The organism is Sphingobium sp. (assembly GCF_041987595.1).
GTDB lineage: Bacteria > Pseudomonadota > Alphaproteobacteria > Sphingomonadales > Sphingomonadaceae > Sphingobium.
Genome location: NZ_JBHIWJ010000004.1, coordinates 55,569 through 108,940 on the forward strand (window position 1 = coordinate 55,569; position 53,372 = coordinate 108,940).

Sequence of the window (53,372 nt, forward strand, 5' to 3'; positions counted from 1 at the left end):
CTGCGTGTTTACCGCATCCGCCCCCCGTGGACGAAATCGGCAACCTGCGCGTTGAAAGCGTCGGAGGCCTCTGCCCGCGCGCAGGAAATGAGTCAACGATCAACAGATCGTTTCAGCGGCGAACCGTTCCGCATCCGCGATATCAAGCTCTACCACCCACAGATCGGGGTCCGCGCTGCGACGGCGCGCCAGATATTGCGCCATTGCCTCCGATCCCTTGTCCGGTTCCGGGCCGCAGCGGGCGAGGCTGTAGCCGCCCGCATAGTCAGAAACGCGCTCAAAAAGCCCAAGTTCCCGGCCCTTTTCAAGCGCTTGAATGAGAATCACGCCACTAATTCCATCGCCCTTGACCAGCACCGTGGCAAATCCGCCCGCAGCGGCGCAGCGTCGGACCAGCACGCCGACCAGCATGGCGCTGGTCAGCCGGTCAGTTGGCATAGCCCGGAAGCGAAGACAGCGGGAATTGCGAGCGCATGAAAGTGCCGGTGCCGCGCCCGACCTCCTCGCCTTCGCTGTCGATCAGGCTGGCTTCGGCGACATAGACGCGCCGCTTGCCGCTGATCCAGCGTCCTTCGGCACGGATTCGGCCCGGCCCGATCGGACGGGTGAACAGCAGATTGAAGCTGGTCGTGAGCAGGAACCGATCGCTCACAAGGCTGTTCGCCGCGTAAAAGGCCGCATCGTCCAGCATCTTGAAATAGACGGTGCCATGCACCGCGCCCGCGGCATGAAATTGCGTCTCGTCGACGTCGAAATGGATGACTGATCGGCCCTCTTCGGGAATGACGAGTTCCGAACGAAACAGCCCGTTGATCGGCGCGGAACGGTAGAGATTCTCCAGCGCCCGGAAATGCGCCGCCTCGCCGCTGGGCGAAGGGGGGTGATCAGGCCGCGTCACGCGCCTCGCCACCGGCCAGCAGGGCGTGAAGCGCCGCAGTCGAACCCGCGCCGCGCAGACGGGCAACCTGGCCCTCGTCCCGCAGGTAACGCGACACGCGCGCCAGAGTCTTGAGATGTTCGGCGCCACTGTCGACAGGCGACAACAGGGCAAAGACAATATCCACCGGGGCTTCGTCCACGGCGTCGAAGGGCACCGCCGGATCGACCAGCACGACGACGCCGCACATTTTCTGAAGGCCGGGAATCTTGGCATGGGGGATGGCCACCCCGCTGCCGAAACCGGTCGAACCCAGCTTTTCCCGCTCGGTCAGCGCTTCGGCCACCAGATCGGCGTCAAGGCCGTAGGCTTGCGCAGCCAGCACCGCAATCTTCTGAAACAACTGCTTCTTGCCGTTCACCGACAGGCCTGTGGCCAGTGCTTCGGGCGCGACGATATCGTTGAAATGAACCATGCCAAATCCCAGCCGAGCCGCGCCCGGCTTCGGAAAATCGACGCAATGCCCGGATCTTCAAAGCACGGCCCCATAGGCCGCCTGCCGACCAAGGTCAACCGGCGGCCGGGGGGAAGCCGATGTCAGCGCAGCTGGGGTTCGACCCAGCCGATGGTCCCGTCGTGACGGCGATAGACCATATTGTAGGCGGCCGTGCCCGCATTGACGAACAGCAGCGCATTGGTGTTGCGCAGGTCGAGCATCATCACCGCGTCGGACACGCTGGCCTCCGGAATGTCCACGCGGGTCTCCGCCACGATCAACGGTGCTTCGGCCGGTTCCTCCTCATCGGCGATCGAAGCGAAAATCGTGTAACCCGCCCCGTCCAGCTGATCCAGACCAAAGCCGTTGGAGCGCTGGGCTTCGGCCGCGGCCGCCTGCATGCTGCGGTCCTTCAGGCGGCGCATGTAGCGCCGAAGCTGCTTTTCGATCTTGTCGGCCGCGCCTTCGAAGGCCGGATGCGCCTCCTGCGCCTCGCCCGCGCCCTTCAGGATGAGACCGGTCATGACATGGCAGACGATGTCGCAATGAAAGGCCCCGTGCGGGGCGCGCCGAAACGTGACCTGAGCGGAAAGGGTTCGGGAAAAATATTTCTCGGCCACAGCCTCCAGCCGGGTGGTGACATGCTCCTTCAGAGCCTCGCCCGTGTCGACCTGATGCCCGGAAACACGAATATCCATATGCCTTCTCCTTGTTCTGCCCGGACCGCGGACGACGGTCCGGCTGGCATGGGGCCTGAAGGCAGTTGCGTCATGGGATGACGGCTGTTTCAGGCCTCCTCGAGCCAGAGCGGCTTATCCAGCGTCGCGACGAACGCGGCATGCCGCTCCAGCTCCTCCGCGCTGGCCATGAAGACGCGCGCGGGACGAACAGGGCGAACCGCGACCTGCGCCGCAAGTTCCACCCTAAACTCCTGTTTCTCTTCCTCCTGTGCAAGACCAAGGCCGATCTGACGGCCGCCGGTCAGTTCGATATAAAGCTGGGCCAGCAGTTCGGCGTCAAGCAGAGCGCCGTGCTTGATGCGATGGCTGCGGTCGATGCCGTAGCGGGTGCAGAGCGCATCCAGACTGTGCTTGGCGCCGGGATGGAGTTGGCGGGCGATGGCGACCGTATCGATCATCCGGTCCATCATCACTTCGGGCAGGCCGCAAAGCTTCAGCTCGTGATTGAGGAACCCGAAATCGAAACGCGCATTGTGCGCCACCAGCCGGCTGTCCTCCAGAAAGGCCAGCAATTCCTCCACGCCGTGAGAAAAAAGCGGCTTGTCCCGCAGGAAAGCATCCGAAAGGCCGTGTATCGCCTCCGCCGCCGCGGGCATGGACCGTTGCGGATTATAATAAGCGTGGAAGGTACGCCCCGTGGGCACCCGGTTGAGGAGTTCTATGCACCCGATTTCGACCAGGCGATCGCCGGAGGCAGGGTCGAATCCAGTCGTTTCAGTGTCGAAAATAATCTCGCGCATCGCCCTCTTCAACGACTCTGGCCTGACTGCCTCTTATCGGACTCTCTTCGCGCCAAGGCAAGCGACCAAGCGGCGCACCTGCGAACGGGTCTCTGCGAAGGTCGTGCCCGTGTGAATGATGTAATCCGCCCGGCGCCGCTTTTCAGCATCGGCTGTTTGCAGATGGACAATCCGACGGAATTTGGCAGCGGTCATGCCGGGCCGGGCCAGGACCCGTTTGCGCTGCTTCCAGGCAGGCGCCGTGACGACGATCACGCCGGCCAGCTTGCGATAACCGTGAGTCTCGAACAGCAGCGGAATATCCAGCACGACGAATTTTCGTGAGCGGTAACGCCGCAGAAATGCCTCCCGGCTCCGCTTCACGGCGGGATGAACGATGGCTTCCAGCGCCTTCAGCTCCTGCGGGTGGTCGAAGACCGCCTCGCCCAGCCTTGCCCGGTCGACGCCCGCCGGACCCGTAGTGCCGGGGAATCGGGCTTCGATCGCGGGCAGCAGGGCACCGCCCGGCCCCTGCAACCGGTGCACCTCCGCATCGGCATCGAAAAGCGGAACCCTTTCCCGCCGCAACATGGCCGCGACGGCAGACTTTCCCATGCCGATGGAGCCAGTGAGACCGTAAATTTTCATCGCGCTCAGGCAGCCATCAGCAGCGCGCGCAATTCCTCATCCCGTTCGCGCGGAGCCTGCGCATCAAAAAAGATGTCGAAGGCCAGCGCCGCCTGCCCGATCAGCATTTCCAGACCGTCCAGCGCCTTTAGTCCCCTGTCCCGCGCGGCTTTCAGCAACGCGGTTTCCAGCGGCGCATAGACGATGTCATAGACGGTGGCGCCGTCGGCCAGTGGTCGGAGATCCAGATCAAGGATCGGCTGACCTGTCATGCCAAGCGAACTCGTGTTGACCAGCAGATCGGCCTTGGGCAGCGCATCGGTCATACCGATTACCCGCCCTTTGACGCCCGCCCGGTCGAGCAGAGACTGCCCCTTGGCGGCATCGCGCACCATGACCGTAACGTCAGACACGCCCAGACTTGTCAGCGCGAACAGGATCGCCCGCGCCGCGCCGCCCGCGCCCACCAGAACCGCGCTTTGCCCCTGCCACTTGTCGCGCAGCAACGGCTGGAGGAATCCGCCCGCATCGGTGTTGGTGCCGATCAGCGGCCCGCCGGTTTCGCTGGCGATCGTGTTCATCGCCCCGATCCGCTCCCGCACGCCCCCCGGATCATCGGTATAGTCCATCACCGCAATCTTGTGCGGAATGGTGACGTTGCAGCCCAGCCAGTCGGGATCGGCCCGGCGTGCCAGAAAATAGGCGGATAGCCCCTCGCCCGTCACATGGGTCTTCCTGTATTCCGCCTCGATTCCCAGCGCATCGAGCCAGAAATTGTGAATCAGCGGCGATTTGCTGTGTTCGATTGGATCGCCGATCACTTCAGCGTAAGGGAGCTTGTCGGTCATGACGCCAGAACGCCCCGCACGCGCAGAAAGTCAAGCAAAGGAAGCAGCGGCAGCCCCTGAATCGCGAACTGACTGCCTTCGACCCTTGCGAAAAGCTGCGCGCCCGGCCCTTCGATCCTGTAACAGCCGACACACCAGCGGCACTGTTCCCAGTCCCCATCCAGATAGGCGGCAATGAAAGCCTGAGACAAGGGCCGCACAGTCATTCGCACCCGCTCGATATGGCGCCAGATCGGCTCCCCATTGAGCGCGATCACCGCAGCGCTGTGCAGATGATGCACGTTGCCGGAAAGCAGCGTCAGGATGCGCTCCGCATCGGCGCGGTCGACCGCCTTGTCGATCATCGTGCCGTCTTCAAGGCTGAGGGTCTGGTCGCAGCCCAGCACCAGCCCGCCCGGCACCCGCCGCGATACCCGCAGCGCCTTCAGTTCCGCGAGCGCGTCGGCCAGCTGCCGGGCATTGAGGCCATCGGCGCGCAGCGCTTCCTTGGCAGCATCCTCGTCCACGCCGGGCGACAGCGCCTCGAACGGCACCTGCGCCGCTTCCAGCAGCGCCCGGCGGCTCGCGCTTTGCGATGCCAGCACGATCATGGCTTAACTCCCCTCCGCCAGCACGCGGTCATTGAACAGGTTGATGATGGCGGCGGCCGCTTCCTCGATCGAGCGGCGGGTCATGTCGATCACCGGCCAGCCATTGTCGGCGAACATGCGCCGGGCGAAAGCCAGTTCCTCCTGCACCTTGTCAAGATCGACATAGCTGGTTTCAGGCGCCTGATTGAGCGACAGGAGGCGGTTGCGGCGGATCTGCACCAGGCGCTCCGGACTGACGGTGAGACCCACCACCATCGGATGTTTGAGCGCATAGAGGCTGCGCGGCGGCGGCGACTGGATCACGAGCGGGATGTTGGCGGTCTTGTAGCCGCGATTGGCGAGATAGATGGACGTCGGCGTCTTGGAGGCGCGCGACACCCCTGCCAGCACGATGTCCGCCTCCTCCCAATTTTCATGGCCCACGCCGTCGTCATGAGCGATGGTGAACTGGATCGCCTCGATCCGGGCGAAATAGGCTTCGTCCAGTATATGCTTGCGCCCCGGCCGGTTGCGCGTCTCCTGCCCCAATATGTTGGAGAGCGCGTCGGTCACGCTGTCGAGCGCCGCCACATGGGGCAGGCCCAGCGCCCGGCAGCGCGTCTCCAGCCGCCGCCGCAGCTGGTGGTTTGAAAGGGTGAAGAGCACCAGCCCCGGATTGGCGGCAATCTCCTCCATGATCCGGTCGAGATGGACATCGGACCGCACCATCGGCCAGAAATGGCGTACCGCCTCGACATTTTCGAACGCGCCGATCGCTGCCTTGGCGATATTCTCCAGTGTTTCGCCGGTGGAGTCCGAGAGGAGATGGAGATGGATACGTGACATGGAAGAATATCTCTGTGGGGAGGCTGTGGATAAATCAAGGCATAGCTTGCGGGCAGAATCGGGCCTTCATCCCCGTCCCCGGTTCGGGGACTCTTGTCCACAGCTCCCCAACAGCCGGATTTTTCCATCCACAGATTGTGGATAAGGGGGATAACTTCGCTGACTCGGACGGGAAACTATGCGTTTGAGGAGTCAAGTTGTTGGCAAATCCGGGCACAGCGCATAAACCCCGCTGCCAAGCGCCCTACTAACTCCATCATCCTTTGAATCTAAATAAGAGATAATATGACGGGACCAGATGCCGGCCTTGAAAACGGGCCAAGCCTTAAGCCGCTTCTCTCGGTCCTGAAGGGCGAATATCTCTCGCCGCCGCCCATGTGGCTGATGCGTCAGGCCGGCCGTTACCTGCCCGAATATCGCGAATTGCGGGCACGGAAGGGCGGATTCCTGGAACTGGTCTATGACAGCGCGGCAGCAGCGGAGGTGACGCTTCAGCCCCTGCGCCGTTTCGGTTTCGACGGCGCGATCCTCTTTTCCGACATTTTGATCGTGCCTTATGCGATGGGGCAGAATCTCTGGTTCGAGGCGGGGGAGGGGCCGCGGCTGGCCCCGACGCTGGACGAAACCGACCTTTCGGCGCTCAAACCCGATTTCAGCCGCTTTGAGGCGGTCTATGAGACGGTCCGGCGGGTCAGGGCCGACCTGGACCCGGAAGTGACCTTCCTGGGCTTTGCAGGCAGCCCCTGGACCATTGCGACCTATATGGTGGCGGGTCAGGGCAGCAAGGATCAGGGCGCGGCCCGCCGTCTTGCCTATCAGCAGCCCGAACGTTTCGCGGCGATCATCGATGCGATCGTCGATGCGACCGTCATTTATCTCAGCGGTCAGATCAAGGCAGGGGTCGAGGCGATTCAGCTGTTCGACAGCTGGGCGGGAAGTCTGGCGCCCCTGCAGTTCGAGCGCTGGGTCATTCAGCCCAACCGGCGGATCGTCGAGAAGCTGAAAGCCCTTCATCCCGATATTCCGGTGATCGGTTTCCCCAAGGGCGCGGCGGAGAAGCTGGCCGATTATGCGGTGGGCACCGGCGTTGACGCAGTGGGCGTCGATGAAAGCGTCGATCCGCACTGGGCCAATCGCGCATTGCCGCAGGGAATGCCGGTGCAGGGCAATCTCGACCCGCTCGCGTTGATCGCCGGGGGCAAGGCCGTGGAGGAGGCGGTCGCCAACATCCGCGCCGCCTTTGCCGGGCGGCCGCATATCTTCAACCTTGGCCATGGCATCCTGCCCGATACGCCGATCGCGCATGTCGAGGCGTTGCTGACCGTCATTCGCCAGCCGGAGAGCCGATGATGCCTTATCTGGGAGCAGCCTATTTGTGGGTCAAAGCCGCGCACGTCATCTTCGTCATCTTTCTGATGGCGGGCCTGTTCATGATGCCCCGCTTCTTCGTCTATCACCAGCAATGCGCGGCAGGATCGGACGAGGACCGCAAATGGATTGACCGTGAACGGCGGCTGCTCAAGATCATCCTCAACCCGTCGCTGATACTGGTCTGGGTTTTCGGACTCATGCTGATGGTGGAGATCGGCGCCTGGCATTTCGGCTGGTTCCACCTGAAGCTGCTCTTCGTGCTGGGCCTGTCGGGCTATCATGGCTGGATGGCAGGTTATGCGAAGAAGCTCGCAAAGGGGCAGCGCCCCCTGAGCGAAAGGCAGCTGCGCCTTCTGAACGAGATACCCGGTATTGCTGCCGCGGTGATCGTCGTCGCGGTGATCGTGAAGCCGTTCTGACGGTTCAGCCTGCTGGTTCGACCGCAATATTGTCGATGAGGCGCGTCTTCCCCAGCTTCGCCGCGCCCAGCAGCCGCGCGGGGCGATCCAGCGCACTCATCGGTTCCAGAGTCACCGCGTCGCACAGCGTCACATAGTCGATCGGATCGAATCCATGGGCCGCCAGCATGGCGGTGGCCTTGGCAATGGCGGCGTCGACGGTCGCGCCCTTTTCCATCTGCCGCGCAGCCTCTCCCAGGGCGCGGGGCAAAGCCAGCGCATCCCTGCGCTCTTCCTCGGTCAGATATGCGTTGCGTGACGACAGGGCCAGACCGTCCTCGGCCCGCTGGGTGGGGACGCCCACTATCTCGACGGGCATATCGAGGTCGTGCACCATCTGGCGGATCACCGCGAGTTGCTGGTAATCCTTTTCTCCGAACAGGGCGACATGGGGCTGAACCTGATTGAACAGCTTGGTCACCACGGTTGCCACGCCGTCGAAATGGCCGGGGCGGGCCGCGCCGTCCAGCCCCTCGGTCACGCCGGACAGCGAGATGTTGGTGGCGTAGCCCGCCGGATACATGACCTCAACGCCGGGCGCCCAGAGAATGTCGACGCCGGCCGCCTGCAGCATCTGCGCATCCTTGGCCTCGCGCCGGGGATAGGCGTCCAGATCCTCATTCACCCCGAACTGGCGCGGATTGACGAAGATCGACACGACGACATGGCCCGCATGGCGGCGCGCTTCCTCGACCAGAGCCATATGGCCGTCGTGCAGCGCCCCCATGGTAGGCACCAGAGCCAGCGGCTTTCCGTCGCTTTTCAGGGCTTCGACAGCGGCGCGGAGTGAAGGCAGGTCACGGAGGGTTTGCACGTTACGAGGGGCTCCGATAAGGGCATCAACAAGGGGTATATCCTGCTAAGGCATGACCGGACAAAACGGTCAATATTCATTGCGACAATCAACGGGGTTATCAAGGTCCGATGGCGAACGCCCACACGCACCATATCATCTTCGCCAATGAGAAAGGCGGAACCGGCAAGTCGACGACCGCCGTGCACACGGCCATCGCCCTGACCGTGCTGGGCCACAAGGTGGGCATGATCGATCTCGACCCACGTCAGCGCACCGTCACCCGCTATATGGAGAATCGCGCCGAAACCGCGCGCCGCCGCGGCATCGACCTGCCGACCCCGGAATTCGCCGTGTTCAGGGGCGACAGCGTCCAGGCGCTGGAGGAACAGGCTTCCGCCATGGCCGAGGGCAAGGATTTTCTGGTCGTCGATACGCCGGGCCGCGACGATGACTATGCTCGTCACATGGCTGCCCGCGCCCATACGCTCGTGACGCCGATGAATGACAGTTTCGTCGATTTCGATCTGATCGGGCAGGTTGACGCCGAAACCTTCAAGGTGAAGCGCCTGTCCTTCTATTCCGAGCTGATTTTCGAGGCCCGCAAGACCCGCGCCAAGGCGGATGGCGTGACGATCGACTGGGTGGTGCTGCGCAACCGCGTGCAGCATCATGATGCACGCAACAAGAAACGCGTGGGCGATGCGCTGGTCGAACTGTCCCGCCGGGTCGGATTCCGCGTGATTCCCGGTCTTTCGGAGCGCGTCATCTTCCGCGAGCTTTTTCCCTCGGGTCTCACCCTGCTCGACAAGGGGCATTTGGGCGAACTGGGCGTCAGCCATATCGCGGCGCGGCAGGAACTGCGCGAGATGGTTTCAGGCCTCGCCCTCCCCACGCGTGACGAAGTTCAGCCGCTGGATATGCTCGGCGCGGCCTGATGGGTTTGCTCGCCTTTCTGCTGATCGGGCTGGCGGCCTGGCTGATCTGGACGGGACGATTGCAACGCATGAGTGCTAAGGATGGCATGGCGCTGGGCGCCGCACTGGTCGGCGCCGTGATGGCGGCGAAGGGAAAGCCCGTGATCGGCGCGCCGCTGTTGTTGGGCGCGGCGCTGTTTTTCTTTACGAAGAGTCAGCCGGCCAAAAAAAGGGCGAAGGCGGCAACTCCATCGGTTTCACCTGCGCCGCAGGATATTGCGGCCGCTCGCAAGCTGCTGGGAATCGGGGCGGACGCTGACGCCCGTGCGATCCGCGCTGCGCATCGCCGCCTGATCGCCTCGGTCCATCCCGACAAGGGAGGGACCGAGGCGCTGGCGGCGCAGATCAATGCGGCGCGTGACCTGCTGATCAAGGAAGCAGCGCAGCGCCACTAACGGAGGAGAGGATGCCATGGCCCACCGCTTTCATCCTGTGCTTCTGCGCGAATATGACATTCGCGGCATTGTCGGCGAAACGCTGGGCGTGGATGATGCCTACGCGGTAGGGCGCAGCTTCGGTTCGCTGATCAGGCGGGCAGGCGGATCAAGGGTCGCGGTCGGCATGGACGGGCGGCTCACCTCCGCCATGCTGGAAGAGGCGGTGGTCAGGGGCCTCCGGGACTCCGGCGTCCATGCGGTGTGCATCGGTCTCGGCCCGACGCCCATGCTCTATTATGCCGAGGTCGTGCTGGACGTTGATGGCGGCATTCAGATAACCGGCAGCCATAATCCCGCCGATCACAATGGCTTCAAGCTGGTGTTTCAGCACGGCGCCTTTTTTGGACACGACATAAGGCGGCTGGGCGAGCTGGCGGCGGCAGGCGACTGGACCCACGGATCGGGCGGGCAGGAAAGCGCTCCCATCATGAGCCGCTATGTGGCGCGGCTGATCGAAGGGTTTGACGGCGCGGCCTGGCGCATCGGCTGGGATGCGGGCAATGGTGCGGCCGGCCCGGTGGTGGAGAATCTCGTCAAGCTCCTGCCGGGTGAGCATCATACGCTGTTCACCCAGATAGACGGCCATTTTCCCCATCATCACCCCGATCCTACTGTCGAGGCGAATCTGGCCGACCTGAAAGAGCTTGTCGTCTCGAACAAGCTCGACTTTGGAGTGGCTTTCGATGGCGATGGCGACCGGATCGGGGTGGTCGACGGCAAGGGACGGGTGATCTGGGGCGACCAGCTGCTGGGCATTTTTGCCGAACTCGTGCTGCAAGACCATCCCGGAGCCACGATCGTCGCGGATGTGAAGGCTAGCCAGGCCCTGTTCGACCGGATCGCGGAACTGGGCGGTCAGCCCTGCATGTGGAAGACCGGCCACAGCCTCATCAAGTCCAAAATGAAGGAGATTGGCGCGCCGCTGGGTGGCGAGATGACGGGCCATGTCTTCTTTGCGGACGATTATTATGGCTTTGACGATGGGCTTTACGCGGCGGTGCGGCTCATTCGCGGTCTCGCACGTCTGGGCCGCAGCGTAACGGCCTTGCGGGATGGCATGCCCCTCATGGTCAATACGCCGGAAATCCGCTTCCCGGTCGAAGAAAGCCGAAAGTTCGCCGTGATCGAGGAAGTACGCGAGCGGCTGAGGCGGGATGGAGCTGTCATGAACGAAACGGATGGGTTGCGGGTCACGATGCCGCAGGGCTGGTGGCTGCTGCGGGCATCCAATACGCAGGATGCGCTGGTCATGCGGGCGGAAGCGAAAGATGCCAGCGCGTTGTCCAAGCTGATGGCCATCGTTGATTCGCAGCTCGCTGATTCGGGTGTGATTCGGTCCTGACCGCCCTTCCGATGACAACGCTGGACAAAAGAGTGATACCGTTATCAAAAAAATGAACCGCATTTTCCGTTACGGAAAGCTGACAAAAAAGTGACGATTGCATGAAACGCAATCGAGCGTCAGCTTTTCGCATTTGCGGGAAGGGACGCTGCAACGCAAAAGGAACGAGCCTTTCAGGCATCCTCTCCTAAAACTTTCAAGCCGTCCTCCGGGGCGGCTTTTTTTTGCGTTTACGTAAACGTCATTTTCGCGTCGGTGCCGTAGCGTCGGTGCAAGGTCAGGCGCTGTCCTACCGTGAAAGCCATGAAAATTTAGGCTTTTCGAACGATAAATTAACCATATTGCTTATAGCAGCAGGGCGTCAGGGGACCGCTACGCGGGAAGAGCCACATGCCTATTGTTGAGTTCAGGAGAGGAATTGCCATGCCGTTGCGCCGTCCCGTTTTTGCCAGTCTCTTGTTCGCTGCGATGGCGGCACCCGCTCCGGCGCTCGCGGGCGGATTCTATTTGCAGGAGCAGTCGCCCCTGGAAACCGGACGTGCGCTGGCCGGTGCCGGTGCGGCGGCAGACGATCCGTCCGCCATCTATTTCAACCCGGCGGCCATGACCGAATTGTCCGGTATTCAGACCTCGGCAGGCGGTGTGGCCTTGATGGCGACGGCGCACCAGTCCAATCGCGGTTCCTATCGCACCGCCCCGGCTTCAACTGTTCAGGTTCCGATCGCTGGCAATTCGGGCGGTAACCCTTTTGACAAGGTCATTCCGGTTCCCAGCTTCTATATCACCGGTCAGATCACCGACCGGCTGTGGCTTGGCGTGGGCGTCAATGCGCCTTTCGGCCTCAAACTCGATTATGATGACGGCTTTTTTGGCCGCTACGATTCACTCTACACCGACCTCAAAACCTATAATATCCAGTCGTCCGCCGCCTATAAGCTGAACGATCATTTCTCGGTCGGCGGCGGCCTCGACGTGCAATATGTGAAGGCGACTCTGACCAACGCCCTGCCGCAGCTTTCGCCGCTGATCGCTACCGACGGCATGGCCGAACTGAAGGGCAACGACTGGTCGGTGGGCTGGAATGCAGGTCTGTTCTACACCAGTGGCGATACCAATGTCGGTGTTTCCTATCGATCGAGCGTCAAACACAAGCTGGACGGCACCCAGAGCATTTCCGGACTGGTTGGTTTTCCGGTCAATCCCAATGGCGAATTTGACGCGTCCGCCCCGCTCAACCTGCCGGATATCGTGACGGTGGGTTTCATGCATCGCCTGACGCCGAAGGTGCGCGCGATGATCAGCGCGCGCTGGTACAACTGGTCGGTGTTCGAGGGCATTGCCGTCACCACGGCGAGCGGCACCACGAACAAGGAGCTGGACTATAAGGACAGCTACAGCGTCAGTCTGGGCGGGGAATATGATGTCAGCCCGGCGCTGACCCTGCGCGCCGGCACCATGTTCGACCGATCGCCGACCAACAAACAGCATCTGACGACCCGCGTGCCCGACGGCGACCGTGCCTGGCTGACGGCCGGGGCGACCTATAACATCTCCCCTGCCTTCGCCCTCAATCTCAGCTACGCGCATAATTTCGTCGAAAAGGCGAATATCATCCGCCCGGACAGCTATTATCCTTCGCCTGCGACCGTGACTGCGACCACCCTGTCGCAGACCAGCGGCAATGCGGACCAGATCGCCGCATCGCTGACGGCGCGCTTCTAACTTTCACGATAAATCCCTATAGGGGCTTCATCATCGATGGAGCCCCTTTTTCATGTCCGACCATAATCCCGGCCTGCGCCCCTGGCGCGACATTGCCCGGCGCCAATGCCGTCAGATCATGGTCGGAAACGTTCCCGTGGGCGGCGGCGCGCCGGTCACGGTGCAGACCATGACCAACACGCCGACCCATGACGTCAAGGCGACGGTGGACCAGATCCGCCGCTGCGAGGAGGTGGGCGTGGACATCATCCGCGTCTCCTGCCCGGACGAGGCATCGACGGCGGCCCTGAAACAGATCGTCCGCGCGGCCCGCGTACCGATCGTGGCCGATATCCACTTCCACTATAAGCGTGCGCTGGAAGCCGCCGATGCGGGTGCGGCATGCCTGCGGATCAATCCGGGCAATATCGGTTCCGAAGCGCGGGTGAAGGAAGTGGTCGAGGCGGCCAAGGCGAACAACTGCTCGATCCGGATCGGGGTGAATGCGGGCAGTCTGGAAAGGGACCTGCTCGAAAAATATGGCGAGCCCTGCCCTGAAGCGCTGGTCGAAAGCGCGCTCGACCATATCAAGCTGCTCCAGGATCAGGATTTCCACGAATATAAGGTGGCGGTGAAGGCCAGCGACGTCTTCCTTGCCGTCGCCGCCTATATGCAGCTGGCCGAAGCGGTCGACTGCCCGCTGCACCTAGGCATCACCGAGGCGGGCGGTTTGATCGGCGGCACTGTGAAAAGCGCCATCGGCATCGGCAATCTGCTCTGGGCCGGGATCGGCGACACGATCCGCGTGTCCCTTTCCGCCGAACCGGAGGAGGAAGTGCGGGTCGGCTATGAAATATTGAAATCGCTGGGCATCCGCACGCGGGGGGTCAAGGTGATCTCCTGCCCCAGCTGCGCGCGGCAGGGCTTTGACGTGATCCGCACGGTGCAGGCGCTGGAGGAACGGCTCCAGCATATCCATACGCCACTTTCGCTGTCGGTGCTGGGCTGCGTGGTAAACGGCCCGGGCGAAGCGCGGGAAACCGATATCGGCCTGACCGGCGGCGGCGCGGGCAAGCATATGGTCTATCTCTCCGGCATCACCGATCACACCGTGCAGGATGAAGGCATGATCGACCATATCGTCCAGCTGGTCGAAGCGAAGGCCGCAGAGATCGAGGCTGCCAAACTGGAGGCCGAGATGACCGATGCGGGGAAGGCCGAGGCAGCGGAATGAACGGCGACGTGAACGACCCGGATGAAGCCGCGATGGCACGCGATGATGGCATGACCGCCGCCAGTCCCGTGACAGCGAAGGGTGCATCTGCCGTAGGTGCGTCGGCTGTGGGCGCCGGAGCGGTCGGAAGCCTCGCTTTGGGGGCGGTTGCGCTGGGCGCCTTGGCCATAGGTGCGCTTGCGATTGGCCGTTTGCGTATCGGCCGGGCGCGGATCGCCCGCCTTGAAATAGGTGAGCTGGTTGTTGGACGCACGACCTGGACGAACCGCGACTGACCGCGCCGATCGACCGCTTTCCATATCGACAGGCGATATTTTATGGGCAGTGACATGGGCCGCGCAGCATCGGCGACCTCATTTCCTCTCGCATTCGCGGTCTGTTGCGTCGGCGTCGCTCTCTTTTCGGTGATGGACGCGGCGATGAAGGGCTTGAGCCTCTCCATCGGGCTGTTCAATGCGCTGTTCTGGCGCGCGGTCGCAGGGAGTCTGCTGGGTCTCGCGTTGATGTTGCTGACCCGACAGCGCTGGCCGAACCGGGTGGTGCTGCGATTGCACCTGCTGCGGGGGACGGTGGTCGCGGCTATGGCCAGCCTGTTCTTCTGGGCGATCATGCGGCTGCCCCTCGCCGAAGCCATCGCCCTTTCCTTCATCGCACCGCTGATCGCGCTCTATCTTGCGGCGTTGCTGCTCAAGGAACGCATCGGGCGGCAGGCCATTGGGGCGTCGCTGCTCGGGCTGGTGGGCGTGGGGGTGATCCTTTCGGGCCGGATGCGGGGCGATTATGACCTGAACGCACTGCTCGGTGCGGGCGCCGTGTTGCTGTCGGCTGTGCTGTTCGCCTGGAATCTCATCCTCCAGAGACAACAGGCGCAGCTTGCCTCCCCGGTCGAGATCGCCTTCTTCCAGCATATCGTGATGTTGATGGTGTTCGCCCTGTGTGCAGCCCTGATGCGCTGGATGCCGGTCCTTCCTTCCGCACCATCATGGCTGCTGATCCTTCTGGCCGCGACGCTTGCCTTCACGTCGCTCGCTGCGCTCGCCTGGGCTTATGCACGGGCGGAGGCGCAGGTCCTGATTCCCGTCGAATATACCGCCTTCGTCTGGGCGGCGATCATTGGGGCTCTGGTCTTTGGCGACCGGCTCAACCTGACCACGGTGGCGGGCGCCGGGCTGATCGTCATGGGCTGCCTGATTGCATCGCGCGTTCGGCCGACGACCGCCCCGCAGGTCGAACCGTCCATCGCCTGAAAGGAAAAATATGTCCGTTACCATCCGCGAGGCCGTTCCTGCCGACATCGGGACGATTTACGCGTTCATCCTTGCACTGGCCGATTATGAAAAACTGTCGCATCAAGTGAAGGCCGACCGCGAGACGCTGGCAAAATATCTCTTCGGGCCTCGTCCCATGGCTGAAGTGCTGATCGCGGATCATGAGGGCAAGGCAATCGGATTCGCCCTCTTCTTCCACAATTTCTCGACTTTTGAAGGACGGCCGGGCCTCTATCTGGAGGATCTGTTCGTCATCCCTGAAGCGCGGGGTCTGGGTGCGGGCAAAGCGCTGCTCTCCCGCCTCGCGCAATTGGCCATCAAGCGGGACTGCGCGCGGCTGGAATGGTGGGTTCTGGACTGGAACGCGCCGTCCATCGCCTTCTACCGCTCCTTGGGTGCGCGACCGATGGACGAATGGACGGTGCAGCGTGTCGATGGCGAAGCGCTCAACGCCCTCGCTTCAGCGCATCCTGTAAGCTGACGCCCATCAGGACGGCGCTGAACGCGCCCAGCGCAGCGAGGACAAGGGCGGGATAGAGGTCGGCGATCATGGCGAAGTCTCCTTTCGCCAGCCTTTCTGTGTCGGCCTGGCCGCGCCCGACATAAGGATTGTTACGGAGTCTGCGGGACGAGCCGAAAGGCCGGACTCTTGACGGGGACTCCCCGCTCGGCGCATTGTGCCGGAACGGAACATTTGGGGGACATTCAACGCCATGGCTGTCAGCCGCGGAGCCAAACGCACGCCGGAATGGCGCGAAATGCTGAAACGCAGCCTGATCCGCAGCGGTGCGCTGATCGGATCGATCGCACTTATATTGGCAACCCTGTTCCTTGCGCTGGCGCTGCTCAGCTATCAGCCGAGCGACCCGTCGATGAATACCGTCGCGGGCGATCAGGTGCAGAATATCATGCAGGCTCCCGGTGCCTGGGTGGCCGATTTTCTGCTCTGGCTGCTGGGTGTGCCGGTCGCGCTGGTCCTGCCGCTGATGGCGATCACGGCGCGCCGCCTGTGGGGCGATCAGGACATGAGCGGCTGGAAGGCGCAGTTCGGCAAATGTGTGGCCGGCATCGTGCTGGTCGGCATTGCCCTTGCCCTGTTTCAGGACAATCCGCTGGTCGGCCTGCCGGCGGGCTGGGGCGGCATCATCGCGCTGGCGACGGCCAAGGGCGTCATCAGCCTGACCGCACAGGTTCCGGCGGCTCAAGGCTGGATCAAGGGCATGATGGTGGTGCTGGCGCTGATCGCGGGTGCGGTCTGCTGGTATCGGAGCCTTGCGCTCGAAAAGCCGATCATCGCGCTGCGACGGCCTTCCTTGCCGCGGCTGGCCCTGCCGAGGCCAGCTTTTGCATTGGCTGGACCCGCACCGACGGTTGATGCGGATGAGGAGGAAGAGGTTTTCGAGCGGGTCGCGACGCCGCGCAAGACCGTCTCCAATGAACCCAAGCCGCCGATCAACATCGCGACGCCGAAACCTGCCCCGGTCCAGCGCAGCATGGCGCCGGTCAGCCAGGACGATCTGTTCGGCAACAGTTCCCTTCCCTCGGCCGATCTGCTCAATCCGATCCCCGCCAATCAGGCGCAGAAGATCGACAAGGCGGCGCTGGAGCGCAATGCGCGACTGCTGGAATCGGTGCTCGACGACTTCCACGTGAAGGGCAACATCGTCGAGGTCCGCCCCGGCCCGGTCGTTACCATGTATGAGCTGGAACCGGCGCCCGGCATCAAGGCGAGCCGCGTGATCGCGCTGGCCGACGATATCGCCCGCAACATGTCGGCGCTCTCGGCCCGTGTGGCGACGATCCCGGGACGCACCGTCATCGGCATCGAATTGCCCAATGCGAACCGGGAGGGCGTGTCGTTCCGCGAACTGATCACCAGCGAGCAGTTCGGGCAGGAGGCGACGCTGCCGATCATCCTGGGCAAGAACATCTCAGGCGAGCCGATCATCGCGGACCTGGCGCCCATGCCGCATCTGCTCATCGCGGGTACCACCGGGTCGGGCAAGTCGGTCGGGCTGAACGCGATGATTCTGTCGCTGCTCTACCGGATGACGCCGGACCAGCTGCGCCTGATCATGATCGACCCCAAAATGCTGGAACTGTCGACCTATGATGACATTCCGCATCTGCTCTCGCCGGTCGTGACCGAGCCGGCAAAGGCGATCCGCGCCCTCAAATGGGCGGTGGAGCAGATGGAAGACCGCTATCGCATGATGGCGTCCATCTCCGTGCGCAATCTTGCCAACTATAATGAGAAGGTCCGTGCCGCCAAGGCCAAGGGCAAGCCGCTCGGCCGCCGCGTGCAGACCGGCTATGATCCGGAAACCGGCAAGCCCATCTATGAGGAGGAGCAGCTCGATTTCCAGCCGCTGCCGCAGATCGTCGTGGTGGTGGACGAGCTGGCCGATCTTATGATGACAGCGGGCAAGGAAGTCGAATTCCTCATCCAGCGGCTTGCCCAGAAGGCGCGGGCCGCAGGCATCCACCTGATCCTGGCAACGCAGCGTCCCTCGGTCGACGTCATCACCGGTGTCATCAAGGCCAACCTGCCGACGCGAATCAGCTTCTTCGTGACCTCGAAGATCGACAGCCGCACGATATTGGGCGAGCAGGGCGCCGAACAGCTGCTGGGCAAGGGCGACATGCTCTACATGCATGGCGGCAAGGGTCTGATGCGCGTCCATGGTCCCTTCGTATCGGACGATGAAGTGCGCGTCGTGGCCGATCACTGGCGCGCCCAGGGCCAGCCCGACTATATCGCCGCCGTGACAGAGGAACCGGAGGAGGGCAGCTTCGCGCTCGACGGCGTCGATCTGGGCGATGACAGCCCCGATGCCCAGCTGTTCCGCAAGGCGTGCCAGCTGGTTTTCGAGAATCAGAAAGCTTCGACCAGCTGGCTGCAACGGCAATTGCGCATCGGCTATAACAGCGCGGCGCGCCTCATCGAGCAGATGGAAGAGCAAGGTCTGGTAGGACCGCCCAACCATGTCGGGCGCCGTGAGGTACTGCGCGACGAGAATGGGAACCCGCTCTGACCCGCGTTATGGTGGAGAAAAATTCATTTGATCTGATGCCAAAAAGTCACGGCTCGTTTCGGCCCGAAACCTATCCTTTTGCGTGTGATGGTCCCGGAATAAAGAACGATGTTGATCGATTACCCAATAAAATCGCCATTTTCCAAGGCTGATTGCATTTCGTGCAATCGTCATCCCGTTCTTCGCATTTGCAGCGCAGCATGATTTGGCCGAAGAAGGACCTGCCTTTCAGGCATCCTCTCCTAAAAACTTTCAGGCTGGTCTTCGGATCGGCCTTTTTTTTGTCTTTTCGCTGCGTTAAACAGATCCCGCTCACCGCAGCGCCTAAAATATAATTGGGAGAGGGGCCGCCGGAAAGACCGGCACTGGCGATGCGGAAGCAGAGGGGGATTGAGCGGCCTTTGCCGCTCTCCCCCTGCCCGTTCCGGCTCGCCTGAAACAAAAATCGAAACTGCTGGCCATTGTTTTCGCGGAACGAGCGGGTTCACAGCGGGTTCAAGCGCTGCCACTTACCCTCGACATCCTGAACAACCGGAGATGATTGCATGAAGCGCATAGTTGCGCCCCTCGCCCTGACGCTGGCGGCCGTGCCCTTTGTGGCGACGATCGTGCCTGCCGCCGCGCAGGCGGACCAGTCCGACCTGTCCAGGGTCAATGCCTATATCCGCGCGGTCAAGACCATGACCGCAGACTTCGCCCAGACCGACCGCAACGGCCAGACGCTGACCGGGCAGCTCACCATCAAGCAGCCGGGCAAGATCCGTTTCCAGTACCAGAAGGGCGTGCCGTTGTTGATCGTCGGCGACGGCAAGGCGCTGACCATGATCGACTATGAAGTGCGGCAGGTGCAGCGCTGGCCGATCGGCAATTCGCCGTTGGGCGCCCTTATCGACCCGAACAAGGATCTGTCGAAATTCGGCAAGGTGATCCAGACCGGCGATCCCACCATTCTCAGCGTGCAGGCGCGTGATCCCAAACGCCCCGACTACGGCACGATTACCATGATCTTCAAACGTGATGCCGCCAGCCCGGCGGGCTTGCAGCTTTACGGCTGGGTGGCGCTCGATTCCCAGAACAACCGGACCGCGGTGAAGCTTTCCAACCAGCGCTATGGCGTGGCGGTGGCCGATTCCGCCTTTCGCTGGACCGATCCGCGGCCGAAGGGGCGCATGCCGGGCGGCTAAAGCGGGCGACGGGCGCGACGGATGGATGAGATTTCATTTCCGTTCATCTGAGGCTCATATCCCGCCCTCTAGAAAGAACTCCACGGCGCGAGACGAACCGGGATTTCCCCCCTGTTACCCGGCACCCCGCTCCCGTCGCAAAGCGCTTCAAGGGCGCGATCGAGACCCCCGTTCCATGCCCCCGGAGCGGGGGTCTTTGGTTCTTCGCCGGCCTTTGCCCGGCGAAGGCTGCAAATGCCGAATTTTTTGCGCTGCCGGTGCACACTTGCTGAAGGACGCTGCGCCGGCTCTCAAAATGCAGCACTTCGCTCCACCCTGAGCCGAATTTCGGCACATGATCGGACTTGTCTGCGTGACGTCGTGCCCTTGCGCCGCGCGGATTCGCCCCCTAGTGGATCGGCATGGCGCAGACCCTCAGCATCGCTTCCTGGAATATCAACAGCGTTCGGGCGCGGCTCGATATTGTCGAGCGGTTCCTGACGGAGGAAGCGCCTGATATTCTCTGCCTTCAGGAAACGAAGGTGGTGAATGAGATTTTCCCCGCCGACATGTTCCGCAAGCTGGGCTATGTCCATCAGGTGCTTAACGGCCAGCGGATGCACCATGGCGTGGCGATCATGTCCAGGGTGCCGATTCACGAGGACGACCGGCTAGACTGGCAGGCAAATGGCGAAGCGCGCCATGTCGGCGTGCGGCTGGACAATGGGGTGCGGATCGAGAATGTCTACGTGCCGGCCGGCGGCGACATACCAGATCGGGAGCTGAACCCGAAATTCGGGCAGAAGCTCGATTTCCTCGACCGGATGATTCAATGGTCTTCAGGGCTGGAGGACAAGCCGACGATCCTGACGGGTGACTTCAACATCGCGCCGATGGAATGCGACGTGTGGAGTCACAAGCAGCTTCTGAATGTGGTCAGCCACACGCCGATCGAGTGCGAGATTCTGGCGCGGTTGCAGGAATCGAACAATTGGGTTGATATTGGCCGCAAATTCTTCCCTGCCCCGCAGCGGCTTTATACCTGGTGGAGCTATCGGGCGCGGGACTGGGCGGAATCCGATCGCGGACGGCGGCTCGACCATATGTGGATGACGCAGGACGTCGCGGACAAGGCGATCAGCCATCGCGTGGTCGAGCCTGCGCGTAGCTGGGGCAAGCCGTCTGATCATATCCCGATCATCACGGAATTCGCATTCTGATGCGCGCGCGCTCCGCAGCCCGCGCCATTGATGCGCTGCGCCGTGGCTGGGCGGTGACCCTGCGTGCGCCGGATGGAGCGCTTCGGCTGATGGCGGTGGAGGGTGCGGATGCGGTGACGCTGGCCGGATTCGATCCGGGCGCGCAGGCGGATATCCTGATTTCGGCTGCTCGGGCGCAGACGCTGAAGCTCGCCAACCAGATCGCGGCGGCCGATCCGGACATGCCGGTGTTGGTGGCGCGGGCGCCGTGGATCGATGTCGACGTGGCGACGGCGATGTCCGATCCGGTGCTGGATCTCGCCTCGCCGCTCAAGGGGCCGTTCATGGCGAAGCCGCTGACCGCGCCGCTCGCTGCCAAGGCGGCACTGCGGCTGGCGCGGTTGGCAGGCATCCTCCCGACCTATTTCGTAATGATGGAAGGGGACAGCGAGGCGGAGGTCAGCGCGGCCGATGTCGACGCCTATGACGATGCCGTGCACCTCGCCATCGCGACACGGGCGCGCCTGCCGGTGTCGGCCAGCGAGACGGCGGAGATCGTCGCCTTCCGCAGCCCCGACGAACCGCGGGAGCATGTCGCGCTCGTTGTGGGCCAGCGCAACGCCTCGCCGCCGGTCATCCGTCTGCATAGCGAATGTCTGACCGGCGACGTTCTGGGATCGCTGAAATGTGATTGCGGGCCGCAACTGCATCAGGCGCTGCATCAGATTGCCGATGCGGAATGGGGCATTTTGCTCTACCTGCGGCAGGAGGGGCGGGGGATCGGCCTCGTCAACAAACTGCGCGCCTATGCGTTGCAGGATCAAGGATTCGACACGGTCGACGCCAATGTGCGGCTGGGTTTCGCCATCGATGCGCGGGATTTCTCGGTAGCGGCGCGGATGCTCGACCTGTTGGGCGTGGATGAGGTGCGGCTGCTCACCAATAACCCCAACAAGGTGACGGGGCTGGAAGCGGCGGGGATCAAGGTGGTGGAGCGGCTGCCGATCATTCTGCCCGCCAATCCGCATAATGAGCGCTATCTGGCGACCAAGCGCGACCGGACCGGGCATCAGCTGTGAGCGTAATCCGCGTCGATACGGGCGCGGGACGCCTTTCCTACGGTGACATTGACATGCCCTGCACCTTCGGGCGGGGGGGGATCTGTGCGGCGGAGGACAAGCGGGAAGGGGACGGCTGCACCCCTCGGGGACTGTGGCCGATCCGGGGCGTTCTGTTGCGGCCGGGAAAGGTGAACCCGGCGGGCATCCGCCTGCCCTGGCGCTGGGTTCGGGAGGGGGATGGCTGGTCCGATGATCCGGCCGATCCGGCCTATAACCGGCCGGTTGCTCTGCCGCGTCCCTTCTCGGCGGAAAATCTGCTGCGCGACGATGATGCCTATGATGTGATCGTGGTGCTGGGGCATAATGACGCGCCGCCCGTGCCGGGGCAGGGGAGCGCGATCTTCGTCCACCTGTCCGAGGGCCGTCCCACTGCCGGATGCGTGGCGGTGGAGCGGGATGATATGCTGCGTCTATTGCCGTTGCTGGCGCCCGGTGACGGGATGGAGATCGTTTGAAGCAGCATATCGTCATTCCCGCTTGCCCGGAGTGACGATGAAGCTGTGCGGGCCTTGCTTTAAGCCCGTTCCAGTTCCGCCACTTCACCCCCGGCCGCCTCCAGCAGGCGCCGTTCCAGCGTTTGCAGCCGGGCCTTGCTCTCGATCTTCCCGGCCAGCAGGTCGGTGACGTAGAAAGTGTCGACTGCGCGCTCGCCATAGGTGGCGACATGGGCGCTGTGGACGGTCACTTTCGACTGGAACAGCGCATTGGCGAGGCTGAAGAGCAGCGCCGGGCGATCGCGCGCATTGACTTCGATCACGGTGAAGCGGTTGGACGCCTTGTTGTCGATCAGCACATTGGGTTCGATGCGGAAGGCTTCTGCGCGGGTGCGGGGCAGGGGGCGCGCTTCCAGCTTGGTGATCATGCGGTGCCTGTTGGCCAGGGAGTCCTCGATCGCCTTGCGGATGCGCACGAGCTGGTCAGGGCTGTGGAACGCCCCGCCAAGCGGATCCTGTACCAGGAAATTGTCGATGGCGACGCCGTCGCGTGTGGTGTGGATGCGCGCGTCGATGATGTTGCCGCCCGCCAGATGGATGGCGCCCGCGATCCGGTAGAACAGGCCCGGATGGTCGGCAGCGTAAACCGTCACCAGCGTCGCGCCGCGCTGCGGATAATATTGCGCGGCAATGGAAAGCGGGGAATCGCCTGCCTCCAATATATGCTGCGCATTGTGAATCAGTATGTCTTCCGGTTCCGCGATCCAGTAGCTTTCGGGCAGCCGCTTGCTCAGCCTGTCGAAATCAGCTTCGGACAGGCCCAGCGCCTGCCGCAGCGCCTGTTGCTTGGCGGTGACCCGCTCGCTGCGGCCCTTCTGCTTGTGGCCCAGACGCAGCAGTTCTTCGGCAGCGTCATAGAGATCGCCCAGCAACTGGCGTTTCCAGCTGTTCCAGACGCCGGGACCCACCGCACGAATATCCACCACGGTCAAACAGAGCAGCAGGCGAAGACGCTCCGGACTCTGCACCACGTCGACGAAATCGAGGATGGTCTTGTAATCGGCGAGGTCGCGCTTGAATGCCGTGGCCGACATCAGCAGATGGTGCAGCACCAGCCAGGACACGGTTTCGGTTTCCGCCGCGGTCAGGCCAAGGCGCGGGCAGAGATGCTCCGCCACCTCGGCGCCCAATATGCTGTGATCGCCGCCGCGTCCCTTGGCAATGTCGTGCAGCAGTACCGCGACATAGAGGACGCGGCGGGAAATCAGTTTGCCCATCAGCTCGGTCGATAGCGGATGGTCCTCGCCCAGTTCGCCTTTCTCGATCCGGGCCAGCAGGCCGACGGCGCGGATGGTATGCTCGTCCACCGTATAATGATGATACATGTCGAACTGCATCTGCGCCACGACGCGACGGAAATCGGGGACAAAGCGGCCGAACACGGTCGATTCGTTCATCCAGCGCAGCACCGTTTCCGGGTCGCGGGGAGAGGTCAGAACCTCCATGAAAGCGGCATTGGCGCGCGGATCTCGGCGGACCCTGGCGGTGATCAGGCTGGCGTCGCGGCTGGCGGCGCGCATGGCGCTGGGGTGGATGGCGAGACCATGCTTGTCGGCCAGCGCGAAGATTTCCAGCAGCCGGACCGGATCGTCCCGAAAAAAATGATCGTTGGGCAGCGCCAGCCGTCCGCGGTCCAGCACGAAGCCGTCCAGTTTCTTGGGTCGGCGGAAAAAGCTGGGGATATAGCGGCGTCCGCGCTCGGCCATCTGATCATCGAGGTGCGCGAGGAATACGGCGGTGAGATCGCCCACCGTTTTTGCGTTCAGGAAATAATAGCGCATGAAGCGCTCCACCCCCGACCGCCCGGCGCGCCCGGTGAAGTGCATGCGGGTAGCAGTTTCCAGCTGAAGGTCGAAAGTCAGCCGGTCCTCGGCGCGCCCGGTGATCATGTGCAGGTGGCAGCGCACCGCCCAGAGGAAATCCTCCGCCTTCTGAAACTGGCGCAGCTCGCTTTCCGTCAGCAGCCCGACATCGACCAGCTCGTCGACCGACTTCACCCTGTTCACATATTTGCCGATCCAGAAGAGCGTATGCAGGTCGCGCAACCCGCCTTTGCCCTCCTTCACATTGGGTTCGACGACATAACGGCTGTCGCCCATCCGTTTGTGGCGCTCGTCGCGTTCCTCCAGCTTTTCGGTGACGAAAGCGCGGGCGGTGCCCTGCATCACTTCGGCATCGAAGCGCTTGGCGGTTTCCTCGTACAACAGGCGGTCGCCCCAGATGTAGCGGGCTTCCAGCAGGGCGGTGCGCACGGTGAGGTCGCTTTTCGCCATGCGCATGGTTTCGTCGATCGATCGGCTGCTATGGCCGACCTTCAGCCCCAGATCCCACAGTGAATAGAGCATGGATTCAATGACCTGCTCGGTCCAGCCGGTCGGCTTCCACGGGGTGATGAAGCCGATGTCGACATCGCTGTGCGGCGCCATCTCGCCCCGCCCATAGCCCCCCACCGCGATCAGCACGATTCGCTCTCCGGTGCTGCGATTGCCCGCCGGATAGAGATGATGGGTGGTCGCGTCGTAGAGCAGGCGCAATATCTGATCGATCAGGAAGGCGAAGCCGGTCACCGTTTCACGCCCGCGCGTCGGCCTCTGGTCGAGGCGGCGGGCGACATCGGCGCGACCCGCGTCGAGCGCCTCCTTCAGCTCCTTCACGATCAGGCCGCGCAGCTTCATCTGGTCGCCGCTATGCTCCTGCGCCAGCGCATTGATGCGGTCGGAAATGGCGCGCCGGTCGATGATGGCGCGTCTGGAACCCAATTTCGGAAACTGCATGACCATAGGGCTTATTAGTCTTCCTGATGCGCCGCGACCAGTTGCTTGAGACGATAGAGTTGATCCAGCGCTTCGCGGGGCGACAGCGCATCGGCATCGATGACCTCCAGTGCTGCGCGGAGCGGGTCGACCTTCTCCTCCGCCTGCGCGGTGGCGGCGGCGAAAAGAGGCAGATCGTCGAGGCCTGCGGCAATGCCGCCGGTCTTGGCCTTGCCCGCTTCCAGGCGTGAAAGAACGTCCTTGGCGCGTTTGAGAACGGCAGGGGGAAGCCCGGCCAACCGCGCAACCGCCAGACCATAGCTCCGGTCGGCCGGGCCTTCCGCGACTTCATGTAACAGCACCAGATCGCCCTTCCACTCCCGCGCGCGCACATGGTGGAGCGAGAGCGAGGAGAGCGTCTCCGCCAGCCGGGTCAGTTCATGATAATGGGTAGCGAAGAGGCAGCGGCAGCGATTGACCTCATGCACCGCCTCCACCACCGCCCAGGCCAGCGCCAGACCGTCATAGGTCGAGGTGCCCCGGCCCACTTCATCGAGAATGACGAAGCTGCGCTCGGTCGCCTGCGCGAGAATGGCGGCGGTTTCGACCATCTCGACCATGAAGGTGGAGCGACCCCTGGCCAGATTGTCCGACGCGCCGACGCGGCTGAACAGGCGATCGACCAGAGTCAGCGTCGCCGCCTCAGCCGGCACATAGGCGCCCGCCTGCGCGAGAATGACGATGATCGCATTCTGCCGCAGGAAGGTCGACTTGCCGCCCATATTGGGACCAGTGACGAGCCAGAGCCGGTCGTCGGCCACCAGCCGGCAGTCATTGGCGACGAAGGGTTGGCCTTCGCGACGCAGGGCGTCCTCGACCACCGGATGGCGGCCCCCGCTGATGTCGAGGCAGCACCCTTCGCTATCGTCGGGCAGGAAATGCGGCCGCTGCCAGCCGCCTTCGGCCGCGCGCTCGGCCAAAGCCGCCGCCACGTCGAGCCGGGCCAGCGCATCGGCGGCGCGGGCGATGTCGGCCTTGCGGGAGAGCGTCGCTTCGACCAGCTCCTCCAGATGCGCGGCTTCCGCGACCAGCGCGTGGGCGCCCGCCTGCGCGACGCGGCTCGCCTGCTCGTGCAGATCGACCGAGTTGAACCGCACCACCCCGGCCAATGTCTGGCGATGGGTGAAGCCGCTGTCGGGCTGCATCAGCGCATCGGCGGCGCGGGCGGGAACCTCGACATGATAGCCAAGCACGCCGTTGTGCCGGATCTTGAGTGAGGCGATGCCGGTCTGTTCGCGATATTTTGCCTCCAGCGCGGCGATTGCGCGGCGGCCGTCCCCTGCCAGACCCCGCAGATCGTCGAGCGCCGGGTCATAGCCGTCCGCGATATAGCCGCCATTGGCGGTTTCGGTCGGCGGGCTAGGGACGAGGGCGCGGGAAAGGCTGTCCACCAGCGCGCCATGTCCATCGAGCGCCGGGAGCAGCTGGGCCAGGAGCATGGGCTGGTCAGGCAGGCGGCCAAGCCGTTCCCGCAGCAGCCGCGCCTCGCCCAACCCGTCACGGAGCTGCCCCAGATCGCGCGGGCTGCCCCGGCCCATGGCGAGGCGGCCCAGCGCACGCCCGATATCGGGCAGCGCGCGCAAAGCCGCGCGCAACTGGTCGCGCAGCATGGAATCATCGTGGAACAGCTGAACCAGGCCCAGCCGCGCCTCGATGGCGGCCTGATCCATCAACGGCGCCGCCAGATCCTGCGCCAGGAGCCGCGCGCCTGCGCCGGTGACGGTCCGGTCCACCGCGCCGAGCAGGCTGCCCTGCCGCGCACCGCTCATTGTGGCGGTGATCTCCAGGCTCTCGCGGGTCGCTGCGTCGATGGCGACATGGGCGCCGGCGGTTTTTCGCATCGGTGGCGCGAGAAAGGGCAGGGTGCCCTTGCCCGCATGGTCGAGATAGGAAAGCAGGCCGCCCATGGCCCCCAGCTCGGCCCGGCTGAACTGGCCGAAGCCGTCGAGCGTCGCGACGCCGAACAGGCGCTTCAACACCGCCTCGGCGCGGTTGCTGGAAAAAGCGGTGCGGTCGAAGGGATGGGAATCGGGAAGGTCGAGATCCAGCCCGTCCGGCAGCACGATCTCGCTGGGCCGCAGGCGCGCCAGTTCGGCTGGCAGATCGACGGCGCGCAGGGTCAGCGTTTCGAAGCGTCCGGTGGAAATATCGGCGGCGGCAAGGCCATATTCCTGCCGTTCCTCGCCTCCCACCTGTACCAGCGCCGCCAGCATATTGTCGCGGCGGCTGTCGAGCAACGTTTCCTCGGTCAGCGTGCCCGCCGTCACATAGCGGACGATGGCGCGGGCGACGAGGGATTTGGACCCGCGCGCCTTGGCTTCGGCCGGGGTTTCGGTCTGCTCGGCGATGGCGACGCGGTGCCCGGCCTTGATCAGCCGCGCCAGATAGTTTTCCGCGCTGTGCACCGGCACGCCGCACATCGGGATCGGCACGCCGGCATGTTCGCCCCGGCTGGTCAGCGCAATGTCCAGCGTCGCCGCAGCGGCCTTCGCATCCTCGAAGAACAGTTCGAAAAAGTCGCCCATGCGGTAAAAGAGCAGGCAATCCTGCGCCTCGGCCTTGAGCGCAAGATATTGCGCCATCATCGGCGTCGTCTGTTGCGTGGATGTGTCGATCTGTCGGGCCATGATGGTGCGGATAGCCCGAAGCCAGGCGTCATGCCAGTGCTGCAAGAAACAGCAGGAAAATTGCCCTTCTCGCACTTGCCCACAAGATAATCTTACCGCTAGGGCCACCTGATTGTTTCAATATGTGGGTGCAGCCATGACCGAAAAGTCGAATGTGGAATTTTCCGAGCGGGAAGCGCTGTTCTTCCATTCGACCGGAAGGCCCGGCAAGATCGAGATCATCGCGTCCAAGCCGATGGCGACCCAGCGGGACCTGAGCCTCGCCTATTCCCCCGGCGTCGCGGTGCCGGTGCGTGCCATCGCGGAAGATCCGGCGACCGCCTATGACTATACCGCCAAGGGCAATCTGGTCGCGGTGATCTCCAACGGCACGGCAATCCTGGGACTCGGCAATCTGGGCGCGCTGGCATCGAAGCCGGTGATGGAAGGCAAGGCGGTGCTGTTCAAGCGCTTCGCGGATGTCGACAGCATCGACATCGAGCTGAAGACCGAGGATGTCGATAAATTCATCGACGCGGTGGAGCTGATGGAGCCGACCTTCGGCGGCATCAACCTTGAGGATATCAAGGCGCCCGAATGTTTCATCATCGAACAGACGCTGAAGGAGCGGATGAACATTCCGGTCTTTCACGACGACCAGCACGGCACCGCGATCATCGCGGCGGCAGGAGTCATCAACGCGGCGATGCTGACCGGCCGCGACATGAAGACGATGAAGGTGGTGGTGAACGGCGCGGGCGCGGCATCCATTTCCTGTACTGAACTGATCAAGGCGCTGGGCGTGCCCAATGAAAACGTCATCATGTGCGACAGCAAGGGCGTGATCTATCAGGGCCGCACCGAGGGCATGAACCAGTGGAAGTCGGCTCATGCGGTGAAGACTGATGCGCGCACGCTGGCCGAAGCGGTCAGGGGCGCGGATGTGTTTCTGGGCCTCTCCGTCGCGGGCGCCATGAGCCAGGACATGGTGAAGTCGATGGCCGACAGGCCGATCATCTTCGCCATGGCCAATCCCGACCCGGAAATCTCGCCGCCAGATGCGCATGCCGTGCGCCCCGACGCGATCGTTGCCACCGGCCGGTCGGACTATCCCAATCAGGTCAACAACGTCCTTGGCTTCCCTTTCATCTTCCGCGGCGCGCTCGACGTCCGGGCGACCGGGATCAACGAGTCGATGAAACTTGCCGCCGCCAAAGCGATTGCCGAGCTGGCGCGCGAACAGGTGCCCGAGGAAGTCGCCAAGGCCTATGGCCGCTCGCACAGCTTCGGACCGGATTACATCATCCCGGCGCCCTTCGACCCGCGCCTGATGGAGGTGGTGCCCTCCGCCGTAGCGCAGGCGGCGATGGAAACCGGCGTCGCGCAGAGGCCGATTGCCGACATGGCCGCCTATCGCCAGTCGCTCAAGGGCCGGCTCAATCCGACAACCTCGGTGCTGACCACGGCCTATGAGGTCGCGAAGGCAAATCCGAAGCGCGTCGTCTTTGCCGAGGCGGAAGAGGAAGTGGTGCTGCGCGCCGCGATCCAGTTCCGAGAGCTGGGCTATGGCATTCCGGTGCTGGTCGGCCGCGCCCATGTGCTCCACAAGCTCAAGGAACTGGGCGTGCAGGACCCGGAGAGCTTCGAGCTGCACAACAGCGTCAATTCCCCGCTGGTACCTGAAATGGTCGACCTGCTCTACAGTCGGCTCCAGCGCCGGGGCCATCTGCGTCGCGACTGCGAGCGGATGGTGAACCGCGACCGCAACATCTTCGGTTCGCTGCTGGTCAAGATGGGCCATGCCGACGCGATGATCACGGGCATGACCCGTCCCTTTGCGCAGACGCTGCGAGAGGTGAAGCGGGTGCTGGACCCTGCGGCAGGGCGCACGCCCTTCGGCATCCATGTCATGGTGACCAAGGACAAGACGGTGTTTCTGGCCGACACCACGGTCAACGAACGCCCTTCCGCCAGTGAACTGGCCGACATTGCCGAAGGTACGGTGGCGGTGGCGCGGCGCATGGGCCACGACCCGCGCGTCGCCTTCCTCTCCTACTCCAATTTCGGCAATCCGCCCGGCAGCTTCCTCGACAATGTGCGCGATGCGATCAAACTGCTCGACCAGCGCGACATCGACTTCGAATATGAAGGCGAAATGACGGTCGATGCGGCGCTCAACCCGACAGTGATGAAAAATTACCCCTTCAGCCGCCTGTCGGGTCCGGCCAACATTCTGGTCATGCCGGGGCTTCAGTCCGCCAATATTTCAGCCAAGCTGCTGCGCGAGCTGGGCGGCGCGACCATGATCGGGCCGCTGCTGGTCGGGATGGACAAATCGGTGCAGATCGCCACCATGGCGTCCAACGCTTCGGAAATCCTGACGCTGGCGGTGCTGGCGGCGGCGGGCGTCGCGGTCTGACGGGTGAAGGGGCGCCGGGGCGGTTTCAACCTCGGCGCCAGCCCTCCAGATCGTCAGGCTGGTCGATATCGAAGGCGAGGCCCGGCCTGAGGATGGTGGTGAAGGGGAGGGCAATGCGCTCCGCTTCCCGCCGATGTGCGGCAAAACTGCCTTCACCATAGCGGAACTGAAAATCCTCCCCCTGCGGCAACGGCAGCGAGAGGGCATTGGTGCCCTGCTGTGCGCGGTCAGGCGCGACGGCGACGTGTCCTGGCGCCATGTCGAGCATCGCGGTCACATCATCCGCTTTGATCAGCGGCAGATCGGCGGAAAGGAACAGCAGCCGCTCCATGCCAGCCGCCAGCGCCGCGTCGCGCGCGCTCGTCAATGCAGCGTTGAGCCCCCGACCCGGATCGTCGAGCAGCGCCACATCGTCGGCGAGGCCATGACGCGACGGGCCAAGCAGCAGCACCCGATCAGGCCCGGCCGCCTGGCAGGCGGCGGCAAAGGTCCGTTCGAGCATGTCGGCGACCAGATTGCGCCTGCCCGGTTCATCGATGACGCGGGATAATCGCGTCTTGCACGCGGCGGCGGCCTTTACCGGAATGACGACCCAGCAGCGCACGATCAGCCGGCAATCCGGTCAGCCAGATCCAGAGCGGCCATGGCCACCCGTGCGCGGTCTTCCAGTGTCTTCATCAGCGTGTCGGTGACGGCATGGGGGACGGCGAGGCCCTTGCCGCCATCGCGCTCGTCCACCAGCAGTCCGTCGATGATTCCGGCATAATGGTCGGCGATTGCCTCATTGGTGACGGCCAGCCCGAGTTCGCCCATCAGCTTGGCGGTTGGCCCCTTGACCGCTTGCCCGCCGACAATGGGCGAAACCGCGACGACCGGGGCGGAAGCCGCCGCCAGAGCTTCGCTGATGCCCGGCACGGCCAGAATCGGGTCTACGCTAAGCCAGGGATTGGACGGTGCGATCAGGATGGCGCGGGTGTCGGGATCGTTGATCGCCTCGATCACGCCGGGGGCGGGGCGGGCGCCAGCCGCTCCCTCGAAACGGACGGCGCGGACGGCAGGGATGCAACGCTGTTCGACGAAATAGCGCTGGAAGGGCAGGTCGCCCCGATCGGTTTCGATATGGGTGGCGACCGGATCGTCGCTCATGGGCAGTATGCGCAGGGCAAGTTCCCACGCCGCCGCGAAGCGCGCCGTCACCGCGCTCAATGTCTCGCCCGACGTCAGCAGGTGCGAGCGCAGCACATGCAGCGCCATGTCGCCGTCGCCGAGCAGGAACCAGTCTTCGCCATGGAGCGACTTCAGCGCGTCCATGAAGGTCCATGTCTCGCCTTCGCGGCCCCAGCCTTGCGCGGCATTGGCCCGGCCCGACAAGGTGTAAAGCAGGGTGTCGATATCGGGCGATATGGCGAGGCCAAGATGACGGAAGTCATCTCCGGTATTGACGATGGCGCTGATCGTATCGGGCGGACAGACCTGCATCAGCCCCAGCACCAGCTTGGCGCCGCCGACGCCGCCCGTCAGAACGGTGACGCGCCCGCTCAACGGAACAGATCCTCTTCAGGCGGGCGAACCAGCGCGCCTGCCCCATCCTCGCCCATCGGCAGCGACAGGCCGCGGATGAGGGCCGCGGGCACGCCTTCCGCGCCCTCGCCCGTCACCAGCGTAGCGGCCGTGGCGATCTGGTCAGCCAGCGCGATCTGCGTCACCTCCAGCCGCCTGCCGTCGCGGTCCTCCTCACCGCGCCGGTCGACCAGCGCGGGCAGGCCCGCGGCGCCGATCGCGACGCCGACGACCCCGTACCGCCAGGGCCGCCCAAAGCTGTCTGAGATGACGATGCCGATGCCATCCGCGTCTTCCCCGGTCAGGGCATGCAGCAAGCCTTGCGCCGACCCGTCCGGATCGATCGGCAGCAACAGGGCGCGTTCGGTTTCGCCCGGTCCCAGATTCGACCGGTCGATGCCGCTGTTCGCCATCACATGGCCCAGCCGGTGGCGGGTGATCAGCACATGGGGCACGGCGCGCACCACCGCGCTGCTTTCGCGCAGCACCAGTTCGACCAAGCGGGGGTCTTTGCATGTCTTTTCCGCCAGATTTGCGGCTTCCGGTCCCGGTTCGACGGTGTCGAGATCGATCATGCGCCCTTCCGCCTTGGACAGGATTTTCTGGGTTATCACCAGAACATCGCCCTTTCGCAGGGGCCATAGGCCGCCCGCGGTCAGGCTGTCGCGCAGCAGGGCAGCAAGATCGTCGCCGGAACGGATTTCCGGAATATCGGATAGCGGATGAATGGCGATCATGCCGGTGCTTTAGCGCGCCAAAGGAAAATAAGGTAGCGGCCGCGAACGAATGAATCCAACGTCGGTCGGCCGGAATCGCTTGCCATGGCCCGCCAAGTCGAGAAAAGAGACGATGATGATGACCCAGCCCTTCCCAGCCGGGATTTCCCGGCCATGAGCGAGACGATCGCCTTCGACAGCACCACGTTCCGCCATGTTCTGGGCCATTACCCGACAGGCGTTTGCGTCGTGACCGCGGTGGAGGATGATGGAGCGCCCACCGGCATGGTGGTCGGTTCCTTTACCTCTGTTTCGCTCGATCCGCCGCTGGTCGCCTTTTTCCCGGCGAAAAATTCGCAGAGTTGGCCCCGGATCGAAAAAATGGGGAAATTCTGCGTGAATATCCTCGCCAGCGATCAGCAGCCGCTATGCCGTCAATTTGCCGCGAAGGGCGCGGAGGACAAATTTGCCGGCGTGTCACACCGCGTATCGGCCAATGGATCGCCGATCCTGGATGGCGTGGTCGCCTGGATCGACTGCGCGCTGGAGGCAGTGCATGAGGCAGGCGACCATTATATCGTCCTGGGCCGCGTCATGGCGCTGGAGGTGGCGTCGCCGGGCAAGCCGCTGCTCTTCTTTCAGGGCGGCTACGGCGAATTTGCCCATTTGAGCTGAACCGTGGCGAGCGGCTAAAAGAAGCTGCTCATATCCACCCCTGCCACATTGTTGACGCCGACGAGCAGCACGCTCTGTTCGAAGGCGCCGTCACCATTGGCGTCGTAGAAGACCCAGCCGTCCGTCGTTCCGGCGATGAAGGTGACATGGTTCACTCCCGCCGTCGCGTTGGCGGCGGCCAGCGCGTCGCTGAAGACATTGGTGGCGATCGCGGCTTCGGCATAGTCCGCCGCGGGAATGCTGCCGTTCAGGAAATCGAGGTCGATGCGGTCGCCCTCGCTTGCCTTGAAATCGGCGATCCGGTCATAGCTGCCGGTGTTGAGCGTCGTGTCGCCCCGGTTGAAGACGAAGATATCGGCCTCCGTCCCGCCTGTCAGCGTGTCCTTTCCGGCGCCGCCGATGATGGTGTCATTGCCCGCGCCGCCTTTCACCGTATCGCCCGCTGCGCCGCCGTCCAGCCAGTCATTTCCAGACCCGCCGTCCAGACTGTCCATCCCGTCCTCGCCGAAGAGCCGGTCGTCGCCGCCATTCCCCAGCATGGTGTCGTTGCCCGCGCCCCCCCAAAGGCTGTTATTGCCGCTGTTGCCGGTGATGCTGTTGGCCAGGTCGTTGCCTGTGCCGTCGATGGCGTCGGTGCCGGTCAGCACCAGCTTCTCGATGTCGGCGCCCAGCCGGTAGCTGACGGAAGCATTGACCTGATCGGTGCCTTCACCGGCCAGCTCGAAGACCAGGTCGTCATTGGTCGCGTTGCCGTCATCGGACCAGCTGTTCACGATATAGACGTCATTGCCGAGGCCGCCCGTCATGGTGTCGGCGCCCGTGCCGCCGTCCAGCGTATCGTCGCCCAGTCCTCCGATCAGCACGTCATTGCCGTCCCCGCCGAACAGCGTGTCGCTGTCGTCCCCGCCATCCAGCGTGTCGGCGCCGCCATTGCCGTAGAGAATGTCCGCGCCCAGCCCACCGGAAAGCTGGTTGGCCGCGTCATTGCCGGTGATGGTGTTGGCGAGGTCGTTGCCTATGCCGTTGATGGCCGCCGCGCCGGTCAGGGTCAGCTTTTCCACCTGTGCCGCCAGCCGGTAGCTGACCGAAGCATAGACAAGGTCGCTGCCCCCGCCCGCCAGTTCGATCACCTGATCGTCATTGCCCGCGAAGCCATCGTCGGACCAGGTGTCGACATAGAAGATGTCGTTGCCCGCGCCGCCGTCCATATAATCGGCGCCGGTGCCGCCATCGATCGTGTCATTGCCGGCAAGGCCGTAAATCGTGTCGTTGAGCGCGGTGGTCTGATAGGCGAGCACGGTGGTCGTCGGGCTGATGACGTTGTTGCCCGAGGAGCCGGTGATCGTCCTGCCCGTTTCCATGACGTCGGTGATGGTGATGGAGAGCAGCTGATCGTCGACATTGCTGCCGTCGGTCGCGCGTACCAGCACCTGATAGACGCCGTCGCCATCGGCATCGAGGCGGTTTTCATAATCCGGCGCGGTGATGAAGGACAGGGCGCCGGTCGTCGCATCGATGGTGAACAGCGCCGCGTCGGCACCGCCCGATATGGCGAAGGCGGGTGTCGTTCCGTCCGTATCGGTGGCGGTGACGGTTGTGACCGCCGCCCCGTTTTCGGCCATGCTGATCGCGGCTGTCGCGCCGCCGCCATTGGAGGTGATGACCGGTGCATTGTCGTTGACGTTGGTGATGGTGATGGCCAGCGTCTGGGCGATGCTGTTGGTGCCGTCGCTGGCGCTGACCGTCACATTGTAGATGCGGTCGCCATTGCTGTCGCCGGGCGCTTCATAGTCGGGCGCCGTCTTGAAGCTCAATGCGCCGGTCGCGGCATCGATGGAGAACAGCGCCGCATCCGCGCCCCCGCTGATCGTGTAGCTGAGCGGCGTGCCGTCGGCATCGCCGGCCTGGACCGTGGCGGCGGACAGACTGTTTTCCGCCACCAACAGGGCAACCGAGGCCGCTCCGCCATAGGAGGACAGGATGGGGGCGTTGTCGTTGAGATTGGCGACGGTCACGGCCAGCGTCTGCCGGTCCGTATTGCCGCCGTCGCTCGCCTGCACGACGACGTCATAGACATTGTCGTGATCGGCATCGGCGGGCGCTTCATAGTCGGGCGCCGCCTTGAAACGGAGCGCGCCGGTCGCGGCATCGATCGCGAACAGGGCGGCGTCCGCGCCCCCGACTATGGCATAGCTGATCGACGGGCTGTCGCTGTCGGTCGCCGTCACCATGGTCACGGCTGTCGCATTTTCGTTGACGGTGACCGCTGCATTGGCGCCGCCGCCATTGGAGGTGATGACCGGGGCGGCGCCGTCGGGCACATCGTGCACCGTGACGGACAGGCTTTGCGTGTCGACCCCGCCATTGCCGTCATTGGCGGCGACGATCAACTGATAGACATTGTCGCCATCGGCGTCGGACGGGCTTTCGAAATTGGGGGCGACCAGAAAGCGCAGTTCGCCCGTCGCCGCGTCGATCGAAAAGAGCGCCGCATCCGCACCGCCGACGATGGAAAAGCCGATGCTTTGACCCATATCCGGGTCGGTTGCGGTGACCGTGGTGACGGCGGTGCTGTTCTCGTCAATGGCCAGCGCTGCGGTCGCGCCGCCGCCATCGGACGTAATGACCGGCGGCGCGTTCAGCCCGGCGGATGGGGTGGTCATATCCGCAAACTGGAAATATTCGACATTGCGGATGGTCTTGGTGCCCTCGGGCGATCCGACCCGCTGGTCGATCGCCACAAAGCTGCCGTCGGTCTGAAGCGTGAACAGATAATCGGCGCGATTGCCCGAAAAGACGAGGGTATCGATGTCGGCGCTGCCGTCGATCACGTCATTGCCCGCTCCGGCGATGATGGTGTCATTGCCGCCGCCGCCATGCATATAGTCATTGCCCGCGCCGCCATCGAGCCAGTCGTCGCCGGCATCGCCATAAAGCTCGTCGCCGGCCGCCCCGCCATAGAGCCGGTCATTGCCGGCATCCCCATGCAAGACGTCATTTCCCGACGAGAGATCGTCGTCGCCATGGAGGATATCGTCGCCCGCGCCGCCGGACAGGCTGTCGTCGCCTGCTTCGCCATAGAGGATGTCGATGCCGTCCCCTCCGGTCAGCTTGTCCTTGCCGCGCCCGCCATAGAGGATGTCGTTGCCAGCGCCGCCGTCCAGCGTGTCGTCGCCGGAAATGTTGTTGTAGCCCAGATCGTCGCCATAGAGGATGTCGTCGCCCGAGCCGCCGGAAATGGTGTCGCTGCCGCGCCAGCCGAAGATGATGTCGTTGCCGCCGTCGCCTTGCAGATTGTCCTTGCCCGCGCCACCAATGATCTGGTCATTGCCTTCGCCGCCCTGAACCAGAACGTCCTTGAGATAATCGATGCCGCCCGCGCCATGGGCCGACAGGTCGATAATGTCGTCGCCATCGGCGAGCCAGAACTGCTCGATATTGTCGAAACCGCCAAAGCCTCCTGAAATCGCGCCATTATTGTAGAAGATGGCGTCGTTCAGGTTGGATCCATAGAGGATGTCAGTGCCCTGACCGCCCAGAAACAGGTCGGTGGAAATCTGGATGTTGGCGGCGGCCAACTGATAGACGACGCCGCTGCCGGTCAAGATCGCGGAGTTCCAGACAAGCTGCGCCAGCACTGCGTCGGGACGCGCATAATCCAGATTGGCGAGCCGGGTAAACGCGAAGAACTGGTCTTTTTCACCGCCCGCCGTGATGGTCTGGCTGCCCACGACGTTAAAATAGTTCGCCATGATTCCCCCTGTCCCGCGTCCCTCATGAAAGGTCGGAATCCTCTACTCCGAAATACGACCCGGACGGTGGGGGCATAGGGATAGAGGGGATTCCATAGGGATTGCATCGATCGGCTTAGGGGCGTTTGGAAATGCGCCTTCCCGCCCATGGCTGGCGCCTTTCTAAATGCACTCTCCCCGCATTTCCCAACAATCTCTCATGGCAGACGGGCTATTGCTCGCGGAAGGCGTGCCACATCGTATCCGTCAACGGGTCGAACATATATTGCAGCGCCGTGCGTTGCCGCAGCGGGACGACGACCTTCACCGGCATGCCCGGCTTCATGGCGAAATCGCCCCGCGCATGTTGCCGGATCAGCGCAATCTGGCCGGGCGGAACTTCCACCTCCCCGACGAAATAGGCGGCGCCCGTCTTTTCCTCGACGAAGCTGTCCGCCGACACCCGTGTCACCCTGCCCTCGATGATGGGCAGGCTGCGTCCCGGAAAGCCTGCGAAGCGCACTTCCGCCTTTTGCCCCACGGTCAGATCGTCGACATCATTGGGCGAGAAGCGAACCTCGATTACGACGGTGGAATGACGCGGCACGATGTCCATCAGCACTTGTCCCGCGCCGATCACCCCGCCCACCGTATGCACCGACAGCCCGACCACCGTGCCGCTGGCCGGCGCGCGCACCTGCGTCCGCGCCAGTTCTTCCCGCGCCGCGCTCCATTTGGGCAGCGCGTCGCCCAGTTCCGCCTCGACGTCGCGCAGTTCGGCCGTCACCTTTTCCTGCAAATTCTGTTTCGCCTCCAACGCCTTCAGCCGGGCCTCACCCACCATATTGGCCGAGCTGTCCCGCGCCGCCTGCAACCGTCCGCGCTGACCGATCAGGTCCGCTCTGGCCCGTTCCAGCGCCCGGATGCGCGTCTTGCTGACGAACCCCTTTTCCGCAACGGCGCGCAGGCTCTCCAGCTCGTCGGTGATCAGCCGCTCCTGTTCGACGACTGACGCAAGCTGATCGCGATAACCGATGGCCTGCGATCCCGCCTGACTTCCCTCATGCAGCGCCACCCCCTGCTGCGTGCCGAGAAGGGCCGAGCGCGCCGCCATCTGCGCCCGCTGCGCCCGCATCGCCGCCTCCGCATCGGCCTTGTCATCGCCTGCCAGCGAGAGAAACTCGACCGGCATATCGATGGCCGTCCCGGCCTGCTCCGCCCGCAGGCGCGCGCGTTGCGCGATCAGCCAGATCGCCTGAGAGGCGAGTACCCGTTCCTGCGCCGCCACCGCAGGCGCGCTCAGACGGATCAGAACGTCACCCTGCCGCACCCCCTGCCCTTCCCTGACCAGAAGGGCCGCGACGATCCCGCCGTCCCGATGCTGCACGCTCTGCCGCTGGCCTGCCACGGTCGTCCGCCCCGGCGCCAGCGCCGCCGCATCCAGCCGGGCGAAGGCCGCCCAGCCCAGAAACAGCAGGAAAAAAGCCGCCGCCACCGCCAGGCCGCTTCGCACCTCCGGTTTCGGATCGGCTGCGATCACCGGCGGGACAAAGGCCTCCGGCGCGGGAAGCAGGGGATAGCGCTGCGCCCGCATCAGCATCATGCCGCCCCTGCCATCGATGCGGGACGCGGTTTGGCCAGCGCGCCCAGCACCTGATCGCGCGGGCCGCTCATACGCATCCGGCCATTGTCCAGCACCAATATCCTGTCCGCTGGTCCCAGCAGCCCGGTGCGGTGGGCGGTGACCATGATCGCCGCGCCCCGGGCCTTGGCCTGCGCCAGTGCCGCGATCAGCTGCGCTTCGCCATCGGAATCGAGATGGGCGTTGGGTTCATCCAATATCAGCACGGCCGGATCGCGGAACAGCGCCCGGGCGAGCGCGATCCGTTGCGTCTGCCCCATGGACAACCCCATGCCGCCCCAGCCCAGCATCGTGTCATATCCCTGCGGCAATCGCAGGATCATCTCATGCACGCCGCATTGCCGAGCCGCCGCAATGACGTCGGCATCAATGCGTCCGTCGCGGTCGGGTTCGGCGCCCTCCCTGCAGGAAAATCGGGCGATATTGTCGCGGATCGACCCGGCGAAAAGCGACAGTTGCTGCGGCATATAGCCGATATGAACCGCCAGCGCGTCGCCATCCCATTGCGACCGTTCCGCGCCGTCGATGCGGACTTCACCCTCGCTGCAATGGATCGCTCCGGCCACCAGCCGCGCCAGCGTCGATTTGCCCGCGCCGCTGGGGCCGATCACGGCCACCATCTCGCCGGGTGCAATTCCAAAGGACAGGTTGTTAAGGATCATCCGGTCGGAATAGATGTCCTCCACCGACACGCGTTCCACGTCCAGCCGCCCCGTCGGGCGGGGCAGCCCGGTCTGCGGCGTCAGTTCGGCCCGGCCGTCGAGCCAGGCCATGATCTCCGCATAGGAACCGCGTGCCTGAACGACGCTGCGCCAACTCGCGACCAGCTGGTCGACCGGCGCCACCGCCCGGCCCAGCAGAAAGGACGAAGCAAAGATCGCCCCGCCCGAAATCTGCCCGTCAATGGCCAGCAACGCGCCCAATCCCAAGGCGCCGGATTGCAGCGCGTTGCGCAGAAAGCGGCTGATCGTCATCCGGCCGCCGGCGGCAAAGCTGGCGCTTGCCTGCCAGGCCAGCATATCCTCCCGTTCGGCCAGATGGCGCCGGACCATCGCCGACCGCATCCCCAGCGCCCGCACCGCCTCCGCCCCCAGCATCGTCTGTTCCTGGCTGGCATAGGACAGGTTGGCCGCCGCGTTGGCCTGCAGCAATGGCGCCCGCGTCGATCGCTCGCTGGCCCAGGTGAGGGCGACCAGCATCACGCCGCCAATCAGCGCCATCAGCCCGATGAGCGGATGGATCAGGCCGCAAACGACGATGTAGATCGGCGTCCAGGGCGCATCGAACAGCGCGAACATGGCCGGGCCGGTCAGCGTCTGGCGCAACTGGTCGCATTCGCGGATCGGCTGGCGGCTCTTACGCCGGGCGCCGTCGTCGGGCTGTAGTGTCAGCGTGGCGGCGATCAGCCTTCGTGCCAGCCGCCGGTCCAGCGCCACGCTGGCGCGAACCAGTATGCGCGACCGGATATATTCCAGCAGCGCCAGCGTGGCATAGGCCAGCATCAGCACCAGCGTCAGAAATCCCAGCGTCGCTGCACCCCGCGTCGGCACCACCCGATCATAGACCTGCAACATGTAGAGCGTGGGCGCGAGGAACAGCAGATTGGCAAGCGCGCTGAACAAAGCTGCCCAGAGGAAGTGCGTTCTGACGGCGCTGATCGCATTTTGCATGCCTCAGGCCTCGAAACGTCGCAGTTGCTCGTAGATCGCGCTGACCTTGGCGCAGTGGGCGGCTTCGCTGAAGCGGCGGCGGGCATCGGCCTGCGCCGCCAGTGCCATCTGCCGCGCTCCGCCCAGATCGGCGCCCAGTGCGGCGCAGGCCTGAACAAGCGCTTGCGCATCGTCGGGTTCGACGAGCATGCCGATACCGCCTTCCAGCGCCTCGACATTGCCGCCGGAACGGGCGGCGACAATGGGCGTGCCGACCAGCATCGCCTCCACCAGCGTCCGGCCGAAAGGTTCCCCCACGGCAGGCACGACAAGCTGGTCGCAGGCGGCGATCCAGAAGGGGCCGGGCGTGCGATAGCCCATCAGCCTCACCTGATCGGCGACGCCCTTGTCGGCGATCCGCTTGCGCAGGGCGGTATCCATGGCCGGCAGCCGGGCCTCGCCGAACATCACCCCCATGACCGGCCGGCCGGCAAGGCTGCGAAGCTGCGCCACCATGTCGACGAACAGCAGCGGCCGCTTGCGGGGCACGAAGGCGCCGAAATAGCCAAGCAGCAGCGTGTCCGGCGTCACCCCCAATTCGCGGACCAGCGTGTCGCGCGCCTTGTCCCGGTCGACGCTGATTTCGGTATCGAAGGGGCTGTGCACCACCGATGCCCTGTTCCGCGCCGACCATATCCCGGCGGGTGGAAGCGCGAAGGATGAGACCGCCAGCACCCGATGCGCCAGCGCGGGTGCCAGAAAGCGCAGGCCCAACGCTTCAGGATCGCCGCGATGGTGCCAGATGAGCCTGGCTCCCGCCAGCCGGGCTGCCAGTGCCCAATTGGCGCTGCTGCGCCCGTCATTGACATGAACGATGTCGATTCCCTTCGCCCGCAGGAATCGGGCACGGGGCAGGACGCCGGTCAGCGTTCGGGCGAATTTCTTCAGGGTGAAGGCTTCACCGGGCACGAAAAGGCCCTTGGAGCCGGGATCGTCCATCTGTTCCTGCCCGGCGAAGAAGCTGGCGATCATGCCGCCGGGTACTTCCGGCACTATGACCGGGCGGTAGAGCGCCCGGTCGAGATGGGCGATCAGCCCGCGCACCGATATGTGGCTTCCCCCGATACTGTCTCCGGAAAAGGGGAAGCAGATGCGCAGCGGACGAATGTCCGCTGCTGCTGCGGCCTTGAAGCGGGGCGACAGGGCGTTCATCCCGCTTTCCCGTCAATCAGGTCGCGGGAGCGCTGATCCAGAAACTGGTCGAGATTGGCGATTCCGTTGCCATCGGCATCGCCCCAGGGATCGGCCTTGCGCGGATCGGTGCCATGCTGCGCTTCCCAGCGGTCATCCATCCCGTCGCCATCGGCATCGGGATAGGGCGTGCCCGGCAGGAGATCGTCGATCACGCCCGGCTGCTTGACGATACGGCCCTTGCGCTCGCGAATCTGGCTGACGATGCGTCGGTCGAACGGGTCGCGTGGGAAGGCGCCCGCATCGCTCAACGCCATTTCATAGCCGTCCGCGGCCGATTGGGCGGCGACGGTCGGGGGGCAGGGCGGCTGGCTGACCTCCGCTTCTTTCAGCAGGGGAGAGAGGTGGACGAAATTGCCGTCAAACCGGTTGTCGGACAGATAGACTTTGGCTACCCCCTTCGATCCCATGACGTTGCGCGCCACGCCTATCGTATCGGGCCGCGTGTTCCGCCCCGCGATGAAGCTGTTGCCGATCAGGGACACCGGCACGCCGCCGAAACTTTCCCAGATTTCGGCGAATTCCGACTGACCGTTGTACAGGATGTTGTTCACCACCTCCGCGCAGGAGCCGGGCGGGAAGTTGAGGTCCGGATTGCGGTCGCCATTATGAGCGCAGATATTGCCGATGAAGCTCAGATGCTGCGGCCCCTTGGGATCGCTGGCGAGCAGTGCGCATTTGTCGTGGCGCGGAATCCCCTCGGCAAAGATGCTGTTGCTGATCGTGATCCAGTCATTGTCGCCATAGCCGTTGATCAGTTCATCCCGTGCCCAGCTGGCGCTGACATGGTCGACGATCACCCGCCGGCTGTTCATGATGGTGAAGCTGTCCTCCGATCCGCGATGCGTGCCCACCCTGTCATTGCGCACGCGGATATGGCGGATGACGACGTCGTGCGTGTTCTTGACCAGAATAGGCGTGCGACCATTTTCGCCGCCGGCATGGGCGATAACGATACCGTCGCCCGGCGCGCTTTGTCCGGCGATGGTCAGGAAGGGATTGTAGATGATCGGCGGCGGCGTGGTGAAGCGGATGAGGCCGCTGACCCGGAAGATGCAGACGCGTGGACCCGCCGCGTCGATGCAGGCGCGCAGGGATCCCGGCCCGCTGTCGGCCAGCGTGTCGACGGCGATGATCCGTCCGCCGCGCCCGCCCTTGGCCGCGGCGCCATAGCCCACCGCGCCCGGAAAGGCTGGCTCGCCCTTCACCGGCTGCGCCGCAGCCCGCGATTCATTGCCGGCGCCCGAGCAGCCTGCCATCGCCACCGACAGGCTCACGGTCAGCCAGAGGCGCCTCATGCCGCATCTCCGCTGCGCAGTGGATAGTCATAACGGCGCAGCAAAGGCGCGCACAAAGCGGTGAAGATCCACTGCTTCCATCCCGGCATTTCCCGTTTCCACTTGTCGTCGCCGCGCATGACGATGGATTTCTGCAACCGGTGGCGGCTGCCGGCGACCTGATGCTGGGGCTCGAAGGATGCGAGGTCCGTGGGACCCCTATGGGGTCGTTCCCCCACCAGCGCGACGATCCGGTCGATGGTGCCGCGCGGATCGTCGACGAAATCTTCATATCGCACGCGGATGCTGCGCTCTGGTCCCACACGGCGGCACAGCCATTCCGTGGCCAGATTGACCATCGACCAGCGCAGGGCGGTGTAAAGCAGCGGCTTGGGCCGCAGTTCCCGCTGCACGCCCTTTTCGACGCTGCGCCGGTGTCCTTTCAGCAGCGACCAGGCGACGCCGCGCCCGTCGCGCACGACATGGACCACATGCAGGTCGATCCCCGGCATTGCCGCCAGCGCGAAGGCGCGACCCGGCAGTTTCGAACTGTCCACGAGAATCGGCCGTCCCGACACCATCGTCATGCCGCGCAGCAATTTGACCGTGCGCCGCGCATGCCTGCGCCATCCGGGCAACCGCAACAGCCGTCCGGGCGCCAGCAGGCCTTCGGTCAGCGTTTGTGCCCGGCGATACCCTGCCAGAAAGCCGTCCGGTTCCCCCTGCATCCAGCGGGCGACGATGGCCTTCCATTCCGGACAGTCCCGGACCTGCGCCCCGCACGCGCAATATTCGCCATTATCCCAGACGTGCCGCGCAAGGGTCGTGACCTCGCCTGCGCCCATGATCGCCGGATGTTCGCCCAGGGCGATGTCGAGCAGGGTCGTTCCGCTGCGCCCATAGCCCGCGACATAGATCAGCTTGATCGCGCCCTGGCTGGCAACGGGGGCGGAAGCCCGGCTCTGCTGTTCCGCCGTGATCGCTTCGTCGGCATTGCGCCGGGGCAGGATTGCGTCCGTCACCGAATTGTCCTTGTCGCGGGAGGCACGCCCGCCGTCCTCCGGCTGGGCGCCAGTGCATCGCATTTATCCCGTCAGACCCATGGCCGATCAACGGATCACACGGCTGATATCCCGGCAAATTCGGATAGGGGTGGCCTGCCCTTTATGACCCTGCCGCCTGTCCCAAAGGTCGTTTGCCCTGGGATGGCCGTGGAGGGCAGGCTGCCGGTCCGGTCCCGCGGATAGGAAGCCGATCATGACGTCGATGACCAGCTCTGCTCCGTTCACTGGTTCAGCCCATCGCGCGGCTGCGCGTCCCGCCGGGACGGACGGGGCGCATGAGCATGTCTGGGACCGGATTGCGCGTTACAGCCTGCTGGCCGCCATCTTCCTGTCGGGCTGGAGTGTGTTGCGGGTCGGGCAGATCAACCTTACCTTTTCCGACGTCTTCTTCCTCCTGAGCTTTGCGATATCGGGCGCGCGGGGACGATTGAGCGCCACCCCCTTCCGGTCGCTGACACCCTTCTGGCTGACGGGTCTGGTCATGATGCTGGGTGGTCTGTTCGTCGGATCGGTGGTGAATGGCGATCCGCTCCGCTGGGTGAACATCGCCCTGCAATATACGGTGGCATTTCTCTTCATCCCGGTTCTGTTGATGCAACAGGATGAAAGGACGACCCGCATCGCTCCGCTGGTTTTCGCGCTGGGCACGGCCCTGTCGGAAACCATCGGGATCACAGCGACCTTCTTCCTGACCTTCCACGATACGGTCCACTGGCTAGGGGACGGTTTCATCACCGGCAACGGCCGGCTGGGCGCCATGGCGGGGCAGCCCAACCCCAATGGGGCGGTCGTCGCCTTCTCGCTGCCGATGTTGCTGTTGTCATTGCGTCAGCGACTGATTTCCGGCCTTGGCGGGCTATGCTGTCTGATTCTGTTGCTCTGGGGCCTGATGCTGAGCGCGTCCTTTACGGGATTTGCCGCCTCCCTGCTCGCGATCTTCACGGCGCTGCTGCTGATGGGCGCGCGCTATATCTTGCGGCTCGGCTTCGTCGCTGCGGTCGCCGCTGGCCTGTTCTTCGCCTCCGGCGCGCCCTTGCCCAAGGCCTTTCAGGAGCGGGTGGGCAATGCCGTCGAAAGCGGCGATCTCAATCAGGCCGGCACCTTCATCAACCGCGCCCAGCTGATCGAGGAAGCGTGGGGTTTTGCCGAGGAAAATACCGTGATTGGCATGGGCGTCGATCGCTATCGGGAACTGAGCGCCTATGACAATCCCGTCCACAATCTCTACCTGCTGATCTGGAATGAGGGCGGTGCGATCGCCTTTTGCGGCCTGATGATCCTGCTGACGCTGCTCTGTCTGCTGGCGGCGAGCGGGCTGCGCCTTCATCGCGAGCGAGGCGGCATGGCGGCAGCGGTCGTGCTGGTCTTCCTGATTTACACCGTTTCCTATCCGCACATGTATTCGCGCATGTGGGTGATGCCCGTGATGGTGGCGCTGGCGGCCCTCTATGCGCCGCGCCGGAACGAGAAATCGGATGAGGTCCGGCTGATCTACACCCGGCCGGTAGGTCCGCAGCAACTGCCGACCCTTTAGAGCATTGTGCGGAAAAGGGGGAACCGGCTTTCCACCTAACGGGATGCGATGACAAAAAGTTGGAGCGTGCGGCCCGCGTCTGATTTAACGCAGCGCGCCCTAAGCGGAACCGATCAGCAGGGTCACATTATCGGTTCGCGGGTTGGCGGACCCGTCATTCGCTTCCCTTTCGACATGCAGCACGCGATGCATGACATGGCGCAGGCCATAGCTGTGCATGGCCATGGTGCCCGGAAAGACCGCCAGCATCGTGCGGTCGATCGGCAGATCGACCCATTGTTCCTTCACGAAAATCTGCGTCACCATATGCGTTCGCTGACCGCACAGGGCTGAAAAATAGCGATGGTCGAAATGCGCGCCCTCGATCAGCCGTTGGCCGGGCGCCAGATCCCGGCTGCGGTCGCGGCGCTGCAACATGCGGTTGATGCCCTGCGCCATGCGGCCGAGGCCGGGCGCATGGGCCAGCATTCCGTAAAGATCGGACAGCCCGCGCGGACTGAGCATCCCTGCGGCCTGCCAGCGCCGCTCGTCCCAGGCACATCCGGTCCGGCCCCAGCGCCCCAGCGAATTGCGCGCCAGCGCTTCAAGCCGGTCCATGTCGCCGCCGCTTTCCTGATATTTCAGCCGTTGCACGACCACTTCGAAATCCGCGGGCGGCGTTCCTGCCGGGGTCAGCGCCGCCATCAATCGCGCTCCGATCGACCAGCACTGGTCCAACAGGGCGGGGTCCGGCGTGTAGCGCTGCGGCCCCTGCGCGAACCAGCCGGGCCGGGCGATGACATGATCTTCGCCCTCGGTCCGTCTGAGCGCCATTTTTCGCGCAATATAGCCGTGCCGCCCAGGCTGGAAATAAAAGAGGTCGCCCAGACTCGCGGTGATGTCGCCGCTGCCATGATAGTTGCGGGCGATGTCCACCAGCGGCGCTTCCCACGGCATCTGCTCGGCCGTATCTTCCAGCAGACCCCGCCACAGTGCAGCAATGATCTCCGGACAGTGCACCAGCACCGCCGCATGGCCCGCGGCGAACAGGCGCGCCAGCGAGCCGGGCTCCATTTCCTGCAATGCCAGTTCCGCGATCATCCGTGGCCCCCTGAGATGGGGAGCGTTCTTATCCTCGATCAACTCCGGCACAATGGCTCGAATTGAGACGATCCGGAATAGTCAGACACACATCAGAAATGCCTAGCCGCGTCTGAGGCGCGGCCATTCCAGCCTTTCCGCCTTATGCATCCGAAGGGTTAGCACCTATGCGCCGCGTCGAGTCCCGATGCGCTTTTGCTCTGGGACAGCGCAGACCGCAATATCCGCAATGATTTGGGGAAGGGCTTCAAGGGCAGGCCCCGTTCATGCGCCCCTGCAATCCGACGGGAGACTATCATGGCGTCTGCACAGCTGACACTGATCGATGGCGCGGCGTCGCCCGGCGGCAGGGAAAAGCAGCAGGACCTGTCTTTCGAACTGCAACAGATGACCGCCCGCCAGATCTGGTTTCTGCTGCGCCGGCATATGAAGCTGGTGGGGAGCATCGTGATCACCTGCGTGGTGGTGGTGCTGGCCGTGCAGCTGCAACTTCCCAACCGATATGAAGCGACGGCGACGGTGCAGGTGGAACTCAATGACTCGACCGGCTCGAATCAGGCGGACGCCACGCGTAACCAACAGCGCGTCGCCAATGAAGCGCGCATGTATCGCTCTCAGGCGCTGGCCGAACAGGTGGTGCGCGACCTCAATCTCAACCGCAATCCGACCTTCACCCACAATATCCCGATGACGGTGCAGCAGGCCGCGGTGCAGCTGACCAAGAATACCCGCGTGGTCAGCTCGACGGATTCCGATTTCATCGACATCACTGTCCAGTCGCGCAAGCCGGAACTGTCTGCGCGCATCGCCAATCGTTTTGTCGACAGCCTGCAAAAGATCCGGTCGCAGCGGCGGCAGACCTGGCGCGACGGTCTCAGTGCCGCGCTGGACAAGGAAACCAGCCGTCTGGCCCATGAGGTGGAAGTGGCCGAGCGCGCCGTTGCCGATTTTCGCCGCGATCATCTGATGCCGATGGGCGCGGGCAGCGCCGAAGATTATCAGCAGATGAACCGCATCGCCGTCGAGGCCGCTTCTACGGCCGCGATGAGCAGCGCGATGCAGGCGCAGGCGGCCGGCGTCGGTCGCGCCGCCGCCATGCGCACTGTGGCGGGCGCAAGCTCGCCTGCGCTCGACAATCTTCAGAAACAATATGACGACCTCGTCCGTCAGCGTTCCGAAAATTCGGTGCAGATGGGTGCCAATCACCCCCAGATGCAGGCACTTTCGGCCCAGATCGCGCAGGTCGGCAAGGCGCTGGTTCAGGAACGGGCCGCGGTCATCAACACCCAGCAGACGAAGAATGACACCGATGCCGGGCGCGAACGCGCCATGGCGCTCGCGGAAGCCAGCGCGGCCTCTGCCCGCGCGGGGCAGCTTCAGGCGAAGCTCAATGCGATGACCGGCGCAGCCTTCCGCAACAATGCCAATCTGGTCAATCTGTCGATCCTCGATCGTCGGGCCGAGGTGGCGCGGCAGGCCTATCTGACCACTGCGCAGCGCGCGCAGACCGTGCAGTCGGAACTTCAGACCACCGGCGTCAACTCGAGCATGGTGTCGGCCGCCGCCGTACCGCTCTATCCGGTGGCGCCCGCGCCCAAAAAAATGGCGCTGGCCGCCTTTGTCGGTTCGTCGGTCCTCGCATTTCTGATCGTGCTGGGTATCGAGATGTTCGACAATCGCCTGCGCAGCGGGGACCAGCTCCGCCGCCTGTTCGGTCTGCGGACGCTCGCGATGCTGCCCAAGCTGGAGGAATCCATCGGCACCACGATCGAGGAAAATCCGGTCATCACCCAACCCCAATCCCTGTTTACCGAAGTCGCCCGCAACCTGGCGAGCGAAATTGGCGAACTTCCCCATGATGCTCTTGCTCATGGCGGAAGCCAGCGGATTCTGGTCACCTCGCCTCTGCCGGGCGACGGCAAGTCGAGCGTCGCGCTGACGCTGGCCGCTGCCGCCGCCTCCATGGGACGGCGGGCAATCGTGGTCGACCTTGACCTGCGGCGTCCCGGCCCCAGCATCCTGCGGTCGATCCAGGACAGTTCGGGCACGCCCGATCTGATCGAAGTGCTGACCCATGCGGAGGAAAGCCGCAAACTTATCCCCCAGATCGAACAGCATGTGGAGCATGACGCGGCCGAAGGTGCGGCGCCCACAGCTCTCATGCCGGTCGTGCTCAGCACGCGCGAGCAGATTCGCAATCCCGCGGCGGTGGTGCAGGGCTGGCAGGTCGGCCGCCTGCTTGATGATCTGCGCGAACGCTTCGACCTGATCGTCATTAACGCGCCCGCCATTTTGGCCGTGCGCGATGCGCGGACGCTCTCCAGCCTGGCGGATTCGACCGTTATGGTGGTGCGCTGGGGCCACACCACGGTCGAACAGCTTCGCGCCTCGCTCCAGATGGTCAACAATCAGGTGGTGGGCGCCGTGTTCAATCAGGTCGATTATGAGGATCACGCCCGGCGCGGCTATGGCGACGCGGTGCAGTTCTACATGGGGTCGGCCGCCTATTATTCCGACAGCTTCCCCGTGCAGCAGGGTTGGATGAGCCGGGTGCGCAACGCCTTCACGCGCAAGGCCGCGTGAGCGCGCTGCCGCCGCCGGACCAGGCCGTCCCGCACCCTATCCGTTCTGAAAGTTTCATGGTGGAAAAGGATGCTCCGCTCAACTTGCTGATCATCGACGGCAGCCCGCTACGGCGGGCCTGTATTGCGGTGGCGCTTGATAAGTCGGACAACCATATCCTGCCCCAGACGGGCCTCGATCCTTCCGGTCAGGCGCCCGACGTCATCCTGTTCCAGACCGGCGATTCCGAAACGGAAAGCGCGGCGCTGCCCTCGCAGATCGGCGAAGCGAGGCGGATCTGGCCTCATGCTGCCATCATGGTGATTGCCGATCATGGTAATGACGCGCTGCTTCTGGCGGCCTTTACTGCGGGCGCGCAGGGGGTGCTGCGGTCCAGCACCGGGATCGCCACCATGCAAAGGGCCTTGCGCCTGTTGAAAGATGGGCTGGCGATTTACCCCGCTTCATTCGCGCTGGCGCTGCAGGCGCGATCCGGCCCTGCCCGTCCGGACGCCAGCGACGAGCGGGTCGCGCTGGCGGTGGACAGGTTCAAGCTGCTGACCAAGCGTCAGCGCGACGTCTTGCGGCTGCTGGCGCAGGGTGCGTCCAACAAGGATATCGCCCAGCGCCTCAACATCAGCGAAAGCACGGTCAAGGTCCATGTACGCGCAATCATGGCGGTGAACGGCGCGTCCAACCGCACGCAGATCGTCGCGCATCTTCTGAAGGGCGGCGACGGCGAGGATTGATCCGGGACTTGAACCCATAAATGGCGCGCTCGAGGTCTGAGGCGGAAAGGCTTAACGCAAAGAGAAAGGGCACAGGAATATGCCAGTATTTCAGGCCCTCCCGACGCTGGGATGACCTTTCTGGTCAAGTTCGCAGGACGATCGGATGGCTTCCATCTCGAAACAAAATGCTTCGGGCCGTCGCAGCGCCCGTTTTGGTCCGATATGTTCGCCATTGACGTCTCGAACGCGCCATTTGAGTTTGCGCCCCTGAGCGATGTCCAAGCGATCGGAACCGATCGCTGGTAAAGCGCTCCCTCCAAGGATCAGCCCGCGCTGGCCGGCACCGGCCTGATGCGCGCCCGCCGCAGCCAGCACACATCCAGTAGCACGGCCGTCGCCACGCCCAGAATGACGTGTGCCGTATTGCCGCCGATCGGGCCGTAGCGCGGCACGGCATAGGCAGCGACCGCAACGAACAGGGCGGTCCCGAAACCGGAGATCGCCAGCACCGTCCAGCTCTGGTTCATCGCCAGCATCGCGGAGCGCGACGGCGCGGCGTGCAGCATCAGCATGACCGCCACAAGCTGCGTCAGCAGCAGCACATAGGTCTGCGCATAGGCTTCACCCGGTCCCACGCGGATCAGCAGCGGCCCGAAGAGCCACGCGCCCGCCAGCATGGCGACGCCCACCCCCGCCAGCGCCATCTGCACCTGCAGGGTGGCGGCGCGGAAGTTGCGGATATTGCCGTTCGCCCACATGCGCGCAACGTCGGGATAGACAACGGCCTGCACCTGCGCACCCACCTGAGCCGCGACCTTGGCGATCCGCTTGGCGAGATAGTAAACGGCAGCTGCCGAGCTTCCGGCCACCGCGCCTACGAACAGCGAGTCCGCCTCCGTGGTGATGACGCGCAGCGTCAACGACAGGTTGGTGGAGCAGGCAAAGCCGAAAAAGCCGGGAAAGTCGCGCACCAGCCCGCGGAGGCGGGCGTGGAACGGGTTGGGTATCCCCATTTGCCGAAGCGCCCGGAAACCGACCCAGAAGACCGCCACCGACCCAAGTGCCTGCGACACCGTCCAGGCAATCATGAAGCCGATCACTCCAGCATGGGTCACCATGCAGAAGAAGGCGAGCAGGATGCGCAAAATATTGCCCGCCACCTGGGCATAGGCCAGCATCTTGAACTGGCCCGACAGCCGCAGGGCAGCCATGGGCACGCCGGCGATGTTGAACAGCGTCGCGATGGAATAGATCGCTACCAGTTCCACATGAAGGGGTTTCAGACCCAACAGCGGGCCGAACAGCAGGGCCAGCCCTATGGCGCTGAACGCCGCCAGCGCAGCCGCGCCCATATCCAGCATCAGACCGTAGCAATAAAGCCTTTGCAGACGCCGCGGCGAACCCTGAGCCTCCTCCTGTACGGCGAAGCGGATCAGGGGTTGCCAGGATTCAAAGCGCAAAATGCGCTCGACCACGCGGTTATAGGACAGGACCAGCACCATGATGCCGTAGGTCGCCGGTCCCAGAGAACGCGCGGCCATCGCGACGCTGACCAGCATGATCAGGGCGTTCAGGAAATTGCCCGAAAGCAGATGTCCTACTGCAATCAGCCGGCCGCGTGTTCCTTTAATCAGGAAATCACCGAACCGGCTGCGCAACATCTGGGTGGCACGTGCGGTCAGCACGTCCCTGCTCCATCTTTCATTATGATCCCTTTTTGCTTCTACGCGTTTCGACGCAGTCAGCCTTTCCAGCGGACTTGAACAAACGCTTTCGGGCGGCGGGGATCAGGCGCGGAGCGCGACCATTTCCATGGCCGGCAGTTGCGCCGGGTGGGGGATGCTGACGGGCAGCTCGGGTTCGACCTCGGTGACGCGCCCGCGCATGCCATGATTGGCTGCCCAGATCGCCGCTTGGGTCCGGTTCTTGACGCGCAGCTTGCGCAGCACGGCCTTTACATGGACCTTCACCGTGGCTTCGCTGATGTCCATGCGCTTGGAGATGACCTTGTTGGGGCATCCCATGATAAGCCAACGGAGGATTTCCAGCTCGCGATCCGACAGGCAGGCGGCATCCACCGGCCGTTCGACCTCCATCGCATCGGTCAGGCTGGGCCGCGATTGCAGCTCATCGGCCAGTTGCGGCGGCAGGACGCGTTCGCCCATCGCCACCAGCTGAAGCGTCGCCACCAGCCGATCGCAGGAGATTTCCTTGATGATATAGGCCAGCGCACCGAGCCGGAACGCTTTCAGCATGATCTGGAAATCGAACCGATCGGACAGCAGAACCAGGTAGGAACCGGGAAACCGCTTTTGCAGGAGCGACAGCGTCTCGGCGTCCATCGCTTCGGTTCCATCATCGATCAGAAGCAGGGAAGGCCCGATATCTTCGGGAACCTCATCCTGTTGAATTATCGCTGCAATATTGGAATATTGAGTAACGCGGAAATCGCGTTCCGTCAGAATACGGCTCAGCCCCTCTCGGACAATTGCATTACCGCACAACAGACGCACATTGACTGGGTACGACATTGGGTGGTCCCCTCATGATCTCTTCTACCTCCATAAGCAGGCCCCAAACGGAATGTAGAAGACCAGTAACTAAATGCCTGTAGTGCGACCCTTTCTTTTCGTTTCAACAACTTATCAGTAACATATTTGTGCCGTGAGAGTCCCGGAGTCTACAACAGAAATTTTGGGTAAGCGAAACGCGCTGTTAACATGTTGTTAAGGGAGAAAATTTTTTTGGCGATCTTTGAGAATTGCTGCGCTGCGACAGGCAGCGCTACTACTTTGGTAGTATAGGGATCGGCTTAATTTGCGGGAATCGGGGTTGGAAAGCCCCTGAAATGATTCGGTAGACTTATAACTTAGGTTAGTTAATTTGCCGAATGAGAACAAAGGCTTCCGCAGCGCAGCGATAGGCGGTCGCCCCTCTCAAAGTCGCCAGGGCGCGGATGGCGTCGATGGAGCGCTCGTCGGGCCTGGCCTTCACCTGACTCCGGAAGGCCTGAAAGGCGGCGATCTTGCGCTCGATGGTGTCGCTGATATCGACGAACAGGTTGGGATTGAAGGCGGGCGTGATGCCGGGCGCCAGCCAATTGGTTTCCGACAGCGTCTCATAGGCAAGAACGGAGGCTGGGCCGCCGCTGCCTCGTGGCCGGGCGTGAACCAGCGCCGCGTTGAAGACGATCTGATGATCCATGTGAATGTCGCCGATGAAGGGGATCAGCAGCACATCCGGTTCGATCCGCGACAGGGCGGCGGACAGGGCATGGTTAAGATCGCTGCGCTTGATCTGATCCAGTCCGGCAGCAGGAAAATCAAGAAACTGGGTGCTGGTCACGCCGATAAGATCATGGGCGCGAGCGCTTTCTTCATGGACCTGCCGGACCAGCTCTTCCGCGAACAGAGGCGGTTGCCCGCGCGTGACGATGACGACATGCACCTCCGCGCCTGCCGCGGCAGCGCGTGCCATGGTGCCGCCGCAGCCCAATATCTCGTCATCGGGATGCGGCGCCACAACGGCGATCCGGCGTGCGTTGAACGGCGCTGACATCGGCTATTCCCCCAATTTGACATGAAGCCGCGGCGGCTTTTCGATGCCGCTCCACTGCGTGATGGTGAGCGCGCTGTTCTGGCCGCACATCACCGTGAAACTGTCGATCGTCCTCAGGATGACCTGCCCCGGAAGGGCGGCGTGGCGGTGCCCCAGGCCGGACGGAACGCCTGCCCAGATGCGCAGGTC

45 protein-coding genes and 1 pseudogene are annotated in these 53,372 nt (G+C 63.8%); 20 read left to right on the top strand and 26 right to left on the bottom strand.

The window, feature by feature from the left end; all coding sequences use genetic code 11:
* Positions 1–99 precede the first annotated feature (99 nt).
* The 9 genes from ACFC3J_RS02070 to ACFC3J_RS02110 form a co-directional block, all read right to left on the bottom strand.
* Positions 100–438, bottom strand: coding sequence for a DUF1491 family protein (locus ACFC3J_RS02070; RefSeq protein ID WP_375194550.1), 339 nt, complete (start codon positions 436–438; stop codon positions 100–102).
* Entirely contained in the window at positions 428–910 is a 483-nt protein-coding gene (locus ACFC3J_RS02075; protein WP_192667895.1) for a PaaI family thioesterase, read from the bottom strand. Before ACFC3J_RS02075 ends, ACFC3J_RS02070 begins: the two co-directional genes overlap by 11 nt.
* The gene (locus ACFC3J_RS02080; RefSeq protein ID WP_375194551.1) at positions 885–1,352 is read right to left on the bottom strand and encodes a PTS sugar transporter subunit IIA; all 468 of its coding nucleotides are present in this window, start codon (positions 1,350–1,352) and stop codon (positions 885–887) included. The genes ACFC3J_RS02075 and ACFC3J_RS02080 overlap by 26 nt, the downstream gene beginning before the upstream one ends.
* 122 nt (positions 1,353–1,474) lie before the next feature.
* Positions 1,475–2,071 carry a ribosome hibernation-promoting factor, HPF/YfiA family gene (gene hpf / locus ACFC3J_RS02085; RefSeq protein WP_375194552.1) on the bottom strand — a complete coding sequence of 199 codons (597 nt, stop codon included), beginning with the start codon at positions 2,069–2,071 and terminating at the stop codon, positions 1,475–1,477.
* Positions 2,072–2,160: 89 nt separating this feature from the next.
* Positions 2,161–2,853, bottom strand: coding sequence for a DNA polymerase III subunit epsilon (dnaQ, locus tag ACFC3J_RS02090; RefSeq protein WP_375194553.1), 693 nt, complete (start codon positions 2,851–2,853; stop codon positions 2,161–2,163).
* A 33-nt stretch (positions 2,854–2,886) separates the two neighbouring features.
* Positions 2,887–3,480: a dephospho-CoA kinase gene (gene coaE, locus ACFC3J_RS02095; protein WP_375194554.1), complete on the bottom strand. Its 594-nt coding sequence runs from the start codon at positions 3,478–3,480 to the stop codon at positions 2,887–2,889.
* 5 nt (positions 3,481–3,485) lie between these two features.
* The gene (aroE, locus tag ACFC3J_RS02100; protein WP_375194555.1) at positions 3,486–4,307 is read right to left on the bottom strand and encodes a shikimate dehydrogenase; all 822 of its coding nucleotides are present in this window, start codon (positions 4,305–4,307) and stop codon (positions 3,486–3,488) included.
* Complete coding sequence (locus tag ACFC3J_RS02105; RefSeq protein WP_375194556.1) at positions 4,304–4,897, bottom strand: Maf family protein; 594 nt, start codon at positions 4,895–4,897, stop codon at positions 4,304–4,306. The genes aroE and ACFC3J_RS02105 overlap by 4 nt, the downstream gene beginning before the upstream one ends.
* Positions 4,898–4,900: 3 nt before the next feature.
* Positions 4,901–5,722, bottom strand: coding sequence for a pyruvate, water dikinase regulatory protein (locus ACFC3J_RS02110; protein WP_375194557.1), 822 nt, complete (start codon positions 5,720–5,722; stop codon positions 4,901–4,903).
* Positions 5,723–6,007: 285 nt separating this feature from the next.
* On the opposite strand from ACFC3J_RS02110, the gene hemE reads away from it, so the two are divergent.
* Together hemE and ACFC3J_RS02120 are read left to right on the top strand one after the other, a co-directional pair.
* On the top strand, positions 6,008–7,072 hold the full coding sequence (gene hemE / locus ACFC3J_RS02115) for a uroporphyrinogen decarboxylase (protein WP_375194558.1): 1,065 nt from the start codon (positions 6,008–6,010) through the stop codon (positions 7,070–7,072).
* A complete protein-coding gene (locus ACFC3J_RS02120; RefSeq protein WP_375194599.1) occupies positions 7,072–7,512 on the top strand; it encodes a CopD family protein in 441 nt (146 codons plus the stop codon). The genes hemE and ACFC3J_RS02120 overlap by 1 nt, the downstream gene beginning before the upstream one ends.
* A 4-nt stretch (positions 7,513–7,516) precedes the next feature.
* On the opposite strand, the gene panC is transcribed toward ACFC3J_RS02120, so the two are convergent.
* Entirely contained in the window at positions 7,517–8,365 is an 849-nt protein-coding gene (gene panC, locus ACFC3J_RS02125) for a pantoate--beta-alanine ligase (RefSeq protein ID WP_375194559.1), read from the bottom strand.
* A gap of 110 nt (positions 8,366–8,475) precedes the next feature.
* Here panC and ACFC3J_RS02130 point away from each other — a divergent pair, with 110 nt between their 5' ends.
* The 13 genes from ACFC3J_RS02130 (at position 8,476) to ACFC3J_RS02190 (ending at position 22,276) form a co-directional block, all read left to right on the top strand.
* Positions 8,476–9,282, top strand: a complete 807-nt coding sequence (locus ACFC3J_RS02130) for a division plane positioning ATPase MipZ (RefSeq protein WP_375194560.1) — start codon at positions 8,476–8,478, stop codon at positions 9,280–9,282.
* A complete protein-coding gene (locus ACFC3J_RS02135; RefSeq protein ID WP_375194561.1) occupies positions 9,282–9,716 on the top strand; it encodes a molecular chaperone DnaJ in 435 nt (144 codons plus the stop codon). The genes ACFC3J_RS02130 and ACFC3J_RS02135 overlap by 1 nt, the downstream gene beginning before the upstream one ends.
* Positions 9,717–9,732: 16 nt before the next feature.
* Positions 9,733–11,100 (top strand): phosphoglucomutase/phosphomannomutase PgmG, encoded by a 1,368-nt coding sequence (gene pgmG, locus ACFC3J_RS02140; protein WP_375194562.1) that lies wholly within the window; start codon positions 9,733–9,735, stop codon positions 11,098–11,100.
* Between the two features lie 423 nt (positions 11,101–11,523).
* A complete protein-coding gene (locus ACFC3J_RS02145; protein WP_375194563.1) occupies positions 11,524–12,822 on the top strand; it encodes an OmpP1/FadL family transporter in 1,299 nt (432 codons plus the stop codon).
* 52 nt (positions 12,823–12,874) lie between these two features.
* Positions 12,875–14,035 carry a flavodoxin-dependent (E)-4-hydroxy-3-methylbut-2-enyl-diphosphate synthase gene (gene ispG, locus ACFC3J_RS02150; RefSeq protein WP_375194564.1) on the top strand — a complete coding sequence of 387 codons (1,161 nt, stop codon included), beginning with the start codon at positions 12,875–12,877 and terminating at the stop codon, positions 14,033–14,035.
* A complete protein-coding gene (locus ACFC3J_RS02155; RefSeq protein ID WP_375194565.1) occupies positions 14,032–14,310 on the top strand; it encodes a hypothetical protein in 279 nt (92 codons plus the stop codon). Before ispG ends, ACFC3J_RS02155 begins: the two co-directional genes overlap by 4 nt.
* 54 nt (positions 14,311–14,364) lie before the next feature.
* A complete protein-coding gene (locus ACFC3J_RS02160) occupies positions 14,365–15,282 on the top strand; it encodes a DMT family transporter (RefSeq protein WP_375194566.1) in 918 nt (305 codons plus the stop codon).
* Positions 15,283–15,292: 10 nt separating this feature from the next.
* A complete protein-coding gene (locus ACFC3J_RS02165; RefSeq protein ID WP_375194567.1) occupies positions 15,293–15,784 on the top strand; it encodes a GNAT family N-acetyltransferase in 492 nt (163 codons plus the stop codon).
* A gap of 232 nt (positions 15,785–16,016) precedes the next feature.
* Entirely contained in the window at positions 16,017–18,338 is a 2,322-nt protein-coding gene (locus ACFC3J_RS02170; protein ID WP_375194568.1) for a DNA translocase FtsK 4TM domain-containing protein, read from the top strand.
* Positions 18,339–18,883: 545 nt separating this feature from the next.
* Complete coding sequence (locus tag ACFC3J_RS02175) at positions 18,884–19,522, top strand: outer membrane lipoprotein carrier protein LolA (RefSeq protein ID WP_375194569.1); 639 nt, start codon at positions 18,884–18,886, stop codon at positions 19,520–19,522.
* A 401-nt stretch (positions 19,523–19,923) separates the two neighbouring features.
* Positions 19,924–20,721, top strand: a complete 798-nt coding sequence (xth, locus tag ACFC3J_RS02180) for an exodeoxyribonuclease III (protein ID WP_375194570.1) — start codon at positions 19,924–19,926, stop codon at positions 20,719–20,721.
* Positions 20,721–21,779: a GTP cyclohydrolase II gene (gene ribA, locus ACFC3J_RS02185; RefSeq protein ID WP_375194571.1), complete on the top strand. Its 1,059-nt coding sequence runs from the start codon at positions 20,721–20,723 to the stop codon at positions 21,777–21,779. The genes xth and ribA overlap by 1 nt, the downstream gene beginning before the upstream one ends.
* Positions 21,776–22,276: a L,D-transpeptidase gene (locus ACFC3J_RS02190; protein WP_375194572.1), complete on the top strand. Its 501-nt coding sequence runs from the start codon at positions 21,776–21,778 to the stop codon at positions 22,274–22,276. Before ribA ends, ACFC3J_RS02190 begins: the two co-directional genes overlap by 4 nt.
* 59 nt (positions 22,277–22,335) lie before the next feature.
* On the opposite strand, the gene ACFC3J_RS02195 is transcribed toward ACFC3J_RS02190, so the two are convergent.
* Together ACFC3J_RS02195 and mutS are read right to left on the bottom strand one after the other, a co-directional pair.
* Positions 22,336–25,095, bottom strand: coding sequence for a [protein-PII] uridylyltransferase (locus tag ACFC3J_RS02195; protein ID WP_375194573.1), 2,760 nt, complete (start codon positions 25,093–25,095; stop codon positions 22,336–22,338).
* 8 nt (positions 25,096–25,103) lie between these two features.
* Positions 25,104–27,755 (bottom strand): DNA mismatch repair protein MutS, encoded by a 2,652-nt coding sequence (gene mutS / locus ACFC3J_RS02200; protein WP_375194574.1) that lies wholly within the window; start codon positions 27,753–27,755, stop codon positions 25,104–25,106.
* A gap of 136 nt (positions 27,756–27,891) precedes the next feature.
* Between mutS and ACFC3J_RS02205 the strand changes: the two genes are divergently transcribed.
* Entirely contained in the window at positions 27,892–30,153 is a 2,262-nt protein-coding gene (locus ACFC3J_RS02205) for an NADP-dependent malic enzyme (protein WP_375194575.1), read from the top strand.
* A 25-nt stretch (positions 30,154–30,178) separates the two neighbouring features.
* Here the strand turns inward: ACFC3J_RS02205 and cofC are convergent, their stop codons facing one another.
* Genes cofC through cofE form a run of 3 tightly spaced genes read right to left on the bottom strand, consistent with a single transcriptional unit; the run spans position 30,179 to position 32,450 of the window.
* Entirely contained in the window at positions 30,179–30,757 is a 579-nt protein-coding gene (gene cofC, locus ACFC3J_RS02210) for a 2-phospho-L-lactate guanylyltransferase (protein ID WP_375194576.1), read from the bottom strand.
* Between the two features lie 2 nt (positions 30,758–30,759).
* Positions 30,760–31,695, bottom strand: coding sequence for a 2-phospho-L-lactate transferase (cofD, locus tag ACFC3J_RS02215; RefSeq protein ID WP_375194577.1), 936 nt, complete (start codon positions 31,693–31,695; stop codon positions 30,760–30,762).
* Positions 31,692–32,450 carry a coenzyme F420-0:L-glutamate ligase gene (gene cofE / locus ACFC3J_RS02220; protein WP_375194578.1) on the bottom strand — a complete coding sequence of 253 codons (759 nt, stop codon included), beginning with the start codon at positions 32,448–32,450 and terminating at the stop codon, positions 31,692–31,694. Before cofE ends, cofD begins: the two co-directional genes overlap by 4 nt.
* Before the next feature lie 153 nt (positions 32,451–32,603).
* On the opposite strand from cofE, the gene ACFC3J_RS02225 reads away from it, so the two are divergent.
* Complete coding sequence (locus ACFC3J_RS02225) at positions 32,604–33,104, top strand: flavin reductase family protein (protein ID WP_375194579.1); 501 nt, start codon at positions 32,604–32,606, stop codon at positions 33,102–33,104.
* Between the two features lie 14 nt (positions 33,105–33,118).
* On the opposite strand, the gene ACFC3J_RS02230 is transcribed toward ACFC3J_RS02225, so the two are convergent.
* The 6 genes from ACFC3J_RS02230 to ACFC3J_RS02255 form a co-directional block, all read right to left on the bottom strand.
* Positions 33,119–36,856 (bottom strand): cadherin domain-containing protein, encoded by a 3,738-nt coding sequence (locus ACFC3J_RS02230; RefSeq protein ID WP_375194580.1) that lies wholly within the window; start codon positions 36,854–36,856, stop codon positions 33,119–33,121.
* A gap of 211 nt (positions 36,857–37,067) precedes the next feature.
* Positions 37,068–38,438 (bottom strand): HlyD family type I secretion periplasmic adaptor subunit, encoded by a 1,371-nt coding sequence (locus tag ACFC3J_RS02235; protein ID WP_375194581.1) that lies wholly within the window; start codon positions 38,436–38,438, stop codon positions 37,068–37,070.
* The gene (locus ACFC3J_RS02240; protein ID WP_375194582.1) at positions 38,435–40,147 is read right to left on the bottom strand and encodes a type I secretion system permease/ATPase; all 1,713 of its coding nucleotides are present in this window, start codon (positions 40,145–40,147) and stop codon (positions 38,435–38,437) included. The genes ACFC3J_RS02235 and ACFC3J_RS02240 overlap by 4 nt, the downstream gene beginning before the upstream one ends.
* 3 nt (positions 40,148–40,150) lie before the next feature.
* Complete coding sequence (locus ACFC3J_RS02245) at positions 40,151–41,338, bottom strand: glycosyltransferase family 4 protein (protein ID WP_375194583.1); 1,188 nt, start codon at positions 41,336–41,338, stop codon at positions 40,151–40,153.
* Complete coding sequence (locus ACFC3J_RS02250) at positions 41,335–42,675, bottom strand: pectate lyase (RefSeq protein WP_375194584.1); 1,341 nt, start codon at positions 42,673–42,675, stop codon at positions 41,335–41,337. Before ACFC3J_RS02250 ends, ACFC3J_RS02245 begins: the two co-directional genes overlap by 4 nt.
* A complete protein-coding gene (locus tag ACFC3J_RS02255) occupies positions 42,672–43,739 on the bottom strand; it encodes a sulfotransferase (RefSeq protein WP_375194585.1) in 1,068 nt (355 codons plus the stop codon). Before ACFC3J_RS02255 ends, ACFC3J_RS02250 begins: the two co-directional genes overlap by 4 nt.
* A gap of 172 nt (positions 43,740–43,911) precedes the next feature.
* On the opposite strand from ACFC3J_RS02255, the gene ACFC3J_RS02260 reads away from it, so the two are divergent.
* Positions 43,912–45,252, top strand: a complete 1,341-nt coding sequence (locus ACFC3J_RS02260; RefSeq protein WP_375194586.1) for an O-antigen ligase family protein — start codon at positions 43,912–43,914, stop codon at positions 45,250–45,252.
* Between the two features lie 99 nt (positions 45,253–45,351).
* Here the strand turns inward: ACFC3J_RS02260 and ACFC3J_RS02265 are convergent, their stop codons facing one another.
* Positions 45,352–46,332 (bottom strand): 2OG-Fe(II) oxygenase family protein, encoded by a 981-nt coding sequence (locus ACFC3J_RS02265; protein WP_375194587.1) that lies wholly within the window; start codon positions 46,330–46,332, stop codon positions 45,352–45,354.
* 297 nt (positions 46,333–46,629) lie between these two features.
* Here ACFC3J_RS02265 and ACFC3J_RS02270 point away from each other — a divergent pair, with 297 nt between their 5' ends.
* Positions 46,630–48,915: a GumC family protein gene (locus tag ACFC3J_RS02270; protein WP_375194588.1), complete on the top strand. Its 2,286-nt coding sequence runs from the start codon at positions 46,630–46,632 to the stop codon at positions 48,913–48,915.
* A gap of 56 nt (positions 48,916–48,971) precedes the next feature.
* Positions 48,972–49,643, top strand: coding sequence for a LuxR C-terminal-related transcriptional regulator (locus ACFC3J_RS02275; RefSeq protein ID WP_375194589.1), 672 nt, complete (start codon positions 48,972–48,974; stop codon positions 49,641–49,643).
* A gap of 305 nt (positions 49,644–49,948) precedes the next feature.
* Here ACFC3J_RS02275 and ACFC3J_RS02280 read toward each other — a convergent pair whose 3' ends face one another.
* The 4 genes and pseudogenes from ACFC3J_RS02280 to ACFC3J_RS02295 all read right to left on the bottom strand — a co-directional run.
* A complete protein-coding gene (locus ACFC3J_RS02280; RefSeq protein ID WP_375194590.1) occupies positions 49,949–51,310 on the bottom strand; it encodes a lipopolysaccharide biosynthesis protein in 1,362 nt (453 codons plus the stop codon).
* 102 nt (positions 51,311–51,412) lie between these two features.
* The gene (locus ACFC3J_RS02285) at positions 51,413–52,156 is read right to left on the bottom strand and encodes a LuxR C-terminal-related transcriptional regulator (protein ID WP_375194591.1); all 744 of its coding nucleotides are present in this window, start codon (positions 52,154–52,156) and stop codon (positions 51,413–51,415) included.
* A gap of 343 nt (positions 52,157–52,499) precedes the next feature.
* Complete coding sequence (locus tag ACFC3J_RS02290) at positions 52,500–53,183, bottom strand: PIG-L deacetylase family protein (RefSeq protein WP_375194592.1); 684 nt, start codon at positions 53,181–53,183, stop codon at positions 52,500–52,502.
* A 3-nt stretch (positions 53,184–53,186) separates the two neighbouring features.
* Positions 53,187–53,372 (bottom strand): annotated as a pseudogene (locus ACFC3J_RS02295) (methionyl-tRNA formyltransferase); the annotation flags it as partial.

Bases quoted from the DNA above. Each gene is read 5' to 3' on its own strand.
- ACFC3J_RS02070 (WP_375194550.1), bottom strand. From the start codon at position 438: ATGCCAACTGACCGGCTGACCAGCGCCATGCTGGTCGGCGTGCTGGTC.
- ACFC3J_RS02080 (WP_375194551.1), bottom strand. From the start codon at position 1,352: ATGGTTCATTTCAACGATATCGTCGCGCCCGAAGCACTGGCCACAGGC.
- hpf (WP_375194552.1), bottom strand. From the start codon at position 2,071: ATGGATATTCGTGTTTCCGGGCATCAGGTCGACACGGGCGAGGCTCTG.
- dnaQ (WP_375194553.1), bottom strand. From the start codon at position 2,853: ATGCGCGAGATTATTTTCGACACTGAAACGACTGGATTCGACCCTGCC.
- coaE (WP_375194554.1), bottom strand. From the start codon at position 3,480: ATGAAAATTTACGGTCTCACTGGCTCCATCGGCATGGGAAAGTCTGCC.
- aroE (WP_375194555.1), bottom strand. From the start codon at position 4,307: ATGACCGACAAGCTCCCTTACGCTGAAGTGATCGGCGATCCAATCGAA.
- ACFC3J_RS02105 (WP_375194556.1), bottom strand. From the start codon at position 4,897: ATGATCGTGCTGGCATCGCAAAGCGCGAGCCGCCGGGCGCTGCTGGAA.
- ACFC3J_RS02110 (WP_375194557.1), bottom strand. From the start codon at position 5,722: ATGTCACGTATCCATCTCCATCTCCTCTCGGACTCCACCGGCGAAACA.
- hemE (WP_375194558.1), top strand. From the start codon at position 6,008: ATGACGGGACCAGATGCCGGCCTTGAAAACGGGCCAAGCCTTAAGCCG.
- ACFC3J_RS02120 (WP_375194599.1), top strand. From the start codon at position 7,072: ATGCCTTATCTGGGAGCAGCCTATTTGTGGGTCAAAGCCGCGCACGTC.
- ACFC3J_RS02130 (WP_375194560.1), top strand. From the start codon at position 8,476: ATGGCGAACGCCCACACGCACCATATCATCTTCGCCAATGAGAAAGGC.
- ACFC3J_RS02135 (WP_375194561.1), top strand. From the start codon at position 9,282: ATGGGTTTGCTCGCCTTTCTGCTGATCGGGCTGGCGGCCTGGCTGATC.
- pgmG (WP_375194562.1), top strand. From the start codon at position 9,733: ATGGCCCACCGCTTTCATCCTGTGCTTCTGCGCGAATATGACATTCGC.
- ACFC3J_RS02145 (WP_375194563.1), top strand. From the start codon at position 11,524: ATGCCGTTGCGCCGTCCCGTTTTTGCCAGTCTCTTGTTCGCTGCGATG.
- ispG (WP_375194564.1), top strand. From the start codon at position 12,875: ATGTCCGACCATAATCCCGGCCTGCGCCCCTGGCGCGACATTGCCCGG.
- ACFC3J_RS02155 (WP_375194565.1), top strand. From the start codon at position 14,032: ATGAACGGCGACGTGAACGACCCGGATGAAGCCGCGATGGCACGCGAT.
- ACFC3J_RS02160 (WP_375194566.1), top strand. From the start codon at position 14,365: ATGGGCCGCGCAGCATCGGCGACCTCATTTCCTCTCGCATTCGCGGTC.
- ACFC3J_RS02165 (WP_375194567.1), top strand. From the start codon at position 15,293: ATGTCCGTTACCATCCGCGAGGCCGTTCCTGCCGACATCGGGACGATT.
- ACFC3J_RS02170 (WP_375194568.1), top strand. From the start codon at position 16,017: ATGGCTGTCAGCCGCGGAGCCAAACGCACGCCGGAATGGCGCGAAATG.
- ACFC3J_RS02175 (WP_375194569.1), top strand. From the start codon at position 18,884: ATGAAGCGCATAGTTGCGCCCCTCGCCCTGACGCTGGCGGCCGTGCCC.
- xth (WP_375194570.1), top strand. From the start codon at position 19,924: ATGGCGCAGACCCTCAGCATCGCTTCCTGGAATATCAACAGCGTTCGG.
- ribA (WP_375194571.1), top strand. From the start codon at position 20,721: ATGCGCGCGCGCTCCGCAGCCCGCGCCATTGATGCGCTGCGCCGTGGC.
- ACFC3J_RS02195 (WP_375194573.1), bottom strand. From the start codon at position 25,095: ATGGTCATGCAGTTTCCGAAATTGGGTTCCAGACGCGCCATCATCGAC.
- mutS (WP_375194574.1), bottom strand. From the start codon at position 27,755: ATGGCCCGACAGATCGACACATCCACGCAACAGACGACGCCGATGATG.
- ACFC3J_RS02205 (WP_375194575.1), top strand. From the start codon at position 27,892: ATGACCGAAAAGTCGAATGTGGAATTTTCCGAGCGGGAAGCGCTGTTC.
- cofE (WP_375194578.1), bottom strand. From the start codon at position 32,450: ATGATCGCCATTCATCCGCTATCCGATATTCCGGAAATCCGTTCCGGC.
- ACFC3J_RS02225 (WP_375194579.1), top strand. From the start codon at position 32,604: ATGAGCGAGACGATCGCCTTCGACAGCACCACGTTCCGCCATGTTCTG.
- ACFC3J_RS02230 (WP_375194580.1), bottom strand. From the start codon at position 36,856: ATGGCGAACTATTTTAACGTCGTGGGCAGCCAGACCATCACGGCGGGC.
- ACFC3J_RS02235 (WP_375194581.1), bottom strand. From the start codon at position 38,438: ATGATGCTGATGCGGGCGCAGCGCTATCCCCTGCTTCCCGCGCCGGAG.
- ACFC3J_RS02240 (WP_375194582.1), bottom strand. From the start codon at position 40,147: ATGCAAAATGCGATCAGCGCCGTCAGAACGCACTTCCTCTGGGCAGCT.
- ACFC3J_RS02245 (WP_375194583.1), bottom strand. From the start codon at position 41,338: ATGAACGCCCTGTCGCCCCGCTTCAAGGCCGCAGCAGCAGCGGACATT.
- ACFC3J_RS02250 (WP_375194584.1), bottom strand. From the start codon at position 42,675: ATGAGGCGCCTCTGGCTGACCGTGAGCCTGTCGGTGGCGATGGCAGGC.
- ACFC3J_RS02255 (WP_375194585.1), bottom strand. From the start codon at position 43,739: ATGCGATGCACTGGCGCCCAGCCGGAGGACGGCGGGCGTGCCTCCCGC.
- ACFC3J_RS02260 (WP_375194586.1), top strand. From the start codon at position 43,912: ATGACGTCGATGACCAGCTCTGCTCCGTTCACTGGTTCAGCCCATCGC.
- ACFC3J_RS02265 (WP_375194587.1), bottom strand. From the start codon at position 46,332: ATGATCGCGGAACTGGCATTGCAGGAAATGGAGCCCGGCTCGCTGGCG.
- ACFC3J_RS02270 (WP_375194588.1), top strand. From the start codon at position 46,630: ATGGCGTCTGCACAGCTGACACTGATCGATGGCGCGGCGTCGCCCGGC.
- ACFC3J_RS02275 (WP_375194589.1), top strand. From the start codon at position 48,972: ATGGTGGAAAAGGATGCTCCGCTCAACTTGCTGATCATCGACGGCAGC.
- ACFC3J_RS02285 (WP_375194591.1), bottom strand. From the start codon at position 52,156: ATGTCGTACCCAGTCAATGTGCGTCTGTTGTGCGGTAATGCAATTGTC.
- ACFC3J_RS02290 (WP_375194592.1), bottom strand. From the start codon at position 53,183: ATGTCAGCGCCGTTCAACGCACGCCGGATCGCCGTTGTGGCGCCGCAT.